The following is a 57402-nucleotide window of genomic DNA, read 5'->3' as shown; positions in this document are numbered from 1 at the left end:
CGGATAATTTGCAGCTCGCTGTTGGGCCATGCCTGGTGCAGCGCCCAGGCGTTGTCCAACGGACAGATCACGTCATAGCGGCCATGCACAATCACGCCGGGCAGGTGGGCGATCTTCGGCATATCGCGTAGCAGTTGATTGGGTTCAAGAAAGGCGTTGTTGACGAAGTAATGGCATTCAATCCGGGCGATCGACAGCGCGCGGTGGGCATCGCTGAAGCGGTCGACCACCTGCGGATTGGGGCGCAGGGTGGCGGTACGGCCTTCCCACGTGGACCAGGCTTTGGCCGCATGCATCTGGGCGATCTGGTCCGGGCCGGTTAGGCGTTTATAAAAGGCCTGCATCAGATTGCCGCGCTCATCTGCCGGGATCGGCGCCAGGTAATCTTCCCAGTAATCAGGGAACATGCGGCTCGCGCCCTCCTGATAGAACCAGTCGAACTCCTGCGGCCGGCACAGGAAGATGCCACGCAGAATCAACCCATGCACACGCTGCGGGTGAGCCTGGGCGTAAGCCAAGGCCAGGGTCGAACCCCAGGATCCGCCGAACAGTACCCACTTGTCGATGCCGAGGTGCTCGCGGATCTGCTCCATGTCGGCGATCAGCGCCTGGGTGGTGTTGTTCTCCAGGCTGGCGTGGGGCGTTGAGCGACCGCAGCCACGCTGGTCGAAGGTGACGATGCGGTAGAGATTGGGATCAAAATAGCGCCGGCTGGCAGCATCACACCCGGCCCCCGGCCCGCCGTGGATAAACACCACAGGCAGACCATCCGGCGAACCGCTTTCGTCCACATACAGCACGTGCGGCGCTTGCACGGCCAACTCATGACGGGCGTAGGGTTTTATCTCCGGATACACGGTCTGCATGGCATGCTCCTGACTTGACCTGAATAATGCATGGCGTAACTGTTAACGGCCCTGCGCAACACAACCACGGGCGCAAGCGCTGATGCACTGCGGGGCATCATAACCATGAAAAAGGAGTTGAGCATGCCAACACGGATATTTGCCTTAGCTTTTGTAATGTTTTGCACCCTGCTCGCCGGTTGCGGCGGAAAAGACGACCCGCAGGCCGCGCTGGAAGCCGCTGTGCAACAGTTGCAGGACAACCTTGAGGCCAAGAAAAACACCGCGGTACTCGACCAGTTGCATCCGCAGTTCTCGGCCCAAGGCGAATTTGACCGCGAGTGGGCGCAGCGCACCATGTTGCTGCTGTTTATGCGCCACAAGCACATCAAGGTGCTGGCCCTGAGCAAGGCCAGCTACGTTGACGCGACCTACCGCGAAAAAGGCCACACCGAGGCCCAAGTCGGCCTGACCGGCGCCGAAGGCCTGATCCCCGACAGCGCCCGCCACTACAGCGTCAAGCTGGAGTGGTGGCTGGAGGGTGATGAATGGAAACTGGCGCGGCTAGGTTGGCAATAGCCGGCCAAACGCAGCTGGGAATCTTGCTGCGCTGCAAGTCATCGACTTGCAGCGACAGAAGACGCGAAAGTAGACCGATAAGCCGCCTCTAGCGCGTCGGGTTTATCTGCACATCCGTGCGCCGCCAGATCAACTCGCGGGTGTCATAACCACGGCTGCGTGCTTCTTCGAGCAAGGTTGTACGGTTCTGCGGGCTGAGTTCCTGATCACGCGTTAGCAGCCAGAGATACTCGCGATTAGGGTGGCCAACCAGTGCAGTCTGGTAGTCATCATCCAGGTAAAGCACCCAGTATTCACCCTTGGTCAGCCCCGGCAGCAGGCGGCTGGCCCAATTATCGAAACGCACCCAAAGCTTGTTGGTTTTGCCTGGCACCTGAGCCACGGCCTGGCCTTGCACCTGCTGCATATCGCCGTCAAGGGTACGGCAGCGGTTGGTCACGCCAAGCGTGCCGCCTTCTTGTAATTCATAGAGTGCTTCGGACTGTGCACAGTTGCGCTGGAAGAACATCGGTAACCGCGCCTGCTCATACCAAGTGCCCTGATAACGTTGCAGATCGACCTGCTCCACCGTTTTCGGCGGCACCACACCGGTGCCGGAGTTGGCACACCCAACCAACGCGACGGCTGCGGCTAATACCGCGAACAGGCGCATTACTTGAGCCCCTTGCCGGAAAACAACAGGACCTGCTCACCGGCGTACTGCACGCTGATAAAGCGCTGCTCATCGCCCCAGGTACAGCTGGACATGCCCAAAGCACCTGCACACTCGGTAGGCTTACCCAGCAAATTTTCGACATCAGCCTTGCTCATACCCGGCTTGAGCTGAGCGTAATTATCCTGATTGATCTTGCTGCAGGCAGCCAACAGCAAACAACCAGCGAGTAGCGCGACAACACGCAGAGACATAGGGGAACTCCTGAGGAAATAGCCAAGCTCAGCTTGGCATAGCAAAAGCGAATTTGTCTGCTTGGATGCTAAAAGCGCGAGCCCGGTTCCAGCCGAAAAGCCGATTCTTCGGCGCTGGAGAACCGCCCACGTGTTGAATTGCGATGAGGGAAACGCGCCAAGCGGGCAATCACCCGCCGGGGGCGTTCGACAAAATCCAGGTAGCCGGCAAACAGTTCACGCCCAGCTGTAGCCGCCTGCTGATGCAGGGTACAAAACAGCTGCACGGCTCGGCCCTTTAGCCTCAGGCGTTCTGCATGCTCCAGCACCAGGTAGACGAACACGTGCTGAATCGGATGCAGTGGCTGATCCCAACCTTGAGCCAACCCATTTAGGGCCAACGGTTGCGCCAATATGTCACCGGCAAAAGCACGCGAGGTGTCGCGACACGATCATCTACGGCCGCTGATCAAGCAACAGCAGGGTTGCCAGTCAGTCTTCAGGCTCGCGCGGCCAGCCCTGCAACTGGCCGGCCAGGACCTGCTCAACTAGCGCGCCAAACGACTCGCGGCATGATCGTCCTGGCGCTGTTGCTTGGCAAACCATAGCGCCATGCGACTGGCTGCTACCCCAGCAGCCGTTACGCCAGGGGCGCGGCCACTGCTTACTCGCGGTGGTAGGCGCTGATGCGCAGCACTTCTTCCTTGGAGCCGAGGAAGACGGCAACGCGCTGATGCAGGGATGTTGGCTGGATATCAAGGATGCGCTGGGTGCCGTTGGTGGCCACACCGCCAGCCTGCTCGATGATCATCGCCATCGGGTTAGCTTCATACATCAGGCGCAGCTTGCCTGGCTTCTCTGGCTCGCGGCTGTCGCGCGGGTACATAAAGACGCCGCCGCGGGTCAGGATGCGGTGCACGTCGGCCACCATCGCGGCGACCCAACGCATGTTGTAGTTCTTGCCCAGCGGCCCGGTTTCACCCGCCAGCAGTTCGCTGACATAACGCTGCACCGGCGCTTCCCAGTGACGCTGGTTGGACATGTTGATGGCGAACTCTTTGGTCGACTCCGGCACCTTGATGTTGTCGTGGGTCAGCACAAAGCTGCCCAGTTCGCGGTCCAGGGTGAAGCCTTTAACGCCATCACCGAGGGTCAGCATCAACATGGTTTGCGGGCCGTAGATGGCGTAACCGGCGCACACCTGCTCGGTGCCGGGCTGGAGGAAAGCCTCCTCACCCAGATCACCTTCATCGCCATTACGGTCCGGGCAACGCAGCACCGAAAAAATAGTGCCGACCGAGACGTTGACATCAATGTTGCTGGAGCCGTCGAGCGGGTCGAATACCAGCAGGTAGGCCCCTTTCGGGTACTTGCCAGGAATCTGGTAAGCGTTGTCCATTTCTTCCGACGCCATGCCGGCCAGGTGACCGCCCCACTCGTTGGCTTCCAGCAGGATTTCGTTGGAAATCACGTCGAGTTTCTTCTGCACCTCGCCCTGCACGTTCTCGGTGCCCATGCTGCCCAGCACGCCACCCAGTGCGCCCTTCGATACCTGATGGCTGATTTCCTTACAGGCCCGTGCGACCACTTCGATAAGGAAACGCAGATCGGCCGGGGTGTTGTTGCTGCGGGTCTGCTCGATCAGGTAACGGCTGAGGGTAACGCGGGACATGGATGGCTCCGGAGGGAATGAAATCGCGCGCAGTTTACCCCTTTAGCGGCTAAAGCGCCTTAGCACTGGATGGAAGGAGGCGCGGCGCATCGCAAGCACTGGCTCAAGCCAGGCTACAAACCCGATTACGCCCCTCATGCTTCGCCTGATAAAGCGATGCATCAGCCACCTGCAGCAACTCATCCAGCGCTTGCCCCTGCTCAGGCCAGAGTGCCAGCCCAGCCGACAACGTCACGTAACGCGCGCCGCCACGGGTCGGTAATGGGTGCGCGGCCAGCTCCCTGCAGATGGTTTCCAGGCGCTGCCTTGCCTCATGGGCGTCAGCACGGGGCAGGATCAGTAAAAACTCTTCGCCACCGATCCGAAATACCGCATCCGAGCTGCGCAGGTTTTCCAGCAGGTGCTGCGCCACGCCCTTGAGCACGTCATCACCCTCAAGGTGGCCATGTTCGTCGTTAAGCCGTTTGAAATGATCGAGGTCGATTAACGCCAGGGAAATCGGCGAATGCTCGCGCTGCGCCACAGCCAGTTCACGGGCAAAAAACTCATCCAGATAACGCCGGTTGTAGAGCCCCGTGAGCGGATCACACAGCGCCTGCTCCTGCAGCTGTTCATGCAAACTGCTGATGGTGCGCAAACGCTCCTCGCTCAGCGCCAAGGCTTCAGCCAGCTTCAATTCGCTGAGATGGCGCTGGGTAACATCACGCAGGTAAAGCATCTGCCCCAGCACCAGCGTGCCGCGATGGGTCACGCGCTCGATGGCGCGGATACGCACTTCGAAGTAACGCGCCGAACTGGCCAAAGTCAACAAACGGTCATGCTCGCCCTGAGCCGGCTGACTCAGGAGTTTTTGCAGGTCTTCACCAAGAACCGGCCAATCGGCCAAGTGCCGCCCCTGCCAGCCACTGCGCAGCCCTGCCAATTTCAGGGCAGCCTGGTTGACTTCGATCACACGCAACTGCGCATCGACCACCAGCACCGGATCGGTCAGCGCATCCAGCAGCAAGTGACGCGCCACCGGCAGCAGGTCGAACAGACGAACGCCAACGATTAACCAGGCGAACGCCACCAAGGTAAACGCAAAGCTGAACGGCGTCGGGTCAAAGCCAAACAGCATCCAACCGAACACCACATAGCTGACGTTAGCGATCCAGGGCACTGCCGTAACGAACACGAATGCCAGATAGTGGCGACGGTGCACGCCATAACTGACGATGGCCGCACGCAGTACCACCCCCATGCTGAAGGCCATAAACACGTAAACATACACAGCAGCCGCGTAGAACAGCGGCCCATGCTGATAACGAATCGACGCGCCCGGCTCATCACTCAACGGAGCGGTGCTGGCACCGTAGAACAACCCATGCCAAGGGTTGCTGAGCGCCACCAACCAGATCAGGACGGGCACCACGGTCAGACTTAACGTGCGCTGCGGCGACAACGAGCGATTTTCACTGTTGACGTACTGCCAAAGGAAAACGGCCCAAAAGGTTGGCGTCGAAAGAATCCCAGGCCAAGCCATGGTGGCCCAGAACACCTTGCAGTCGGCTCCTTGCGCAGCCATTTCAAGGCTGGCGGCGACAAGCCACCAAAGGCTCGACAAGTGCAGGACAAGAAAGCTCTCACGCCCCGGGAAATAACGCTGCCGCGTAACCCAGCGCGCCAACAGCATCACCCCAACGCAGACCACAATGGTTAGCAAAACCGGGGGGCTGAGTACCCACGTGGAATTACCGCAGGCATTCATCGACAAGGCACTGCCAGAAAAAACAGCGGAGGACGCTTGCTGGGCGAGCCGAGCAAGCACGTAGACAGCAGCCAAGAGTGGGCGACAGTAGATATATTCAAGGGCTTCCCTGACCTCAAACGCCAAGCAATTTAGCGGCTAACAATACTGCAAAAAGCCTTGTCCAGCCGGGCTTTATTTATGCAGACGATCTCACTTTAGTGCTCACCAACTCAACAAACTGGCCGCCGACAACGCTTAGGAGCCGCGCCGCTCATAGCGCTGCGAAGGCACCTACAACTGGAGCCAACCCTCGCGCCCTCCGAGGTGAAAGGGAACTCGCAGCCGCCTAAAAAGCCGCCCGTGTCATGCTCTAGGAAACGCAGGCTAAATACAGCACAGAAACTATGCCCTGGCCATTTTTCGCACAAAAAATGACCAACCGGCAGATTGTGGTTCAAAAATCCACCAAGCCCGCTATCATCGCCCGCCGCTTAACTGACGCACGCCCGCCTGATGAAAAATAACCTGATTGCCGCCGCTGAACTCGACCGCCTAGATACTTGGGCCAAATACACCGCAGACATGTGCCACAGCTGCATGTCCAGCTGCTGCACACTACCGGTCGAGGTGCGCCTCAACGACCTGATCCGCATCGGCGTAGTCGACGAATTTGAACGCAGTGAGCCTCTGAAGAACATCGCCAAACGGCTGCAGAAAGACGGGCTTGTTGAACGTTTCCACCAAAAGTCAGGCATTTTCACCCTGGTGCGCATGAGCAATAACGATTGCTACTACCTGGATCGTAAAACCCGCCTGTGCACCATCTACGAGAAGCGCCCCGATACCTGCCGCAACCACCCAAAGATCGGCCCACGCCCAGGCTATTGCGCGTACAAGCCGAAGAGCTAAGCCCAGCAAACGCGCTTGCGGTGACTTATTCTAGCCGGCATTCAACCGCGCCCCAGGTGAGCAAGCATGAGCCAGTGGCAGAACATTAGCCTGTGGATGGACCAACTCGGCGAGCCGCTGAGCCCCAGAGCCGCGCTGCAAGTAGACATTCAGGCCGACGTGGCCATCATCGGCGCCGGCTACACCGGCCTATGGACCGCCTATTACCTCAAGCGCCAGGCGCCACACCTACGCATCGTCATCCTTGAAGGCGAGATTGCCGGCTTCGGCGCTTCCGGGCGCAACGGCGGCTGGCTGATGGGCAACCTGCTCGGCCAGGACAACCTGCTCGCCGACCAGCCCAGCGCCGCACGCCAGAGCGCCTATGCGCTGCTGCATGGCATTCCCGATGAAGTCGCCAGCGTGCTGCAGCGCGAGCAAATCGCCTGCGATTACCGCAAAGCCGGCGTGCTCTATTGCGCCGCGCGCTACCCGGAGCAGCTGACCAGCCTGCGCCAACACCTGGCCGAGCTGCGGGATCTGGGTCTGGATGAAAACGACTACCGCTGGCTGACGCCCTTTGACCTGGGCAAACAGCTACAGCTGGCCAACGCCTTTGGCGCCATCTACACCCCGCACTGCGCCACCATTCAACCCGCCAAGCTGGTGCGCGGCCTGGCGCGCTGCGTGATCGCCATGGGCGTCGAACTGTATGAGCAGAGCCGGGTGATCGCCTGGCAAACCGGCCTGGTGCGCACCGCCAGCGGCAGCGTGCGCGCCGACTGGATCGTCCCAGCTGTGGAAGGCTATGCCGCCAGCCTACCGCCGCTTGGCAACCATCAATTACCGGTACAGAGCCTGCTGGTGGCCACCGAACCGCTGCCCAAGGAAGTCTGGGCCGACATCGGCCTGGAGCGCGGCCAGGCCTTCAGCGAAAACAGCCGCCAAGTGACCTACGGCCAGCGCAGCGCCGACGACCGTTTGGTATTCGGCGCCCGCGGCGGTTACCGCTTTGGCGGCCGCCTGCGCACCGATTTCAACCTCAGCGAGGACGAGCGCGACCTGCGCCGCTACCTGTTCGGCGAACTGTTCCCGCAACTCAAGCAGGTGCGCATCACCCACGCCTGGGGCGGCAACCTAGGCATGGCGCGGCGCTTTCGCCCGCACATGCTGGTAGACCGACGTAACGGCATCGCCCTGTCGGGTGGTTACGGCGGCGAAGGCGTGGGCGCGAGCAACCTCGGCGGACGCACCCTGGCTGAATTGATTCTCGACCAGCAGAGCGAGCTGACCCGCCAGCCTTGGGTGCTCGGCGATCAGTCCATCAACCAGCTGCCACGCTGGGAGCCAGAGCCCCTGCGCTGGCTCGGCTACAACGCCATTATCCAGAGCTTTGTGCACGAAGACCGTGTACTGGCCAACCCGCACAGCGCGCCCTGGCGGCGTCAGCTGGCCAGCCGTCTAGCGGCCGGCATGGAAAGATTTATGCGTTAGCGCCCCGAACAACCTTGAGAACAGCCCCCACGCCTCATAAAAAGCCCCCGCCAACAACGTTGACGGGGGCTTTTGCTACATCGCCGCATGAGTTACAGCTCGGGAGCCCGGGCGTCCTCACGCTTGGCCAACCCGCCAGCGCTGGCCTTAGGCTTGATCAGGCTGAAATCAATCAGGCTCTTGGGCTGCGCCGGATTGCCGATCAGCAGCGGCAGCGGCCGGAATTCAGTGCTCACCAGGCTTTTATGCGCCTCGTATTCATCAAAGCGCAGCCCAGCCAGGTCCGCCCAGGTGTGGATGAAATGCGATGAGCTGTAGGGCCGCGACAGCGTGTCGCTGAAATCACGCGCCTGCTGCGCTTGCCACTGCAGCGAACGCCAGAGGATAAACGGCACGGTGTACATCGGGCTGGTCGGCGCGGCCTCGTTACGCCCCAGCACATTGGGCTTGGGTGCATCGAACACCGCTTCACCGTGGTCAGCCAGGTACAGCAACAGGCTATTGGGCTCCTGCTGCGCCAGGTCTTTGATCAGGCTGGCGACCACATGGTCGTTGTACAGCAGCGCGTTGTCGTAGCTGTTGTAAGTCGGCAACTGGTCATCGGTGACATTCGCCGGCACGCCGTTACGGTCGGTGAAGCGTTCGAACTCAGGTGGATAGCGGTACTGATAACTCATATGCGTGCCCAGCAGATGCACCACCACAAACTTGCGCGGCGCCGGGTCAGCCAACACCTTGGCAAAGGGTGGCAGTACATCGCCGTCGTACTGACGAGCGTTCTGCGCACGGTTGTTGTTCAGGTAGAACTGCTCATCAGCCTGCTTAGAAAAGGTGGTGAGCATGGTGTTGCGCTTGGTCATGGTCTGCTGGTTGGTGATCCAGTAAGTCTTGTAGCCCGCCTGCCTCATCATGTTCATCACCGACGGCGTGGTCAGGTAACGCTCGGGATGCTCCTGATCGGCAAAGGTCAGCACCTGCTGTAAGGCTTCGATAGTGTAGGGGCGCGGCGTAACCACGTTGCCAAACACCTGCAACTGGTCACGCAATGCATCCAGCTCCGGTGTGGTTGCGCGCGGGTAGCCATACAGGCTCATGCGCTGACGGTTGGTCGACTCGCCAATCACCAGCACCAGGGTCGCCGGCTGACCGGCACGCGCATCCTGCAAGTTAGCCAAGGGCGCAATGCTGGCATTCTCTGCCAACAGCACCTGCATGTTGGCCAACTGCTCGCGGTAATTTTTGTAGCCCACCGCCAGCTGCCAGGGGGTGGCGGCTTCAATGCGTTGAGCAAAGTTATCCAGCCCCGCCTTCCAGCTGTCATGTTTAGTGAACTGGCGCAGCGCCGGGTAGCCCACCGAGACAAACACCGCCAATGCCGCAGCAAACAGCGCGCCAGGGCGCGACAGGTACACCGGGCGCACTTTGCGCCACAACAACCAGCCGCCCAGGCCGTACGCAAAGAAGGCCGGCAGCATCCACCAGGCGAAATATTGGATCAGGTATTCGCGGCTTTCATTGAGGTTCGATTCGAACATGATGAAGATCACGCTCTGCGAGAACTCCTGCCCGTACACCAGAAAGTAGCCGAAGCTGCCAAGCGAGCAGAGCCACAGCAAGGCACCAATGACGGCCGCCAACTGACGGGCCCGCGCTGGCCACAGCAACAACGGCACCAGCCACAACGCACTGGCCAGAAAGGCCTGACGAAAGCCGGAAAACCCGGCCGTACCGGTCAGCTGGATCAATAACTGGGTAACACCGGAAAAATACCAAAAAAACAAAAAGGCCCAGCCTAACCCGGCCCAATCCACGCGTTGGCGTGAAGACGTTTGCAATGCTGCAGACATGACTACCTCGTGACCTTTCAATGACCGCAATGCTTATGCCAGCCAGCCTGTGAAAATTCCGTCAAACACCGTGGCACAGTGAGCCACTTTTTACCCAACCATGAAAAAGCCCCCGCAGGCTTTCACCGGCGGGGGCTTTTCAGTTAGCTAGAACGTGGATCAGTTCTTGGCTTTCTTGGCAGCGCGGGTGCGCTCGCCTTCGTCGAGGATCTTCTTACGCAGACGGATCGACTTGGGCGTGACTTCGCACAGCTCGTCGTCCTGGATGAACTCCAGAGCCTGTTCCAATGTGAAGCGAACAGGTGGAACCAGGGCGATGGTTTCGTCTTTACCCGAAGCACGCATGTTGTCGAGCTTCTTACCTTTGGTTGGGTTGACGCCCATGTCGTTGTCACGGCTGTTCAGACCAACGATCTGACCGTTGTAGATTTCCTGGCCGTGCTCGACGAACAGCTTGCCGCGCGCCTGCAGGGTTTCCAGGGAGTAGGTCAACGCCTTGCCGGTTTCGACTGAAACCAGTACGCCGTTCTGACGGCCGGACATGTCGCCGGACTTCATGGTGTCGTAGCGATCGAAGATCGAGGTCAGGATGCCAGCACCGTTGGTCAGGGTCAGGAACTGGTTACGGAAACCAATCAGACCGCGAGCCGGGATGTTGTATTCCAGACGAACACGGCCTTTGCCATCCGGCACCATGTTGGTCAGGTCGCCCTTACGCAGACCCATCTCTTCCATGACCTTGCCCTGGGATTCTTCCGGGGTGTCGATGGTGACGTTTTCGAACGGTTCCTGCTTGACGCCATCCACAACGCGGATGATCACTTCTGGACGACCTACACCCATTTCGAAGCCTTCGCGACGCATGGTTTCGATCAGTACCGAGAGGTGCAGCTCACCACGGCCGGAGACTTTGAACTTGTCAGCGCTGTCGCCTTCTTCAACACGCAGGGCCACGTTGTACAGCAGCTCTTTGTCCAGACGCTCTTTGATGTTACGGCTGGTGACGAACTTGCCTTCTTTACCGCAGAACGGCGAATCGTTGACCTGGAAGGTCATGGATACGGTCGGCTCGTCAACGGTCAGCGGCTTCATCGCCTCAACATGGTTCATGTCGCACAGGGTGTCGGAGATGAACAGCTGGTCCATACCGCTGACACAGACAATATCGCCCGCGCCGGCTTCTTCAACGTCAACGCGGTGCAGACCGTGGTGACCCATCAGCTTGAGGATACGGCCGTTACGCTTTTTGCCATTGACGTCAATCGCCACAACCGGGGTGTTCGGCTTGACCTTGCCGCGGGCAATACGACCAACGCCGATAATGCCGAGGAAGCTGTTGTAGTCCAGTGCCGAGATTTGCATCTGGAACGGACCATCACGGTCTACAGCTGGAGCCGGTACGTTGTCGACAATCGACTGGTACAGCGGCGTCATGTCTTCCGCCATCTCAGTGTGGTCGAGACCGGCAATGCCGTTCAGGGCCGAGGCGTAAACGACTTTGAAGTCCAGCTGCTCTTCGGTGGCATCGAGGTTGTCGAACAGGTCGAAGATCTGGTCCAGAACCCAATCCGGACGCGCGCCCGGACGGTCAATCTTGTTGATCACAACGATCGGACGCAGGCCGGCTTCGAAGGCCTTCTTGGTCACGAAGCGGGTTTGCGGCATCGGGCCGTCTTGGGCGTCAACCACCAGCAGCACGGAGTCAACCATCGACATTACGCGCTCAACTTCACCGCCGAAGTCGGCGTGGCCGGGGGTGTCAACGATGTTGATGTGGTAGCCACCCCAGTTGATCGCGGTGTTCTTGGCGAGAATGGTAATACCGCGCTCTTTTTCCTGGTCGTTGCTGTCCATCACGCGCTCGTCGTTGAGCTCGTTGCGCTCCAGGGTGCCGGACTGGCGCAGCAGGGCGTCAACCAGGGTGGTCTTACCATGGTCAACGTGGGCGATGATGGCGATGTTGCGTAGTTTTTCGATCACGGGCGTATCTCAATCAGAGTATTCGGTGTGCTGCCTAGTTTAGGCGGCAAGTGTTAACTAAATGCTATTTCTGCTCGGCGGCGTAAAAGCCTGCTTCACGCCGCCGGTATGTCGGGAGGGCGATGGCGGATGCTGCCGCCATTCAACCCTGGGATTTTATGTCGGACGATAAACGCGCACATTGGCATGCCCCTCGCTCAACAGATGATGAGCATGCAAACGACTCATGACGCCTTTGTCGCAATACAGCAAGTATTGGCGCGCGGCATCTAATTCTTTAAAACGGCTATTCAGCGCGTAAAAGGGCAACGCTTGGACTTCGATGCCTGGTAGTTCGAGCGGCTGTTCTTCGGCGTTATCCGGATGGCGGATATCAATGATCACCTGGCTGGCAAGCGCTTCGCTGACTTCTTCGACCTGAATGTCCTTACCCAGCTCATCAATCACTTTATCGATCGGCAGCAAGGTCGCGCGCTCCAGGGCGCGGTCGAGAATGGCCATATCGAACTGCTGCTCTTCGTGCTCGATGCGCAGCTTCTTCGCCTTGGTGGTCGGGTTGACCGAAATCACCCCGCAGTATTCCGGCATGTGCTTGGCAAACTCGGCGGTGCCGATGCGCGTGGCGGTGTCGATGATGTCTTGTTTATGGCTGGCCAACAGTGGACGCAGCACCAGCATGTCAGTGGCCGAATCGATCACCGCCAGGTTGGTCAGGGTCTGGCTGGACACTTGGGAAATCGCCTCACCGGTGACCAACGCCTCGATCTGCAAGCGCTCGGCCATGCGCGTAGAGGCGCGCAGCATCATGCGTTTGAGGATCACGCCCATCTGGCTGTTGTCGACCTTGCCGAGAATTTCGCCGAGCACTTCTTCAAACGGCACGCTGATAAACAGCACACGCTGCGAGCTGCCAAACTTTTGCCAGAGGTAATGCGCCACTTCCATCACGCCCAGCTCGTGGGCACGACCGCCAAGATTGAAGAAGCAGAAGTGCGTGACCAGGCCGCGACGCATCATTTGGTAAGCCGCAACAGTGGAGTCAAAACCACCGCTCATCAGCACCAGGCTCTGCTCCAGCGAGCCCAGCGGGTAACCGCCCAGGCCTTCATGCTGGTGATGGATAACAAACAAGCGCTGGTCGCGGATTTCCATGCGCACAACGACGTCGGGCGCCTTCAGCGAGATACCGGCGGCGCCGCACTGCTGACGCAGTTGGCTGCCCACATAGCGTTCGATATCCACGGAGCTGAAGGCATGCTTGCCTGCGCGCTTGCAGCGCACTGCGAAGATCTTGCCCGGCAGTTGCTCAGCGAAGTGCAGCTTGCACTTCTCCAGCACGTCGTCGAAATCACCCAGCGGGTATTCATCAACTTGCAGAAAGTGGGTGATGCCCGGCGTGCAGCTCAGGCGCTCAATCATGGCCTGCAGGGTTTTCGGCTCACTGATCTGGGTTTCAACTTCCAGGTTGTCCCACACACCGCTGACCTGCAGCTGTGGGTCGAATTCACGCAAAACCGAACGAATGTTCTTCGCCAGCTGCCGGATAAAGTGCTTACGCACCGGCCGGCTTTTAATGGTGATTTCTGGGAAGACTTTAACGATCAGTTTCATGAAAACAGGAGGTGCCGAGGCCGCGAAAAAACAGGGGCGCGGATTATAGCGGAAATTGCTCACGCTTTGATCAAAATTCCTCACCCCACCAAAAAGCGCACCATTTAAGAGCGCAGTGCAAATATCACGAACCATAACAGTGCAAATATTAATCCAAGGCCGCAGTGCAGCCCCCGCCGGCCCTGAGTTTCAGGGCTTACACCCATTCCTGTGCACTGGCATGCAATTTGCTCCCTTGTGATGCAGGATGCGCCGACGGACTATGCCGCCGCGCCTTACCGAATTATTAAGGGGCTCAGCATTCGAGCCTTAGCCACCTGGAGGACAGCATGTCGAAGTCGATTCAACTTATTAAAGAACACGACGTGAAGTGGGTAGACCTGCGTTTCACTGATATCCGCGGCCAACAGCACCACATCACCATGCCAGCGCGTGATGCCCTGGATGAAGATTTCTTCGAACACGGCAAGATGTTCGACGGCTCGTCCCTCGCTGGCTGGAAAGGCATCGAAGCCTCCGACATGATCCTGCTGCCAGACGACAGCAGCGCCGTGCTCGACCCGTTCACCGAAGAGCCGACCCTGATCCTGGTCTGCGACGTGATCGAGCCGTCGACCATGCAAGGTTATGACCGTGACCCACGTGCCATCGCTAAGCGTGCTGAAGAGTTCCTGAAAAGCACCGGCATCGGCGACACCGTATTCGTCGGCCCGGAGCCTGAGTTCTTCATCTTTGACCAAGTGAAGTTCAAGTCGGACATCTCCGGCTCGATGTTCAAAATCTTCTCCGAGCAGGCTTCGTGGAACAGCGACGCGGACTTCGAAGGCGGCAACAAAGGCCATCGCGTACCGGTTAAAGGCGGCTACCTGCCGACCCCTCCGTCGGATTACGACCACGAAATCCGTACCGCCATGTGCAACGCACTGGAAGAAATGGGCCAGTTCGTCGAAGTGCATCACCACGAAGTCGCCACGGCCGGCCAGAACGAAATCGGCGTGCGCTTCAACACCCTGGTAACCAAGGCTGACGAAGTTCAGACCCTGAAGTACTGCGTGCACAACGTAGCTGATGCCTACGGCAAAACCGCCACCTTTATGCCGAAGCCACTGTACGGTGACAACGGTTCAGGCATGCACGTGCACCTGTCCATCTCCAAAGATGGCAAGAACACCTTCGCCGGCGAAGGCTATGCCGGCCTGTCCGATACCGCCCTGTACTTCATCGGCGGCATCATCAAGCACGGCAAGGCCCTGAACGGCTTCACCAACCCGGCCACCAACTCGTACAAGCGTTTGGTTCCAGGTTTCGAAGCCCCGGTTATGCTGGCCTACTCGGCGCGTAACCGCTCCGCGTCGATCCGCATCCCTTACGTTGCCAGCCCGAAAGGCCGTCGTATTGAAGCGCGCTTCCCGGACCCAGCGTCCAACCCATACCTGTGCTTCGCTGCACTGTTGATGGCTGGCCTGGACGGCATCCAGAACAAGATCCACCCAGGCGACGCCGCCGACAAGAACCTGTATGACCTGCCACCGGAAGAAGGCAAGTTGATCCCACAGGTCTGCGGCAGCCTGAAAGAAGCCCTGGAAGAGCTGGACAAGGGCCGCGCGTTCTTGACCAAAGGCGGCGTGTTCTCCGACGAGTTCATCGACGCTTACATCGAGCTGAAGAGCGCAGAAGAAATCAAAGTGCGCACCTTCGTGCACCCGCTGGAATACGACCTGTACTACAGCTGCTAAACCTTCGCGCAACACAAGAGGCCACCTCCGGGTGGCCTTTTTGCGTCTGCACCCGGCACCTTGCTCCGCCCCACCACCTTTTAGCCCGGTGTTTTCTGCGCTGGTCTACGCCGCGCCATCAGCGCGCTTGCCAGGGCGCCTTGGCAGTGCAAGGCTTAGGGCACACTCACTGGGAGAGACCGGCATGCGCCCTCTACTCATCTGCCTACTACTGAGCCTGGCCTTTTCGGCCACTGCGCAGATTTACAAATACACCGACGCCAATGGCAACACGGTCTTCACCGACCAGCCGCCGGAGGGTCAAGCGAGCGAAAATATTCAACTGCCTGCCACCAACAGCGTGTCGATGCCGGTCCCCAGCGCACCTGCAGCCCCCGTGGCCGAAGCGACTGACAGAGCCGCGCCTTACAGCACATTGCAGCTGACCGGCCTGCCGGATGATGAGGCGCTGCGCGCAAACAACGGTACGTTCAGCGTCGGGGTCATGATTGAGCCGCGCCTGGCCAGCAACCATCGCCTGCGCCTGTTACTCGACGGCAAACCCTATGGCCAACCGAGCAACGTGCCACGCCTGCAAGTGAGCAATGTCGACCGCGGCGAACACAGCCTGGCCGTGGAAGTGCTCAGCGGCGAGCAATCGATTCAGCAAAGCGCCACGGCCACCTTTACCGTGCAGCGGGTCAATACCAGCAACCCGGCCTTGCGCCCGCCACCACCCAAACCAACGCCCAAACCCACCCCCAAACCGGCCCCTTGATCCATGCGCAATTTGCTGTTTTGCGGCCTGATGCTGCTCGCTCTACCGGCCTTCGCCCAGGTTTATACCTATATAGACGCCGAAGGAAATCGTGTTTTCACCGACAAACCCAAATCAGGTGATGCCCAGCGCGTTGAACTGGCACCCAGTAACTCGATGCCGGCCGTCCAGGCGCCTGCTGCGCCAGTCATCCTGCAAACGCCACCAGAACCGGCGCTGCGCTACAGCCTATTGCGCATTCTGGTGCCACAGCCCGACGCCACGATCCGCGACAGTGGTGGCAATCTGATTGTCAGCGTCAACAGTGAACCCGGCTTGTTCGCGCAGCACAGCTATCGCCTGCTGCTGGATGGCCAACAAGTAGGCGAAGTCGGCAGCAGCCCGGTGTTCCCGCTGGAGAATATCGACCGCGGCACCCATCAACTGGCCGTGGAAATCATCGACCTGCAAGGCCGCATTATCGAGCGCACGCCAACCCAACCCTTCCATATGCAGCGCATTTCCCTGGCACAGAAGCGCAAGGTCACGCCCTGCAAAAAGGCCGATTACGGCGTGCGCCCGGAGTGTCCACTCAAGGACAAACCGCCGGAAAAGAAAAACATCCCCTTCGTGCCTTTTATCTAATCCACCACGACGCACCATAGCGGTGCACTTATTGCCCGGCATTTCTATACTCTCCCTGTTTTGGGTCGCCGCGCGCACCCCGGCTGCGCTGAAAAGCAGCTAATTTCCGGCATCCTACGGGCAAACACGCTTCTTTTCGGGGCTTTGGTTTGCTTCTTGCATTTTCTAGCGTCACTGCTGGAGCTCAAGGGTCTGCTGACATCTCATATGATCATTAACGACGCACTGCACCGCCTGCTGCTGGACAACCTGACCACAGCCACGCTGCTGCTCAACGACGACCTGCGTCTTGAGTACATGAACCCGGCAGCAGAGATGCTCCTGGCTGTCAGCGGCCAGCGCAGCCATGGCCAGTTCATCAGCGAGCTGTTTACCGAGTCGAGCGAAGCGCTCAGTGCACTGCGCCAGGCCGTACAACACGCCCATCCATTTAATAAGCGTGAAGCCGTGCTGACCTCGGTCAGCGGCCAGACCCTGACCGTCGACTATGCGGTAACCCCCGTCCTCAGTCATGGCGAAACCCTGCTGCTGCTGGAGGTACACCCGCGTGACCGCCTGCTGCGCATCACCAAGGAAGAGGCGCAGCTGTCCAAGCAGGAAACCACCAAAATGCTGGTGCGCGGGCTGGCCCATGAAATCAAGAACCCGCTCGGCGGCATCCGCGGCGCCGCACAGTTACTGGCGCGCGAGCTGCCCGAGGAAAGCCTCAAGGACTACACCAACGTCATCATCGAGGAGGCCGACCGCCTGCGTAACCTGGTCGACCGCATGCTTGGCTCGAATAAGCTGCCCTCGCTGGCGATGACCAACGTGCACGAGGTGCTGGAGCGCGTCTGCAGCTTGGTGGACGCGGAAAGCCAGGGCAGCATCATTCTGGTGCGTGATTACGACCCCAGCATTCCGGACGTACTGATCGACCGCGAACAGATGATCCAGGCCGTGCTGAATATCGTGCGCAACGCCATGCAAGCCATCGGCGGGCAAAACGAGCTGCGTCTGGGCCGCATCACCCTGCGCACCCGCACCCTGCGCCAATTCACCATCGGCCATTGCCGTCATCGCCTGGTGACCAAGATTGAAATCATCGACAACGGCCCCGGCATCCCGCCCGAGCTGCAAGAAACCATCTTCTACCCCATGGTCAGCGGGCGTGCCGACGGCACCGGCCTGGGCTTGGCCATTACCCAGAACATTATTAGTCAGCACCAAGGCCTGATCGAATGCGAGAGCCATCCTGGCCATACCGTGTTCTCGATCTTCCTGCCGCTGGAACAAGGAGTAACTCCGTCATGAGCCGCAGTGAAACCGTCTGGATTGTCGATGACGACCGCTCCATCCGCTGGGTGCTGGAAAAAGCCTTGCAACAAGAAGGCATGACCACCCAGAGCTTCGACAGCGCCGATGGCGTGCTCAGCCGCCTGAGCCGCCAACAGCCGGATGTGATTATCTCCGACATCCGCATGCCCGGCGCCAGTGGCCTGGAACTGCTGGCGCGCATTCGCGAAATGCACCCACGCCTGCCCGTCATCATCATGACCGCGCACTCCGACCTCGACAGCGCCGTGGCCTCCTATCAGGGCGGCGCATTCGAATACCTGCCCAAGCCGTTCGATGTCGATGAAGCCGTATCCCTGGTCAAGCGTGCCAACCAGCACGCCCAGGAGCAGCAAGGTTTTAGCATCCCGGTTGAGCAGCCCCGCACGCCAGAAATCATCGGCGAAGCGCCGGCCATGCAGGAGGTGTTTCGCGCCATCGGCCGTCTTTCACACTCCAATATCACCGTGCTGATCAACGGCGAGTCCGGTACCGGCAAGGAGCTGGTCGCCCACGCCCTGCACCGCCACAGCCCGCGCGCCGCCTCACCGTTTATCGCGCTGAATATGGCGGCGATCCCCAAGGACTTAATGGAATCCGAGCTATTCGGCCATGAAAAAGGCGCGTTTACCGGCGCAGCCAACCAGCGTCGCGGCCGCTTCGAGCAGGCCGACGGCGGCACGCTGTTCCTTGATGAAATTGGCGACATGCCCGCCGACACCCAAACGCGCCTGCTACGCGTACTGGCCGACGGTGAGTTTTACCGGGTTGGCGGCCACACGCCGGTCAAAGTGGACGTGCGCATCATCGCCGCCACCCACCAGAACCTGGAAAGCCTGGTGCAGGCCGGCAAGTTTCGTGAAGACTTGTTCCACCGCCTCAACGTCATTCGTATTCATATCCCGCGCCTGTCCGATCGCCGCGAAGACATCCCCACCCTGGCCCGGCACTTCCTTAGCCGCGCCGCGCTGGAGTTAGCGGTCGAACCCAAGTTGCTGAAAAGCGAAACCGAGGACTACCTGCAGCAACTGCCGTGGCCCGGTAACGTGCGCCAACTGGAGAACACCTGCCGCTGGATCACCGTGATGGCTTCCGGGCGCGAGGTGCATGTCGGCGACCTGCCGCCTGAGCTACTCAGCCAGCCGCAGGAAAGTGCGCCAGTAAGCAACTGGGAACAGGGCCTGCGCCAATGGGCGGATCAAGCCCTGAGCCGTGGCCAGTCCAACCTGCTGGATACGGCGGTACCGGCGTTCGAGCGCATCATGATCGAAACCGCCCTCAAGCACACCGCCGGTCGCCGCCGCGATGCCGCCTTACTGCTGGGCTGGGGCCGCAACACCCTGACCCGCAAGATCAAGGAACTGGGCATGAACGTCGACAGCGCCGATGACGAGGATGGCGACGACTAAACCGCTCACGCGATCCAGCATGCAAAACGGGCCCACCTGGGCCCGTTTTTATTTACGCAGGCAAAACAGCTGAAAATGCGCCAGAGCAATGCACCGGCAGTGATCACGTGCACAGCGGCGGGTCATACGCCTGCGCTTGCGTGGCACCCTAAGCGGCAGATAGAAACCCGAAACCTAGTATTTACGCGGCCTGCAGCCAACGTAATAAAACTGGCACACAGCCTGCATAGACTCAAGCAATCCCAGTTTCGGGGACCTTGGTACAGGCAGGCCGGGGAATCCCCTCTTTTATTGCGCCACCAAGCTGACCACCAGCCGCCAGCGCCCGTCCACTTCCTCAGCGCGCCACTCGCCGCGCAATGGACGGGCCGCCACCACCCGCAGCAGCAAATCCTTGCGTTCACGCTGCAACCGCCAATTAGCCAAACGCCCCTGCACCTGTAACTGCCCCTGTTGCTGGCGGCCAAAGCTTTGCAACCGCAGGATAAACACGCCACCGGCGTGCTCTTCGCGCGGCACCGGCTCAACGTTGAACCACAGTTCAAGGCTGTTCTCGTGCACCGTTACCTGCTCCAACCAAAGCGGGTCTGGTTGGAACAACCGACCGATCATCAAGCCAATCAAAAAGCCAAATATCGCCAACGAGGCGATCACCCGCACCCACGGACGGGGGCGCGGGTCTGTAGAATGCTGCTCGCCTTCAAGCTCGGAGCCGCGCATGTTTCACGTCATCCTTTTTCAACCGGAAATACCACCCAACACCGGCAACATTATCAGGCTCTGCGCCAACAGCGGCTGCCACCTGCACCTGATCGAACCGCTGGGTTTCGACTTGGACGACAAACGTCTGCGCCGCGCCGGCCTGGATTACCACGAATACGCCACCCTGCAGCGTCACGCCGACCTTGCCAGTTGCCTGGAAAGCCTCGGTCAACCGCGCGTGTTCGCGTTTACCACCAAAGGCTCGCAAGCGTTCCATCAGGTCAGCTACAAGCCGGGTGATGCCTTTCTGTTCGGCCCGGAAAGTCGCGGCCTGCCGCAAGACATTCGCGACAGCCTGCCGCCCGAGCAACGCGTGCGCCTGCCGATGCGCGAAGGCTGCCGCAGCCTGAACTTATCCAACACCGTCGCCGTGGCCGTTTACGAAGCCTGGCGCCAGCAGGGTTTTGCCGACGCCGAGTAACGCGTCGCAGCGTCACCGCCAGGGTTGCTGGCCATAAAAAAACGCCCCGCAGGGCGTTTTTTGTTTCAGCCGCAAACCTTAGTGTGCGGTGGCCACTTCGCCAGCCTGCTGCATGCGCTGCAGCTCCTGGGCGTACAGAGCATCGAAGTTCACCGGCGCCAGCATCAGCGCTGGGAACGAGCCGCGCACAACCAGGCTGTCCAGGGTTTCACGGGCATACGGGAATAGGATGTTCGGGCAGAACGCGCCCAGGGTGTGGCTCATGGACGCCGCATCCAACCCCTTGATCAGGAAGATACCGGCCTGCTGCACTTCAGCGATAAACGCGGTTTCTTCGCCCGTTTTCACGGTTACCGAGAGGGTCAACACCACTTCGTGGAAGTCACCTTCCAGCGGCTTCTGACGGGTGTTGAGGTCCATGGCAACGCTAGGCGCCCACTCCTGGCGGAAGATTTCCGGGCTCTTCGGCGCTTCGAAGGACAGGTCACGTACGTAGATACGCTGCAGGGAGAATTGCGGAGTTTGTTCGCCCTGAGCGGCGCCGTTGCTAGCTTGTTCTGTCATGGCAAAGCCTTCTTGTCGTTAGGTACGGATAAACAGGGAATTAAGCCTTGAGCAACGCATCGAGCTTGCCGGCGCGCTCCAAGGCGTGAAGGTCATCGCAACCACCCACGTGGGTGTCACCGATCCAGATTTGTGGCACTGAGGTCTGCCGCGCCTTGCGGGTCATTTCCGCGCGCAGCTCCGGCTTGCCATCGACCTTGATTTCTTCGAAGGTGACACCTTTACGGCTCAGCAGTTGCTTAGCGCGGGTGCAGTACGGGCACCAATCACTGGAATAGATAACGACTGGCTGCATCTCACTTCACCAAAGGCAGGTTGTCACCGCGCCAGCTGGCGATGCCGCCAGACAGCTTGGCGGCCGTAAAGCCGGCTTTTTTCAAATCGCGGCACACTGCACCGGCGTGCTGGCCCATGGCATCAACCACGATGATGGTCTTGGCCTTGTGCTTGTCCAGTTCAACCATGCGGCTGGTGAGCTTTTCGAAGGGAATATTCAGCGCGCCAACGATATGCCCGGCGGAAAAATCCTTCTGCCCACGGATATCCAGCACCACGCCCTGCTCGCTGTTGACCAACGCAGTCAGCTCGCGGCTGCTCAGGCTCTGCCCGCCTTTGCGCGCTTCGGTGAAGATCAGCAGCGCCAGCAGAGCCAGGAATAATCCGCTCAGGACGTAGTGGGTGGTGGCAAATTCAATCAAGTTGGCAAGCATTGTGCGGTTCCGGGGCGGTAAAATGTGGGCCAGTATACACAGCCACACAGGCCGGCCAAACCCCGCACGGCGGTGACGTTTGTGACGCTTGGCCGTAAAATACCCACCTTTGTTTCCCGCCCATCGACCCAGAGCGAACCAGCTTTATGAGCGCCACGCCCAAACCCCTGGTACTGATCATCCTCGATGGCTTCGGCCACAGTGACAGCCCCGAATCCAACGCCATCATGGCCGCCAACACGCCGGTCTATGACCATCTGCGCGCCACCCAGCCCCATGGCTTGATTTCAGGCTCCGGCATGGATGTCGGCCTGCCAGACGGGCAGATGGGCAACTCCGAGGTCGGCCATATGAACCTCGGCGCAGGCCGCGTGGTGTATCAGGACTTCACCCGGGTGACCAAAGCGATTCGCGATGGCGACTTCTTCACCAACCCCGCCATCACCAGCGCCGTGGACAACGCCGTCAACGCCGGCAAGGCCGTGCATATCCTCGGCCTGCTCTCCGACGGCGGCGTACACAGCCACCAGGATCACCTGGCCGCCATGGCCGAACTGGCCGCCCAGCGCGGTGCGGAGAAAATTTACCTGCACGCCTTCCTCGACGGCCGCGACACCCCGCCGAAAAGCGCCCAGCCGTCCATCGAGCTGCTTGATGCTACCTTCGCCAAACTCGGCAAGGGCCGCATCGCCAGCCTCAGCGGCCGTTACTTCGCCATGGACCGCGACAACCGCTGGGACCGCGTCGAGCAGGCCTACCACCTGTTAGTCGAGGGCAACGGCCAGTTCAACGCCGCCACGGCTGTGGAAGGCCTGCAGGCTGCCTACGCGCGTGGCGAAAGCGATGAATTCGTCAAAGCCACCACCATCGGCGAGCCCGCGCGGATGGAGGACGGCGACGCCGTGGTGTTTATGAACTTCCGCGCCGACCGTGCCCGCGAGCTGACCCGCGCCTTTGTTGAGCCGGGCTTCAAAGAGTTCGAGCGCACGCGCGTGCCGCAACTGGCCGGCTTCGTCATGCTCACCCAGTACGCCGCAAGCATCCCGACAACCAGCGCCTACAAGCCGCAAGCCCTGACCAATGTGCTCGGCGAATACCTGGCGAACAACGGCAAAACTCAGCTGCGCATTGCCGAGACCGAGAAGTACGCCCATGTCACCTTCTTCTTCTCCGGCGGCCGTGAAGAACCCTTTGCCGGTGAAGAGCGCATCCTGATCCCTTCGCCAAACGTTGCCACCTATGACCTGCAGCCGCAGATGAGTGCGCCGGAAGTTACCGACAAAATTGTCGACGCCATCGAAAACCAGCGGTATGACGTGATCATCGTCAACTACGCCAACGGCGATATGGTCGGCCACACCGGCGTGTTTGCCGCCGCCGTGGCCGCCGTGGAGTGCCTGGACGGCTGCGTCGGCCGCATCGTCGCCGCGCTGGACAAGGTTGGCGGCGAAGCGCTGATCACCGCCGACCACGGCAACGTCGAGCAGATGGCCGATGAAAGCACCGGCCAGGCGCACACCGCGCACACCTGCGAGCCGGTGCCTTTCATTTATGTTGGCAAGCGCCCGGCGACGATCCGCCCCGGCGGCGTGCTGGCTGACGTAGCCCCGACCCTGCTGACCCTGATGGGCCTGCCGGTACCGGCGGAAATGACGGGCACCAGCATCGTCGAGCTGAACTAAACCGCTGCCCGCAGGCCAGGTGCAACGCCTGGCCTGCGGGTCTTATTGCGTAACGCCAACATGGCGCCTGGCCACTCTGCGGGCCGTCGCTGGGCGACGTTAAAAATGGCTCCCGGCCATTTTTTAGGCATACTAGGCGCGTTCTTAATTCAGGTGCTGCCAGCCCCATGTTCCGTGCCCTTGCCCTTATTTTCCTGACCCTTCTGCTGACGCCTGCCATTGCCGACGAAAAGAGCGATGCGCAGAAGCAACTGGACGCCGCTCGCGCCGACGTCACTGAGCTCAAGCAACTGCTACAGAAGCTGCAGCAGGAGAAATCCGGCGTGCAGAAAGACCTGAAGAAAACCGAAAGCGAAATGGGCCAGCTGGAGAAGCAGGTCAAAGGTTTGCAGCAGGACCTGAAAAAGAGTGAAGAGGAAATCCAGCGCCTCGATAACGAGAAAAAAAAACTTGAAGGTGCACGCATTGAACAGCAGCGCCTGATTGGTATTCAGGCCCGCGCCGCCTACCAAAGCGGCCGCCAGGAATACGTGAAACTGCTGCTCAACCAGCAGAACCCGGAAAAATTCTCACGCACCCTGACCTACTACGACTACCTCAGCGAAGCGCGCATGGAACAACTCAGCGCTTTCAATGAGACCCTGCGCCAACTGGCCAATGTCGAACAAGACATCGTCAACCAGCAAAACCAGCTGCTGGAGCAGAAAAGCGCACTGGACGGTCGCCGCGAGCAGCTCGCCAGCGTGCGTAAAGAGCGGCAGCTGGCCCTGGCTAAGCTGAACAAGGAATTCTCCGCCCGCGACCAGAAGCTCAAAGCCCGCCAGCAGGAACAAGCCAATCTGGCCCGGGTGCTGAAAACCATCGAGCAAACCCTCGCCCGCCAGGCCCGCGAAGCGGAAGCCGCGCGCCAGCAAGCCCTGCTCGCCGCACGCGAACAACCGCGCAGCAGCACTAATCCCGCACCGACGGGTCCACTGGTGAGCTCCGGCGCCAGTTTTGGCGGCCCATTCGCCAAAGCCCGCGGCAAACTGCCCTGGCCGGTGGATGGGCGCCTGGTGGCCCGCTTCGGTACGCCACGCGGCGGTGACGCCCGCACCAAGTGGGATGGCGTATTGATCGGTGCATCCGCTGGCAGCCAGGTGCGCGCCGTACATGGCGGGCGTGTGGTGTTTGCCGACTGGTTGCGTGGCGCCGGACTTCTGGTCATTCTCGACCATGGCAACGGCTACCTGAGCCTCTATGGGCATAACCAGAGCTTGCTCAAGGATGCAGGTGATGTGGTCAAAGCCGGTGAAGCCATCGCCACCGTCGGCAACAGCGGCGGCCAGGAAGCTTCAGCGTTGTATTTTGCAATTCGCCAGCAGGGCCGCCCAACCGACCCCGCACAGTGGTGCCGCGCACAAGGATAGCGGACCGTTTAAAAAGTCAGCGAGGCCGCCGCGCCTGTTTTCAACACCGCATCGGCAACGCAGTTTTTTTCAACGACCCCGCGTGCAGCAATTACCGATTCAGGACCAGGAGTACGTTCGACATGCCGCATCTGTTCCGCCTCACCGCCCTCGCGCTGGCCGTTACCCTGCTGGGCAGCACTGCTGCCCTGGCCGAGCCAGCCGAAGCACCGGCCACCGCCAACGACAGCGCGCCACTGCCGCTGGACGACCTGCGCACCTTTGCCGAGGTGATGGACCGTATCAAGTCCGCCTATGTCGAGCCGGTTAGTGACAAGACCCTGCTGGAAAACGCCATCAAAGGCATGCTCAGCAACCTTGATCCGCATTCTGCCTATCTGGAGCCGGAAGCCTTCCGCGACCTGCAGGAAAGCACCAGCGGCGAATTCGGCGGTTTGGGCATTGAGCTCGGCACCGAAGACGGCTTCCTCAAGGTTATTTCACCGATTGATGACACCCCAGCATCTGCTGCGGGGATTCAGCCCGGCGACCTGATCGTGAAGATCGATGGCCAGCCAACTAAAGGCCTGTCGCTGATGGAGGCCGTGGAAAGAATGCGCGGTAAAGCCGGCAGCGACATCGAACTGACCTTGGTGCGCGAAGGCAGTAAACCTTTTGATGTTGAACTCACGCGTGCGGTGATCAAGGTCAAGAGTGTGAAAAGCCAGTTGCTCGACGACGGCTACGGCTACGTGCGCATCACTCAGTTCCAGGTCAACAGCGGTGAAGAAGTCGCTAAGGCCTTGGCCAAATTGCGCAAAGACAACGGCAAGAAACTGCGCGGCCTGGTGCTTGACCTGCGCAACAACCCCGGCGGCGTGTTGCAGGCCGCCGTGGAAGTCACCGATCACTTCCTCAAGAAAGGCCTGATCGTCTACACCGAGGGGCGTATCGCCAACTCCGAGCTGCGCTTCAATGCCGATCCGGCTGACGCCAGTGAAGGCGTGCCACTGGTGGTGCTGATCAACGGCGGCAGCGCCTCGGCCTCCGAGATCGTTGCCGGCGCCCTGCAGGATCACAAGCGCGGCGTGGTGATGGGCACTGACAGCTTCGGTAAAGGCTCGGTGCAAACCGTGCTGCCGCTGAACAATGACCGCGCCCTGAAACTCACCACCGCGCTCTACTACACCCCCAACGGCCGCTCGATTCAGGCCCAGGGCATCGTGCCGGACATCGAAGTGGCACGCGCCAAGCTGACCCGCGAGCAGGCCGAGAGCGGCATCAAGGAAGCTGACCTGCAAGGCCACCTGGGCAATGGCAACGGCGGTGCCGACAAACCCAGCAAGAACAAAACCCCAGCCAAAGACCGTCCGCAGGATGACGACTACCAACTGAGCCAGGCCTTGAATCTGCTCAAGGGCCTGAACGTCACGCGCGGCGACTAACGCCGCGCAGCAGGCAATAAAAAGCCCGGGCTTGAATCATTAAGCCTGGGCTTTTTTATCAGTGCTCACAGGCTACAGATAGTTATTGATGACCTCATCAACAAAGCCTTCAGCACGCAATTCGTCCAGGGCCTTCTGCAACCGCTGCGCCACTTCGTCGGGCGTATCCTTGTTCAGCGCCAGATACAGCTCGGCATTGTCGAACCGCAGAATAGTTTTCAGACCGGAAATACCATCCTGCTTGGCCAGGTAACGCCCGGCGGGGTCACCGGTGGCCCACAGGTCGATCTGCCCGTCCATCAGCTTCTTGGCGTTTTCCGTGTCGCGCAGGGCAGTGATCGGCTGCAGGCCCTTCTCAGCCAAATGCTCGGCAATCGCATCGCCCTTGTAGGCACCGACTCTGTACTGCTTGGCATCGTCCAGGCTGTTCAGCGTGATGCTGCTATCGGCTTTGCCCAGCATTACCCAGTCATCTGGACCAATTGGCCCAACCCACTTGAACAGCGCTTCACGCTCCGGCAGGCGCGCGGTAACGAATACGCCATAACCAGGTTTTTCCAGCGCCAACTTGTAAATACGGTCCCAAGGGAAGCGCAGGGTCATGTTGTATTGAATGCCGGCGCGCTTGAACATTTCACGGATGATGTCCACGGCAACACCGTCGATATTGTCTTCCTGGGCGAAGTTCTTGCCGTTAATCGCCATGTTGTACGGCGGGAAATTCTCGGTGAGCAGGACCATACGGTAGTTCGGGTCAATTTCTGCACGAGCACTGCCCGCGAGCACCATAACAGTGCCAACGAGGGCGGTTAGTAGTTGCTTTAACATGACGTCTCACATCAATAGTGGGGCTGAATTACAAGCATACTCAGCCCGATTGGCTTCGCCCAGCCTGGAGTCACACCCGGCCTGGATACAGATTGGCTTGCGTTGAAGAGCCTGGTTCGCCCTGAGCACGCTTTGGTCGTCGATGCACTGGCAACGAATGCGCCACATTGCCTGAGGGCTGTTAATTCAGCAGCCGAACCCAGCGCAAACAGGCAGATGGTAACGAGCCCGCCGCGACTTTGCTGTCGACTGCGCCGCAGCAATAGCCTGCGGATCAAGCAACCGGCATTTTTGAGGGTAAAACGCTCAAACAGATAGAGCGTTTGATCAGCAGCCCACGACCAACATCAGCAATCGACTCGGCGCTTAAGCGCTCGCCGCTACCTGACGCTGGGGTGACTCAAAGTAACTTGGACGAGGGAAAATCTCGGTACGAATGCGGTCGAGCTTATCGCGCATTGAGGCGATGTCTGAACGGTCGTCGGTGGTGTCATTGATACAGACACACAGATGATGCCCAAGCGAATCGATCAGCGAGGCCACCGTTTCATTTTCCACATCATCGGTTAGCAGGTACCGGCACTGCTCCCAGCCAATATCGGCCCGGCCATGGGTCGCACACCAGTCAAGGTACAGATTAGCCAGAATGCTCTGACCGGTCTTGCGCCTGAATTTTTCCTGACGCACCTCATCAAAAACATCCGGGTGAGCAGCCTCCAGCTCCATCATCCAGCTTTTACGGATGCCTTTGGGGGCGTGTTCGGGGATGAACTCGATGGTCGATGCGCCATAGGTTTGCTGCATCCAATGCCGCGCATTGCTGGCATCGTTATGCCCCGACAACTGCAGATCGGCCTCGGTCGTTGGGATTCGCTCGCGGGTTAAAAACACCTTGGTTCCAGCCGCGCTGAAGAAGTCTTGTGATTGAACCGGCCGCATCAGCATTTGATCGTCATTGAACGAGACGAAGTGCTCGGCCAAGTCGGGGATGTGGTGCAGTGCCGACTCGATTGCACGCGACGAAAATGTCGGCAGATAGCGCGCATCGAGAATCTGCGAGTGGTCCACGATGCGCAACCGAGGGTGCTCACAGATAAAACTGGGGACTTGCTGATCGGTCACAATGAAGATGTTGCCATCGACGCCCCAAAACTGTTCCATCGAGCGCAGCAGAAACAGTAAATCGTCGTTATCGCGATAGCGCCCTTCGCCATTTGAAAACGGCAAAAGGTCGTGCTGAGGCTCGCGTGAGTGATGCTGCCGCTTGGCACGCCAGTTGGCATCACCCCCATTCACCCACGTGATCACAGCATCTATTTGCATTTCTAATCCAGTTCTCAATCCACACAGCTGTTTGCAACAGCCGTTAAAAGCAACCCGCTTCAGCGCACCACGATACCGCGGCTGGCCATGTAGGCCTTCGCCTCGGGGATGGTGTATTCGCCGAAGTGGAAGATGCTCGCCGCCAACACCGCCGCGGCCTTGCCTTCGATGATGCCGTCGGCCAGGTGCTGCAGGTTACCGACGCCGCCGGAGGCGATCACCGGGATACCGACCATTTCACTGATGGCGCGGGTTACGCCCAAGTCATAGCCACTCTTCACGCCGTCCTGATCCATGCTGGTCAGGAGGATTTCACCGGCGCCAAGGTCTTCCATCTTCTTCGCCCACAGCACGGCGTCCAGGCCGGTCGGCTTACGGCCGCCGTGGGTGAAGATTTCCCAACGCGGAGTTTCGCCAGGCAGCGACACGCGCTTGGCGTCGATGGCGACAACGATGCACTGCGAGCCAAAGCGCGAGGCGGCTTCGCCCACAAACTCGGGGGTAAACACCGCTGCGGTGTTGATCGATACTTTGTCCGCGCCGGCATTCAGCAGGTTGCGAATGTCCTGCACGGTGCGCACGCCACCGCCCACGGTCAGCGGAATAAACACCTGGCTGGCCATGCGCTCGACGGTGTGCAGCGTGGTGTCGCGACCATCGACGCTGGCGGTGATGTCGAGAAAGGTAATCTCGTCGGCGCCCTGCTCGTCGTAACGCCGGGCGATTTCCACCGGGTCACCGGCATCGCGGATGTTCTCGAACTGCACGCCCTTGACCACGCGACCGTTGTCGACATCGAGGCAGGGGATGATGCGTTTGGCGAGGGCCATAACAGATATCTCTCGTAGGGTGGACAACCGCGTAGCGTTGTCCACCAGATCACCAAGTGGCGGTGGACAAGCAAAGCGTTGTCCACCCTACAGCTCACATCAGCCCTTGAAGCTGTCGCAGAAGGCTTGCGCCTCAGCCACATCCAAAGTGCCTTCATAGATGGCACGCCCAGTGATAGCACCAACGATGCCCGGCGAGCGCGCCAGCAACAGCTTTTCGATATCACTCAGGTTGTGGATGCCACCGGAGGCGATCACTGGAATACGGCTGGCGGCTGCCAGGGCTGCGGTGGCTTCGACGTTACAGCCTTGCATCATGCCGTCTTTGGCGATGTCGGTATAAACGATGGCCGAGACGCCATCGGCTTCGAAGCGCTTGGCCAGGTCAGTGGCTTGCACAGTGGACACTTCGGCCCAACCGTCGGTGGCGACGAAACCGTCTTTGGCATCCAGACCCACGATGACTTTGCCGGGGAAGGCTTTGCAGGCGTCGGTGACGAACTGCGGATCTTTCACCGCCTTGGTACCGATGATCACGTAGCTGACGCCAGCCTTAACGTAATGTTCGATGGTTTCCAGCGAGCGGATACCGCCGCCGATCTGGATCGGCAGGTGCGGGTAACGCTTGGCAATGGCGGTGACCACTTCACCGTTGACCGGCTGGCCTTCGAAGGCACCGTTAAGGTCGACCAGATGCAGACGACGGCAGCCGCCATCGACCCACTTGGCCGCCATGCTCACCGGGTCATCGGAAAACACTGTGGAGTCTTCCATGCGGCCCTGGCGCAAACGTACGCAGGCGCCGTCCTTCAGATCGATAGCGGGGATAATCAGCATCGGTTGAACCTGCTCAAGTCGTGTGAATTCGGTGGGTCAGCTTTTTTCCAGCGCCCAAAGGTCGCTTTCGATGCTCTCGAACCGTTCTTTCAGGTGAGTCTGCACATCGAAAATCGCCCGGTTGTAGTAATGCGGCGCAATTTCCCGGCTAAACAGTTCGAGGATTTCAGCCACCTCAAAACTACCCAGCTCCAGCTCAAAACGCTCCGCCATAAACCGCTTGAGCACTAGGCAGGCATCACGCTCCTGCTCGGTGCTCAAGGTCATGATTGGCGGCTTCGCCTTGCCCCGGCTCATTTACCAGCGACCATCCCAAGCGGCGAAGTTCTGCAGCAGCTGCAGGCCGTGGGTGTGGCTTTTTTCTGGGTGGAACTGCACGGCGAAACGCGAGCCTTCAGCCAGCGCGGCGGCGAAGTCCTTGCCGTAGTGGCCGCGACCGACCACCTGCTTAGGGTTGCCGGCCTCGATGTAATAGCTGTGCACGAAGTAAAAGCGCGCCAGGTCCGGGATGTTGTGCCACAGCGGGTGTTTGACCGACTGCGCCACTTCATTCCAGCCCATATGCGGGACCTTCAGCGGCTCGCCGTCTTCGACCATGTCCTTGCCGAAGAAACGTACCTTACCGGGGAACTGGCCGATGCAATCAACGCCATCGTTCTCCTCGCTGTGTTCCAGCAGCGCCTGCATGCCCACGCAGATACCGAGAAACGGCCGGTCGGCGCTGACTTCACGCACCAGGCTGTCGAAGCCCAAGCGCTTGATCTCGGCCATACAATCGCGGATCGCACCTACACCGGGGAACACCACGCGATCCGCTTCGCGAATCACCTGAGCGTCGCTGGTGATCAGCACTTTACCGGCACCGACGTGCTCCAGCGCTTTGGCGACTGAGTGCAGGTTGCCCATGCCGTAGTCAATTACGGCTACCGTCTGCATTTACAGGCAGCCTTTGGTCGACGGCATTTGCCCGGCCATGCGCGGGTCTAGCTCGATAGCCATGCGCAGTGCGCGGCCAAAGGCCTTAAACACGGTTTCAATCTGGTGGTGAGTGTTGGTGCCGCGCAGGTTGTCGATGTGCAGGCTGACCAAGGCGTGGTTGACGAAGCCTTGGAAGAACTCCTGGAACAGGTCCACGTCAAAACCACCGACCACGGCGCGGGTGAACGGCACGTGCATCTGCAGGCCCGGACGACCGGAGAAGTCGATCACCACACGCGACAGCGCTTCATCCAGCGGTACGTAGGAATGGCCGTAACGGGTCATGCCCTTTTTATCGCCAATGGCTTGGGTAAACGCCTGGCCGAGGGTGATGCCGACGTCTTCCACGGTGTGGTGGTCGTCGATATGCAAGTCGCCCTTGCACTGGATGTCCAGGTCGATCAAGCCATGACGGGCAATCTGATCGAGCATGTGCTCAAGAAACGGCACGCCAATATCAAACTTGGCTTTGCCAGTCCCATCCAGGTTGATCGAGACCTTGATTTGGGTCTCCAGGGTATTGCGCTCGACGGATGCCGTACGTTCGGCCATCACCAGCTCCAAAAAGTCGTTGTGCCAAAGGGCGACCATTATAGGCCGATAAGTTCACAACCTTGAAGCAAGGCCAGCAGATAGCCAGAAACCCTAGGCCATCAGCAACCACAACAACGCACAGACGATTCTCGCAGCCCCCCAAACAACTGCCTGCACGCGCGCAGGCCACAGGGAACCGGCCGCCCACTTATGGCTCAAAATGCCCAGCCCCAAGCAACCAATCGCCCGGGCAAGCCTGCTCGCTGACGCTCAGGCCCGAGGGCTGCGGTAAAAGCTGCTTGCAAAATCGCCACCTAAACAGCACAGCCAAGGGCCTAGACAAAAGTACTGGCGCTATACTCGCCGGCTGAAATTGCTGTTCTTCACTCTTTTAGTTTCGAAACAAGGATTCGCACATGAAAGCGCTCGGCAAAATCCTCGGCCTGTTTTTTCTCGGGCTCTTGCTGATCATCGTGGCATTGGGCTTTGCCCTCACTCACCTGTTCGATCCTAACGATTACAAAGACGAAATCCGCCAGCTTGCCCGCGACAAGGCCAGCCTGGAGCTAACCCTCAACGGTGATATCGGCTGGAGCCTGTTCCCCTGGCTCGGCCTGGAGCTGACCGACGCCACCCTCGCCAGTCTCAGCACCCCGGACAAACCGTTCGCTGATCTGCGCCTGCTCGGCCTGTCGGTGCGCGTGCTGCCACTGCTGCGCAAAGAAGTACAGATGAGCGACATCCGCATCGACGGCCTTAACCTCAACCTGCAGCGCGACGAAAAAGGCCGGAGCAACTGGGAGAACGTCGGCAAACCAGCCAATACCAAGGCCGCATCAACCGACGCCGCAGTCGTAACCAACGACAGCGCACAGAGCGAAAGCCCAGCCGCCGAGCCCGGCGAAAGCAGCCAGCCGTTGAAGCTGGATATCGACAGCCTGATCGTCAACAGCGCGCGCATCGACTACCACGACGTGCAGAAAGGCCAGCAATTCAGCGCCGAAAGCATTCAGCTGACCACCGGAGCAATCCGCGAAGGGGCGGGCATCCCGGTCAAACTCAGCGCCTTCTTCGGCGTTAACAAGCCGGTCGTGCGCGCCCGCAGCGAACTGCAGGGTGAGCTGCGCTTCGACCGCGCCCTTAAGCGTTATCAACTGGAAGACGCCAAGTTCTCCGGCGAGGTCTCCGGCGAACCCTTCGATGGTCAAACCCTGACCTACTCGGCCCAAGGCCAGCTATTGGTCGATCTGGCCGCTCAAGTGGCTGAATGGAACAGCCTAAAACTGTCTGCCAATCAGCTGCGCGCCCTTGGCGAGCTGAAAGTACGCGACCTCGACAAACAGCCAAAACTCAGCGGCGGCCTGTCCATAGCACCGCTCAACCTGCGTGAATTCCTCGCCACCATCGGCCAGAAACTGCCACCGATGGCCGATGAAAAAACCCTCAGCCAGTTCGAGCTGGTCACCCGCCTCAGCGGCACCGATAACAGCCTGACCTTTGAAGAACTCAAGCTGACCCTCGATGACAGTCACTTCAGCGGTCAGCTGGCGATCGCCGATTTCGCCAAGCAAGCCCTGCGCGTAAACCTCAAGGGCGACCAACTGAACCTCGACCGCTACTTGCCAGTACCGAGCAAGGCAGACCAAGCCTCTACGACCGCACGCCAAAACGAAGTCAAAGCCAGCGTCGCCAGCGCCGGAGAAAGCGGCAGCACACCATTGCCTGATGCCCCGACCCAGCACGCCTGGAGCAGCAGCGATGTTTTGCCAATCGCCACCTTGCGCAAACTGGACATGCAGCTCGACCTCGCGCTTGACCAGTTCACCGTCAAGCAACAAGTGATCAGCAATTTCAGCGCCAAAGCGCAGGGCAAGAGCGGCCTGCTCACCCTGCAGGACATGCGCGGCACCATCGGCACGGGCAGTTTCGACGCCAACGCCAGCATCGATGTGCGCCCAACCGTGCCGCTGCTCAGCGTGCAAAAAAACCTGCGGGGGATTCAGATCGAACCCTTCCTGAAAAATCCCGACCAACCCTCGCCGGTTAAAGGCTTGCTCGACCTCAACGCCCGCCTCAGCACCAGCGGCAACAGCCAGCGCGCCTGGGTCGACGGGCTAACCGGCGACGCCAGCTTCCTGCTTAACGATGGCGTGCTGGTCGACGCTAACCTGGAACAACAGCTGTGCCGTGGCATCGCCACGCTCAACCGCAAAGCCCTGAGCAGCGACCCACGCGGCAAGGACACGCCTTTCGAAACCCTGCAAGGCAGCCTGGTTCTGCGCAACGGCGTCGCCCACAACCCCGACCTCAAGGCGCGCATCCCTGGCCTGGCGGTCAACGGCAATGGCGATGTGGACCTGCGCATCCTCGGCCTCGACTACCGCGTGGGCATCACCATCACCGGCGACCAGCGCGAAATGCCTGATCCGGCTTGCCAGGTCAACGCGCGTTATGTCGGCATCGAATGGCCCGTACGCTGCCGCGGCCCGCTGGAAATGGGCGGCAAAGCCTGCCGCCTGGATCAAGACGGCCTGGGCAAGGTCGCCGCCAAACTTGCGGGCAACAAGCTCAACGAGAAGATCGAAGAAAAACTCGGCGACAAGGTCAGCCCCGAACTGAAAGACGCACTCAAGGGCCTGTTTAACCGATGAGTCCTGAGCAATTTTCTGATGCAGTGCTGAACTGGTACGACAGCCATGGGCGCAAGGACCTGCCCTGGCAGCAGGGCATCACGCCGTATCGCGTGTGGGTCTCGGAGATCATGCTGCAGCAGACTCAGGTCAGCACCGTGCTCGGCTACTTCGACCGCTTTATGGCCGCCTTACCGACGGTAAATGACCTGGCCACCGCACCAGAAGACGAAGTGCTGCACCTGTGGACGGGCCTCGGTTACTACACCCGCGCACGCAACCTGCAGAAAACCGCGCAGATCGTGACGCGCGAATATGTCGGCGAATTCCCCCGTGATGTCGACCAGCTCACCGAGCTTCCCGGCATCGGCCGCTCCACCGCCGGCGCCATCGCCAGCCTCAGCATGGGCCTGCGTGCGCCGATCCTCGACGGCAACGTTAAACGTGTGCTGGCGCGCTACGTCGCCCAAGAAGGCTATCCGGGCGAGCCGAAGGTGGCTAAACAGCTGTGGGATGTGGCCGAACGCTTCACTCCACAGGCCCGCGTCAACCACTACACCCAGGCGATGATGGATCTGGGCGCCACCCTGTGCACCCGCAGCAAACCCAGCTGCCTACTGTGCCCGCTGAGAAGTGGCTGCCAGGCGCACCTGCTCGGCCTTGAGATCCGCTACCCGATTCCCAAGCCACGCAAAACGCTGCCACAGAAACGCACCCTGATGCCGATTCTCGCCAACCGCAACGGCGAGGTGCTGCTCTATCGCCGCCCGTCCAGCGGCCTCTGGGGCGGTTTATGGAGCTTGCCCGAGCTTGATGACCTGCAAGCCCTGGACGACCTGGCCAACCGCCACGGCTTAAGCCTGGGCGCATGCCAGATACAAGCCGGACTGACCCACACCTTCAGCCACTTTCAGCTGGCCATCGAGCCCTGGTTAGTCCACGTCGACGCCGCGCCAGCCGTCGTGGCCGAGGCGGACTGGCTCTGGTATAACCTCGCCACCCCGCCGCGCCTGGGCCTTGCCGCCCCTGTGAAGAAACTACTGAAGCGTGCGGCCGATGCACTCGCCACATCACAGAACACTGGAGAAACACCATGACTCGCACCGTACAGTGCCGCAAACACAAGCAAGAACTTCCCGGCCTGGACCGCCCGCCGTATCCGGGCGCCAAAGGCGAAGACATCTACAACAACGTTTCCAAGCAAGCCTGGGATGAATGGCAGAAACACCAGACCCTGCTCATCAACGAGCGGCGCCTGAACATGATGAACGCCGAAGACCGCAAGTTCCTCCAAGTCGAGATGGACAAATTCCTCTCCGGCGAGGAATACGCCCAGGCCGACGGCTACGTACCGCCCAGCGAATAAACGCCGCGCCCATTGCCCAGACACTGGGGTGGGTGACGCTTTATCCATCGACCACACGGCGATGGTGGATAAACAAGCGTCATCTACCCGACACCGCCACCACACCCCGCGCGACTGAAGCCCCTCCCACAACCAATCCCCCACCTCCCGCATAACCCGACCACCCTGCGAACGGCGCTTTAGCGGCGATATGCCCTTGCAGTAATCGCGCTAAAGCAACACCACGGCAGTCACCTCGCCTAGTAGCCCGAATGAAATCCGGAAAACCCCGCCACCTGAAAAATCGCCCCAGAATTGTATTCGAGCTACCCCGCGCCGCCGGCCTTTCCCCCTCCTCCCGAACCTAAGCGCCCGTAATAATTAAATATTTTCCAAAATCACGCTTGACACCCCCCCTTAAAATCCGTCTAATAGCCGCCGTTGGCCCGGGTAGCTCAGTCGGTAGAGCAGGGGATTGAAAATCCCCGTGTCGGCGGTTCGATTCCGTCCCCGGGCACCAAATACAGATAAACCCCAAGCGAACTAACCTTCCTTGGGGTTTTTTCTTGCCTACGATTTAGCGCATGCCAGCCTATTAACCCGCTGAAATTGTGCGCGCGCGACAGCCAACTGCGGCCAAGCGACAGCATGGCCCGACGAGAACGCTCAGGCCGGGAAACGGCTTGGCGGTCAGCGAAACGCTATGCTAGCTTGACGCCTCGCAAGGAGGGCCACGCAACGTCGAGAAGCTGTATCGGCCCTCGCGAGCCAGCGCCAAACAAGGTGATAGGGAATGAACAAACGCAGCTTACAAGCTGCAAATGAGCATCCGAGGCCGCGTTCAACGTAGTGTGGCCGACGCGTAGCAGACCCGAGACAGGCTCTGGCGTAATCGAACAATAAGAGGACACCCCATGGCCGAGGCCACGCCCGCGCTGGAAATTCGCGACCTGCACAAACGCTACGGCGACCTTGAGGTGCTCAAGGGCATCTCCCTCACCGCTCGCGACGGCGATGTGATTTCCATCCTCGGCTCTTCCGGCTCCGGTAAATCGACCTTTCTGCGCTGCATCAACCTGCTGGAAAACCCGCATAAAGGGCAGATCATCCTCGCCGGCGAGGAACTCAAGCTCAAAGCCGCGAAAAATGGCGACCTGATCGCCGCCGACAATCGCCAGATCAACCGCTTGCGCAGCGAGATCGGCTTTGTATTCCAGAATTTCAATCTGTGGCCGCACATGAGCGTGCTCGACAACATCATCGAGGCGCCGCGTCGCGTGCTGGGGCAGAGTAAGGCCGAGGCTATCGAAGTGGCCGAGGCGTTGCTGGCCAAAGTCGGCATCGCCGACAAGCGCCACGTCTACCCCAATCAGCTTTCCGGCGGCCAGCAACAGAGGGCGGCGATTGCCCGTACCCTGGCGATGCAGCCGAAAGTCATCCTGTTCGATGAGCCCACCTCAGCCCTCGACCCGGAAATGGTACAAGAAGTGCTTAATGTGATCCGCGCACTCGCTGAGGAAGGCCGCACCATGTTGCTGGTAACACATGAAATGGGCTTTGCCCGCCAGGTGTCCAGTGAAGTGGTGTTCCTGCATCAAGGCCTGGTTGAAGAGCAGGGCTCCCCGGAGCAGGTGTTCGACAACCCGAACTCGGCGCGCTGCAAACAATTCATGTCCAGCAATCACTAAACACACGGAGCAACTACGCATGCAGAACTACAAGAAAATCCTGCTGGCCGCTGCCGCCACCCTGGCGTTCGGCACCAGCGCCGTCGCTGCTGACAAACTCAAACTGGGCACTGAAGGCGCTTACCCGCCATTCAACCTGATTGACGCCAGCGGCCAGGTCGGCGGTTTTGACGTGGAAATCGGTCAGGCCCTGTGTGCCAAGATGAAGGCCGAGTGCGAAGTGGTTACCTCCGATTGGGACGGCATCATCCCCGCCCTGAACGCAAAGAAATTCGACTTCCTGATCGCGTCCATGTCGATCACTGACGAGCGCAAGGTGGCGGTTGATTTCACCAACCCTTACTACACCAACAAACTGCAGTTCATCGCGCCAAAAGGCGGCGATTTCAAGACCGATAAAGCCAACCTGAAAGGCAAAGTGATCGGTGCCCAGCGGGCCACCATCGCCGGCACCTGGCTGGAAGACAACCTCGATGGCGTGGTCGACATCAAACTGTACGACACCCAGGAAAACGCCTACCTCGACCTGTCTTCGGGCCGCCTCGACGGCGTGCTGGCTGACACCTTCGTTAACTGGGAATGGCTGAAGAGCGATGCCGGCAAAAGCTTCGAATTCAAGGGCGACCCCGTATTCGATAACGACAAGATCGGTATTGCCGTACGCAAGGGCGACGCTCTGCGTGAGAAACTGAACGCGGCCTTGGCCGAGATCGTGGCTGACGGCACCTACAAGAAGATCAACGACAAGTACTTCCCGTTCAGCATCTACTAAGCTGCCGGCACTGCGCCGCTCATACGGGCGGCGCAGGCTTCTGAGCCCCTATGACTTTCGACCTCTACGGATTCGGCCCGGCCCTGGCTGCTGGCACCCTAATGACTATCAAGCTGGCGCTCAGCGCGCTGTGCCTGGGTTTGGTGCTCGGTTTGCTCGGCGCACTCGCCAAGACTTCCCCGTACAAGCCGCTGCAATGGCTTGGCGGTACTTACTCGACCATCGTGCGCGGGATTCCCGAGCTGCTCTGGGTGTTGCTGATCTATTTCGGCACCGTGCAGCTGATGCGCAACTTGGCGGACCTGCTCGGCATCGAAAGCCTTGAGCTGAACGCCTTTGCCGCCGGCACCATCGCCCTCGGCATCTGCTTCGGCGCGTACGCCACCGAGGTGTTTCGCGGCGCGATCCTGGCTATCCCCAAGGGCCACCGCGAAGCCGGCCAAGCCTTGGGCATGTCCAAACCACGGATCTTCTGGCGGCTAATCCTGCCGCAGATGTGGCGCATCGCCCTGCCCGGCCTGGGCAACCTGTTTATGATCCTGATGAAGGACACCGCACTGGTGTCGGTGATCGGCCTGGAAGAAATCATGCGCCGCTCGCAAATCGCCGTGACCGCCAGCAAGGAGCCCTTCACCTTCTATCTGGTGGCGGCCTTTATCTACCTTGGCCTGACCGTGCTCGCGATGATTGGCATGCACTTCCTGGAAAAACGCTCCAGCCGTGGTTTTATCAGGAGCGCATCATGAAAAAGATTTCTGAAATAGCCGCCTGGTCAGTTGCCGTTGCGCTGATTGCCTATGCGCTGTGGGGCGGCCTAACTGCCCTCAACTGGGACGTGATCATCAAGTGGCTACCTCGTCTGTCTGAAGGTGCTCTGCTGACCCTGGAACTGGTGGCCATCGCCGTTCTCGCCGGGCTGATTCTCGCGTTGCCCATGGGCATCGCCCGCGCCTCGCGGCACTGGTATGTGCGCGCCCTGCCCTACGGCTACATCTTCTTCTTCCGTGGCACGCCGCTGCTGGTGCAGCTGTTCCTGGTCTACTACGGCCTGGCACAGTTCGATGCGGTGCGCGAAGGCCCGCTCTGGCCCTATCTGCGCTCCCCATACTGGTGCGCGGTACTGACCATGACCCTGCACACCGCTGCTTATATCGCCGAAATTCTGCGTGGTGCGATTCAGGCCGTGCCACCGGGCGAGATCGAAGCCGCTCGCGCCTTGGGCATGTCGCGGGCGAAGACCATGTTCTATATCGTCCTGCCGCGCGCCGCGCGTATCGGTCTGCCGGCCTACAGCAACGAAGTGATCCTGATGCTCAAGGCCAGCGCCCTGGCCAGTACCGTGACCCTGCTGGAACTAACCGGCATGGCCCGCACCATCATTGCTCGCACCTACCTGCCGGTGGAGATCTTCTTTGCCGCCGGGATGTTCTACCTGCTGATCGCCTTCCTGCTGGTGCGCGGCTTCAAGCTGCTGGAACGCTGGCTGCGCGTCGACGCCTGCCAGGGCCGCTGATTGCCTGAGGGCTCGCGCCTTCAGGCACTGCCATCATGCCAACCACCACTCCCGCCCAGATCCTGCAAGACGCTGCCTTGCTGCAGCGTTTTCAAGCACTCGACAGCTTCCTTATCGAGCACCAAGCGCTGTGGCGACCACGGCCCTTTGTGCATTACCCGGCACTGCCTTGGGAAGCCGAGCACCCACAGCTGGCAGCCTGGCTCAGGGCACAAAGCCTGGAGCATGCGGAAGCAGCGCATAACCAACCGCACCTGCTGCCAGCACCCGCGCCCTTCCCGCAACTGGCCGCTCAGGCTCATGACCTAAGCCAGATCGGTGAATTGCCACAGCTACCCGCGACGGTATTGCCTGCGCGCTTTAGCAGCGATGTGCCGGGCCGCAAGTGGCAGCAGATCGACGCCTTCGCCCGCAGCTTGAGCTTTAGCCATACACCGCAGCATTGGCTGGACTGGTGCGCTGGCAAAGGTCACCTTGGCCGCATGCTCGCACACGGCGGCGGCACCCTGACCTGCCTGGAATACGACCCAAACCTGGTCAGCAGCGGTCAGCAACTCAGCCATAAACTCGGCATCGCCGCACAGCATATCGAGCAGGATGTACTGGCTGAGGGCGCTGCGGCGCAGCTGCAAGCGCAACACACGCCTGTGGCCTTGCACGCATGCGGCGAGTTGCACACACGCTTGCTGCAACTGGCCAGCCAAGCCGGCTGCCAGCAATTGGCCGTCGCGCCCTGCTGCTATAACCGCATCCGCACCGCGTACTATCAGCCACTGTCGGCAAACGCCCAGTCCTCGACACTGCAGCTGTCCATCGACGATCTCGGCCTGCCTCTAAGCGAAACCGTCACCGCCGGCGCACGGGTACGCCGCCAGCGCGATCAATCCATGGCCCGCCGTCTGGCCTTTGACGTGCTGCAACGCCAGCTGCGCGGTATCAATGAATACCTGCCAACCCCCTCGCTGCCTGCCGCCTGGCTGGACAAGCCCTTTGCCGACTACTGCAAAGACCTCGCCGCCCTCAAACAACTGCCGCTACCAACTGCGCATAACTGGCAGCAGCTTGAACACAATGGCTGGCAGCGCCTGGCAGAAGTCCGCAACCTAGAACTGCTGCGCGGCCTTTTTCGTCGACCCCTGGAGCTCTGGCTACTACTCGACCGCGCGCTATTTCTCGAGGAACAAGGATTTCGCGTAAGGCTTGGCAGCTTCTGCTCCTATCAGCAGAGCCCACGCAATTTGCTGCTACTGGCTGAAAAGCCGTAAATACCACCCACATTATCTGTGGATAACTCTGTTGACAGATTCTGAGCAAAACCCGTAAACGCCGGTCACAACACGCCATCGCTGCGCTGATCATTTTTTAATCTAAAAATAACTCTTGTAAAAACATATGCTTACCTAATACCGCGAACCAGCGCACAACGCTTGTACACGCTCACAACAAATGCACCGCACATGTGCATAAGCATTTCGCTACTGATAACAATCCCTGCACATTTCTACGCCCTGAGCACTTTACTCTGCCAAACGAATCGATATAATGCGGCCCACAATCGCCGGTATAGCTCAGCTGGTAGAGCAACTGACTTGTAATCAGTAGGTCCCGGGTTCGATTCCTGGTGCCGGCACCATACAAATCAAAGGGTTACGTGAAAACGTAGCCCTTTTTTGTGCCTGAAATTCGGCTTGGGGTAGGATTGGGGTAGGGTTTTGACACCTGACGCCTTCTTGGTTAGAAAAAATCCGCACCAGCCTCAATACCATTCGTCGGGAAAAACTGTCGGCACGCCTTACCAAGCAGCAGATTTCATAGCCGCTCCAAAACGACCAAACACATGTTTGACCATCTTGAGGGCGACTCATGATGAAGCCATTTCTCGTCCGGATGACGTAATGTGGGCACTTGCACAGCCTGAGAGAGCTGAATAGTGTGAATGGGCGGGTCGACAGACCTGACTCCAGGATCACTGCACAACAGGGCAACTTGTTATGGCGACTGTATGCGGGGCGCTCCGGCGCGCTGAGTTCCTAGAGTCTCGGTCTACCAACCCGCATACAGCCGCCTCCCCTCGTTTGGTAGCGAGTGATGGCGGCCTCTAAAACTCTAGAGGCGAGCTTATGTACAAGATCAGTTCAACACCTGCCACAGCCAGTTTCACGGCACTGAATGCCGATGAACATGACTGCCTTCTTGGCTACCGCAGTGATGCGAAAGCCAGTGAGCTGTATGAGGAAGCCATGCAACGTCAACACGCAGTGCTACGCCTGCTTGGCGCACTGAGCGGCGCACCCAATCTCGATGAGCTTCAGGCTGACTGCCTCAACGGATGCTTTCAAGCAATCCGCATCCTGTGCTCTGACACAGCCGCGTTGCACGCCGGCGCCTACGAAGCCATAGCACGAGAAAGCGCCGCAGCACGCGCCCAATTCGCACAGTTTGATGGTGGCGCGGGTTAGGTCATCTTATTCGGTGATTCGAGTTCAGCTTCGTAACGCTGAACAAATTCCATCAGATCAAGACTGAGAACTCGGCAGATGTCACGTAACTGCACCAGGTCCAATCGACGCAAGCCGCGTTCGATGTCGCTAGCGAACGACTGGGGCCGACCAAGCGCCTCAGCGAACTGCGCCTGCGTCAGCCCCGACTCAACGCGGCACTGCTTGAGCAAGCGTAGCAGGACCAGGTTCTCATCTCTGTAGACCGACTTTTCCATCCAGGCATCCGTTAGCAGTGTTGACATGAGCAGAATGTATATCTAATCTTCAGTTATCTGCTTTACAGATATTCAGATTCGAGGCCAGCATGACCAAAATCAAAACCCTTATTCCGGTCGACCGAAACCGAAGCGCCCTATTCGATCTTCCGAACCGCATCCTTCTCTTCACGCTGGAAAGGATCTTGCGCTGCATCAACTACCCGCTCGCAAACCGTCACGAAGTCGCGAGGCTGGACCTTCCGTTCCGCAAAGATCCGGTCAACGGAAACCTGTGCTTGGCGCTCAATGAAATCCCGCGCCTGCTAAAAATCATCGGCTCCGCCGAACATGGGAATAGCCTGCTGGTTAAACGGTTGGTGCACGAGGTTGCAACCCTTGAACACCGACTCAAAAACACAGACTTGATCGGCAACCCGTGGCAACTCGAAGAAGACCTGAGGTCGATTATTCAGCCAGCTGAGGCGACGCCGTGCTTTCGAGCAACGCTGCGCAACAAAGCCGCCGCCAGTGCCGACTGAGGGTCTACAAAGTGGAGATTGAGCGTCTGAAGTGCGGGAGCTTCTTAATTCCGGTCATTCGCCAAGGCGACAAAAGACTGTGGCCCATTCGGGCAATCTGCAAGCAGTTGAACATCGACTGGCGGCAACACGCAAAAGAGCTGACTAGCTATACACCCGTGCGTGTCAGTGTGGTTTTGCCAGAGATCCCAGGCATTCGCAGCTACGAATGCCTGGAGCAAAAGGATTTTGAGCACTGGCTGCTTTTGCTGGACGATATTGAAGTCAGCAGTGCTGCGTGTAAAAGAATTCGGCAGCTGAAGTATGTGGTACTGCTCAACCGCTCCAAAAGCGTTAATGCACCACTCAGACCTGGTGATATTTTAAATGAGCTGGCCTGGTCAGCCATTCAAAACTTCAGCTACCGCAATTGGCATACACTTCATGCCGGTATTGAGCGTGATTTTAATGCGTCATGCGGTTGCAGTTTTTACTCGGTCACCGCTGAGGATTTAGGGCGAGCTATAAATAATCTCTGCGAGATTATTTTCAACCTTTATAACCCAAAGCCATTGACTAAAAAAGAGCACTTAGATGCACTCTTCAAACGTCTTGTGAGTACTGTCGGCTATGGAACAGCACAAATAAACAGCGAGGATATTGAAGCGATCACCTGCTCGCTAGAACAGTATTATGCCGAACACCACGCTTGGCGTGGAGTGAACGACGACCCTGCATGCGAAGGTATTATTCAAAATTTCGCGGAACACATGGCAATTGAACAAGAGCTGCTTGATGCAGCGATCAGACTGTTTGATGGCAATCAGCCGAGTGCTGAGGACTGGCTACGCCAGCCGATACAATCGCTCGGTGGTCTTGCTCCGACTGACTTACCGCTCAGGCAAGCATTAGATTTAATCGGCAAACTGGAACACGGAGTTTTTGTCTGATTTGAATTCAACCTGACTATCCGACTGACGCCGCATGCGGACCTGCCAATCAATAAAACACATGATGCGTGTGTGGTTTCCACACAATCAGCGTGTGGAAATCACACTGTGCGAGTGTGAAAAAGAACCGAATCGCACTCACCGGGTGTAGTGAATGGCCCGAGTGCTCGGCACTTACTTATGAATAACAAAAAACGCAGATGCCAACAATATGCGCCCGCACCTCGCTTTTTTCAGCGCCTGCGCTGGCTGATTTATTTTTTGATGACAAATACTTGCGCGCGCTTTTGCTCCACGTGCACGCTGAATGTAGATGAAAGCGTGTCGCGTGAGTAAGAGCGCGCGCCCCCTTACTCGCGGCGCGAGTAAGGGGGCGTTGGAGCAGTTATGACGAAGCGAGAAATACACGAAGCGAATGCGTAGTGAATTTCAGCGTAGTCAGAACTGATCCAACGCACATTCGCGAATGCGGCTGCCTTTGTCATCAAAACAATAACAAGAGGCGACAACCATGAACCCCACTACCCTGAAGAAATACCAAACCCGCGCACGCAACTTTTATCGGACTCGCTGCGGTGAGGACGATCCTACTTCAGCGCAGATCTGCGCGGCCTTACTTGCAAGCGCACAGGAATATCAGCCGAACTCATTCAGCACACTGAAGAGCGCGCTACAGCATGACCAATTATCACGTGATAATCGCGAGGCAGCGAAGGCAATTCGAAAGGTCGTAAATCCTGTCACCGCACCCGGTTCAACGCTGGATCGCAAACTAAAACCGAGCAAAATAAAATCCGTGCCCCATGCCGATCTCAAAGCACTCTACGACCACCTGAAAGGAAACGAGTTTATCGACGAAGCAGCCTCGCTGATTTTGGCGAGTTACTTGGGCGTTCGACCTTGCGAAATGCGCACAATAACAATTGTGAACAACGTGGTGTACATTATTGGCGGCAAGAAGAGCGCTCCACTTCATCGCGGGGCTGACCGAACGCTGATAATCGAAAATACCAAAGTGCTTCGTTTGATCAGGCAAGCGGCATCTTGGATGAGCAACTGCCCCCGCACCAATACCGCCATTCGGGATCGTCTGAGAAAAGAGTGCCGGGCGCTCTGGCCAAGACGTAAGCAACATCCAACACTGAAAAGCTTCCGCCATCAAATTGGATCGAACCTAAAAGCATCAGGTGAAAGCGCTGAAGCAATTGCATACATCATGGGGCATCAGTCAACTGACTCGGTCAGCATTTACGGTAATCGTCGCTCAGGACAAGGCCGCAAGCTGCACATCAGCATTGCAGACGACGTCGATCTTTCAGACGTGCGAAAGCCAGAGAAAGCACACCGCTTCGGAAAAGAGCGAACCATCGGTCAAATCGAATTCCCAGCCGCGACCCGAGGGCACTGGTTCGCGGAAATGACGAATCGCAGGGAAGCCGGCGTGCGCGACATTTAGGGATCACACGGTGCACTTCAAAATCCTTCTGTTTGAAAGTTGAAGTCGAGGTATGCGAGGTAGCGAGCATCATCACTCGCTACGCCGAAGACAGCGAGGGTGAATACCGTATGCACAGCAAATCCTAGCGCTGGGAAATTGTCATACCGAGAATTAGTGGGCTGAGCTTCACCTAGAGCTGCGTCTGCACGGCATGGCCACTGCTTGGGCAGAATTGACTGTGCAGGGTGAGTCGAACACAGCCTCGACCAAGTGGCTGCTCGAACACCTCCTGCAAGAGGAGCATACAGATCGCGCCATGCGCTCGGTGAGCCACCAGATGAACATGGCTAAGCTGCCGTTGCACCGATTTCCCATCAGCACCAACAAGCAAGTCGGTCTTCCACACAAAATTTGTTGTACATTTCTCCCTACCATGTCCTGAGCCCACAGTTGCTTTCTGCCGCTCACTTCAATCAATCCATCATGCAGGCGTACAGCCAAACAGTCTTACTGGCTGTTCAGAGTTTCTGGAATCGTCTTGTCGACTTCTAAGGTTCTAATTGGCCACTACTCATAGCTACTTGCTAAAAATCCGGGCTGGCGAGCCAATCAATTTTGAAGCCCTAATTGGCCAGCTCGTGCGCGCAGGCATGCTTGAAATCGACATCAATCGAGTTCTTGTTGCCCAAAAGATGTCTCAATCCAAGCCCCGCTACGCGGTGACGGTCATAGATGCGATAGCGTTTGATTCGTTGCTGGCGCGCTTCCAGCCATCAGGAGTAGACGGGCGCACGGGAGCTGCGCTGGATGGCAATAGCCATGCTGCAGGCGTGTCAGAGTCGATCCTTATATTCCGTTCTGAATATCACCCGCACCCAACGGTTGCGATCACCGAACAGGGTGAGTGGACTGTTCCGCGCCCTCTAGGACCAATAGGCGTCATCGTTGAGAACCTTGAGAACTTCTTGCGGTTTCACGAAACCATTGCCTTTATTGGTTCGATTCTGCCGTTTGAACTTGATAAGTTCGAACTGATTTATGGCTCAGGAAATCAGATCAGTAATAGCCTGAACGCACCCGTTTTGAAGCGATTTGATGCGATCTACTGCTTATTTGATGTGGATGTGGGTGGCATGCGGATGTTCAAGACACTGAGGACCCTGCTGCCTGAACAGGCGATAAAATTCCTATCCCCCACTGATATGCACGGCAGGCTCACTCGATCTAAGTACATACTCAGCGCTGAACACCGGATAGAGCTTTTCGAGAGGTATCTTGATTTGTCACCGGAGACCGACAGGCTCATTAGCTACATGCGCGCCACCGGCAGAACACTAGAGCAAGAAACCTATTTAGCGCCAATACACATGGACGGAGCGCAATAGCGATGACGGATAATTCGATGTTTTACGAAGTCTTCAAAATTAAGCAAATCATTCTCGTGAACAGTGGTGCGTCCTGCTACACGAAGGTGCGGATAGACCAGCACACGGCGCTGTTGGGGGCGAACAACAAGGGCAAGACCTCAATGCTTAATGCACTGAAGTTCTTCCTTTTGCCCGAGGAAAACCTGAACGACTGCGTGAATAAGTTTGGCTTTAAAAACCCAGACGGTTACTACAACCGCGAACAGAGCTTTGGTTTCTACTTCCCTGATAAAAATTCGTTCTTGGTGCTGGAGGCAGAAAACCCGCACGGCCCTTTCTGTGTCGTAGTAAACGCAGGCGGTAAGCAGTTCAGTTATGAGCGCACAGGCGTACCCGTACCCTACTCTGACATCGAGCATCTTTTCTGGGATAAAGAGTCAGGCAAAAACGGAGGAACAGGATCGCCCATTGAAGGGATTTCAGTCTCAGCCGTCGCCAGTGGGCTAAAGAGCCTTGGCGGCTTAGTGATTCGAGACATCGACAACATCAAGGCCCGCTTTTATCACCACCACCACAACCGGCCTGATATTGGGCGCTTTTGTTTGCTGCCGCTGAGCCAGGGCGGAAAGCCTCGTGAAATTGATGCATGGAAGAAGCTGATTCATCTGGCCTTTGATATTGCGGCCAAGGATAAGCGCACGCTGCCGGACACCATCGCCACAATTATCGAGAGCCGCAAGGATCGCGTCGAGGCAGAGCTTAACGTCAATTTGCCGAGCATCCTTGAACGGTATGAAAAGCTGAAGTCTATCCACGTTAGGCTTCAAACCATTCGTAACGCTAAGCCTCACTGGGATGCTTTTGATAAGGCATTCTTGGCTGTTCGTGATGGCGGCTCATTCCTAATAAATCTTCTTCTTGATGCCGAGCAAGCTATTTCCAGTGAGGAAGCAACACACGTTGATCTGCGCGAGAAGTGCCATGCTGAATATTCGGCAGCATCAGCAACCGTTTCGGGGCTGGCCACCAGAACGACCGAAGCGGATACAAAGTACAAAGAGAAGAATGGCGAGGTTCGCCTGCTCGACAAGCAATTCGCAGCCATAAAGAAAGAATCGTTTGCCCTCTCTGAGGTGCTGTGCGGCTACGGCGATAAGTCCATTGACGAAATCATTGAGGGAATCCATGCAGAATCCGAGGCCGACAAAGAAAAGCTAGAAGCACTAAAAAACAGAGAGGTTCTGCGCCAGCAATTCGAGAGCCTAACGCATAAAGTCAATGAAGACGAAGAACGGGCCAGGCTGCTAAAAGCACAGATCAATGGCACCAAGACCACTGTGCTTGACCTATTACCCGTCAGTGCGGCGAGCGTACTCCACTCGTTGAACAAGAGCGCGTTCGCGGGGGAGTTTGATTCGCTTGGTAATGTCGACGCCAACACTATCACCCAATTTACAGCGCTATTTGATGAGCGCTCCGGCGCACTGGGCTTCCTTGGCCGAATCACACCTACAGCGTTCTGTGAATACGATTCAGCAAAGGCCATGAGTGAGCGCGAGAATGCGCTTGAACTAATTACCCAGGAGATCAGCCAAAACCGGAATAAGCTCAATGAACTCGCAGAGGTTGCAAAACAACCATTGGCTCAGATTGAAAGCACCATCGCAGAGCTGGAGAAGCAGATAACCGCTGATGGCAAAAGCATTGAGCTGCTGTGTGACCGGACCAGGATAGAGACCCAATATAAAACTGCTGAAGAGAGTCTTTCTAGCGCCAAAGCTGAGCTTGAAGAATTGGGCGAAGCACATGCAACTCTTGTGACAGAGCTAACAGAGGCAAAGCGGGAACAAGAGGCTGCACGCATAAAACGTGATGCCGCCAAAGATCGTGGCCAAGAGCTTTCAGCTTGGCAGAAGAGAATTAACGGGGTGATCAAGTTCCGCTTAGAGTTCATGCAGTCAGGCTACACGGCCGCAGCACGGAAAGAGGTTGTGCTAACCGAGGAGCTGATCACCCATCTCGAAGACCAAGCGGGGCTTATGGCTAAGCAGTTCAACGAGGTCAAAGAGTTGGTGTCGAGGCTCCAGGATGCCGTTGCGCTAGAGGACGATAGCCAATCGCATCAGAGTGCATTGAGCCTCACAGCCCTAACGCACTTGCATGAGACCTATGCGCTGTTATTTGGTCGATTGGATCTGGATGAAAGCACGCATCAAAACCAGGTCGTGGAGCACAACGGCGACACTCGGCTCCAAATGCAGACGATTGAACATGCCAGGAAACTGATTGCTGACTTCATCAAAGAGATTGAAACGCACCTCGCCGATATCAAGGTATCCAACGTCGACGCTGTAGCCATTGAATACAAGCTTCACCCTCAGTTCGATGAACTGTTGAATGCCGCTAAGTCTGTGAACATGACTGGAGGTGATTTGCCTGCAGACATCCTGTACGACCGTATTGGCAGCTTCTCGGCAGAGTTCTTCGATTCAGATCGACGCAAAGATGGCAGGCTGAACATGGCCCGCCTGCTGGCGTCTGTCGAATACAAGGTTAAGCTCGCTGGCCGCGATAGCTTTGTAAGCGAAAGCCAGTCCACAGGCACCGCAGTAATGATCAACAGCCGGCTGCTGGCGTTCCTGCTCAAGAAGCTGCTGCAAGTGGATACACGAGTCAGCCTGCCATTGCTGGTGGATGAGATTTCCAACCTGGACGTGAAGAACCTGCGTGCTGCACGCGAAATCGCGGAGGCCGATGGATTCTGTATTTTCGGGGCGACACCGGACCTAACAACCGGCATCAGCAAAGTAATCGGCAACTACGTCAACCTTGATTACTTCACCGCGTCTGAGTCCTACAGCCCCTACAGAACGACCCTTTATACCGGCGTCAGCGAATCGTTAAGCGTTATTTCTGGTGCATCAGCGCCAGCACCAGCTGAGTCTGGCGCTTAATGATCGTTAAGACGGATGTTGCCCTGGTCACGATGATACAGAACAAGGAGCTTTACCTTGGGCTGATCGATCACATGGATAGCGTTGGTGAGGGCGACGAAGTACGCATCCTGATCTACCAGCAAAAGCTAGGAGCGTTGCTGGATGAGAATTGGCCACCGCCAAAGACAAGGGGGTTCCGAGAGCTGCCGGCGGAACGGCGTAAGCTTGAAGGCGCTCTATGCATCGAGAACCTGCATCGAGCAGGGCTAGTTAGCCATGTCGATACAGGCCGCGGCGTTATGGTCTTCGCACCCTTCGTGATCGAGATGTTCAGGCATTTTGATAACGCCCGCCTCCGGCACCTGACCAGCTCCGACTATGAAATTGTCCGGAAGACCTTCACTGACCTGTTTGATGCCTTTGGCACGCTGCCATCGCTATCACCCAGCGATATTGATTTCAAAGAGCATGTGCACACGCTACGCAAAGAGATTCGCGGCGCTATAGCCAAGATGAAGGAGTGCGTGGGCGCTCTACAGGGCTGTTTGCAGCGCCTTGGCAAGATTGTTGACCAGGCTGACGTTACCGAGGTCAATGCGGTCCATAAGGCACGTGAAGCACTCTCAGAGATCAACACGATCTACATGCGCAACATCTTGCCAGCGTTGCAGTTTCTCGATGAAAAAACCGACATCAAGGGTGGTATCCCTGCGTTAGCCGCCCTGACACGCATTGGTGACATGCTGGATAGTCACGGCCAGCACAGCAAGCTGGTCACTATGATTTACTACTCAGTCGAGTCGATACGGTCTTACCGACACGACATCTCAGTTATCAGCGCATCGATGATGCGTTACGTGCAACAGAGCGAAGCGCACCGGTTGGCTCACGACAAGATCGAGAGCGCCTGGAACCGGCTCTATGAGGCTGTGCGTGAATTGCAGGACGGAAGCTTAAAAGACAATACGCTATCAAGTTCTCATCCCGCGCTAGCGAACATCAAAACCTTCAGCGGCCTTAAAGTCAGAAGCTTTGAGGCTAAGGTTCAGTGGCCAGATGAAAGCCACCGACTGCTTCTCATCGAGCATCTGCGCACCACGCTGCCGCAAGTCACCGTAAGCAGTGGCGTGGTCTACCAGCTAGAGGGGGGCGTCAACGATATTGGCTTTGTTAAGCGTCAAAGTGACTCCCGATTGCTTGCGCTGGGAACACTGATTGATCACTGGCCGTTGCGTTCATTAGCAGACACTCACGCGGCGCTGCACGAACACCTTCAGGCCAATGTTGAAGACTACGAGCTTTGCGACCTGCTGATGTCTTTGGAGTGGCTAAAGAAGCGTGAAGGCTTAGTTCTCACGCCAGCCTTTGACCTGGCGACCATTGAAACTGAGCGTGAGCGATTGCACTACTACAGACTTCAGATGGAGCCACTAGCAAATGATTGAAGAATCGACACACTCCATCCCGAGCGCTCGCGCCAGTGGAATTAACAAAAAGCTGGCGGTGGAAATCTACGGCCAGCTAATGAACGGCAAGATGCTAAATCGGCACACTCCGATTGAGGGGACGCTTAAATACAATCCCTTGTTTGATGAGGTGTACAAACACTTCGATAGCTACCAGTACCATTATTCATTAAACGGGTACGAGCTAATCATGCGTGACGGCTTCGCCTTCGTCCGTGATACGGACAGGGCCGAGTTCAAGGATGAGCTGGCTAGAAGCATTCAAGGCCTATTACTGGTGCTGTTTAGGGGCGTCATGGAGCTTGGCTTAACAATGGACGTGCTTCTGAAGGATGAGGCTGGTCTGTCAAACGCTCACATAGAGGAAATCGGCAAAGGGCAGGATAAGCAGGAGGTTCTGATTGCTTGCGGCATGAAGAAAGGAACACTGCTGGAATGCGTCAGTAAACTTGAGAGCCGATTTATCGCTTATCGCAACGCTAAGGGGAACCTGGTGCTGAGTGAGTCTGGCGCCGCCTTCTTTAGCGATCTATTAGCTGAAGGTGATATCTCAGTATAGTGCGGCTTGAATCGATTTAGACTTTTTGAATCAGTCCGGCTTTTGCCGCACATTATTGACCCAGGCATATACACTAGGCCTACGCATCGCTACTCAACGCTCCAACAATTCAAACCGCACACTCATCGGCTTGCTACCGCTGTGGCTCTGGTACCTAACCTGTCCGCAGTACTTGAAGGGCGCGGCCTTACCGCTCTCTAGCTTGTTCTCACGAACAAATAGATGCAGACCAATACCAAGCGACTCGTGATTGATAATCTCATTACCTCGCTTGTTATCCGGAGCCGTCTGATTTTGCGTCTGCCAATGGAAATGCTGCTCATCAATCCAGTGGTCCTGATAACGCAGATCCTCGGCTTTGCCTTGTTTGTTCAGGGTTACCAGAAGTACGTGAGCCCTACACCCTGGGATCACCACATGCCCGCTATTCCAGCTCCCGGCATTGAATTCAGTACCAAATAACACTGGGATATCTTCACGCATAAAGCGCTGGCCAACCTGCATCTGTAGCGGATCGATGATTGCCTTCAGACGAGCAAAAGTGCGGAACTGCTCTTGCAGTTCATCACTGACCAAGATGTCGGCGTAATCCGGGTTATGGGCACGCAGCCGATACTGACCGCCGGAGTCTTTAAGCACTTTGCGCAGCAGGTATTGGCTATCACCGGATTCATCCTGGCGCTCAATGGCCATGACATCGCCGGTGATTTTGCCAGCAGTCTCGCTACCAATGATCTCTAACAGTAAGTAATCACCATCTCTGACTGGCTGTTTACCGCCGTCCATGGAGTTACCCGAAGCCTTGGCCAGAAAATGGCGAGCAGGATCGATTCGACCATAACGAGCACCGAGCAAACGATACTCCTCACAATCAGCTCGACCTGTTTTGAAATGTCCGCAGGCGATTTTCAGATTCGGAAAGTAGGCTAACTCTACCTGCTCTGGAATGCTGGGCAACGGATGCACACTGGCGGTCATCAGGCTGGAGCGTGCCGCGTAGGAGGTCAGACGGTAATCCACCAACTCCTGTACCAGCTCGCTCAGTGGCACTATGGCCTGCTCCTCTACCGTGACATTACTGATGAACAAGTCGTCCTCAACGCTGAAATAGCGACCACTGATCCAGGCATTAATCGGGTTCTTTTTCCAGTAGCTCAACCAATCGTCTGGTGCGTGGGTCATGCCTTGATAATCGTCTGGAAGATCCCCCAGCAGCGGACGTCGGCGCTGCAATATTTGCCAGGAACGCTGAGCCAACTCATCTAGACTGACGGCCTCACGCCAGCTGTCCAGTTCTAGAGCCGCTTCCAGAAGCACCATCTTGTAGCTCTTGGTCATAGCGGTGGTTTCTAGCTCGCGCAAGAAGTCACCATGCATCTCGATAAGTCTGCACTCTGGCCCTGAGAGGTCACTCTCCTCTGTGGCCACCAGGGCAAACCAATGACCGTACTGGCGACGCATATCCTGCAGACTTGCACCGGATCGGTAAAACTCGGTCAGGCTTGGACGACGGCCCAGGGTATCGCGCAGGCTGCGGTAGTCGAACTGCACGCTATCGCTGTCCAACGACTTGAGGAAGTCTATGAACTGCAGGTCATAGTTAACGAAGCATCCTTCGGGCAAGTCCAACTGTCCTTGCTCTGCCTGGCGCGCGAACTCGGCTAGTTGTCGACGATTCATGCTGCAATTCATCAAAGCCATTGGCTTGTGTAGGAAGCTTTGGTGGTTGGCCACGAAGTCCAATACCACCAACTTATCCTTACCATCTGCCTTACGTAGACCGCGCCCGAGCTGTTGCAGGAAAAGAATTTTCGATTCAGTGGGACGTAGCATCATCACTGTATCGATCACCGGCAGGTCGACACCTTCGTTGAACAGGTCGACGGAGAACAACACCTGCAACTCGCCTGCGCGAAGCTGCTCTAGCGCCTCACCGCGCGACAGCTGGGAGTCCGCATACACCGCTGCGGCGCGGACTCCCTTCTTGCGAAAATGCTCAGCCATGTAATCGGCATGGCGCGTCGAAACGCAGAAAGCCAACGTACGGGTCTGCGCATGCAAGCGCCAGTTGCTCAACGCATGCCGAGCGCGGCCGAGCGTGGCCAATTTGTTGGCCAATAATTCAGGGTCGAATCGGCCATTGCGCCAAGGAATACTCTGGTAATCCACATCGCTGTCGAAAATGCCAAAATAGTGGAACGGCACCAGCAGCTTTTCGCTCACGCCACTGAACAGATCGCTTTGAAAAACCAGATTATCGTCACACAGGGCTAGGATATTCGCGTTGTCGGTGCGGTCGGGAGTCGCTGTCAGACCCAGCAAGAATGCCGGTGCGAAATGTTTGAGCAGCCGGTGATAGATCGGCGCAGAGGCATGATGAAATTCATCGACGATGATGTAATCGAAGTGTTGGGGCTTGAACCGCTCGAGGTGCTGCACCTTACCGATGGTTTGCACCGACGCACACAGGATGTCGACCTGACTGTCACGTTGCTGGCCACGATAAAAACCGATGCGTGCGGAAGGCTGAATGCGCGCAAAAGTCGCCGCTGCTTGATTCAAAATTTCCTCGCGGTGCGCCACAAACAACACGCGGCGAGCGCCCATCTGCTTGACGTCAAAAGCAGCCAACCAGGTTTTTCCCAAGCCTGTAGCCAATACCACCAGGCCACGCATATAGCCCTGCTCGCGAGTCGCACTTAGAGCCTGCAACGCTGCATTTTGTACCGAACTTGCCACTGGCGGCGGCTCAGATTCCGTGCTGCCTGGCTCGAAGGATTGCACGGGTTTGATGCGGCGCTGTTCATACTCTTCAATCCACGCATCACTCAACACCGCATTACGAGGATGAGCAAACAACTCATCGAAGCGTCGACAAGCTTCTAGATAGCCATCATCACCGGGGTAATTGATTCGATAGTTCCACTCAAGGCCCTGCTTAAGCGCTTGCCGGCTGATATTGCTGGAGCCGATAAAAGCACGCCCCCAATCCTGCCCGCTGAATAAGTAAGCCTTGAGATGGAAACTGCTGCCATTACTCTGGTAAACCCGCACGTCAGCCCCCTGCTCGGCCAGCAGCATCAACAAGCGCAGCGCTTCAGGATCTGTTACGTCCAGATAATCGCTGGTCAGGATACGCAGTTGCGCAGGCCGTAGCTCTACATCGCTACGCTGTAACGACTCCAACAGGTCGGGTAGCAGCAAACGTAAGCCGGTGGTTTTGATGAAGGCTACCGCCATGTCCACACGCTGCGCTTGGTGAATTGCGGCGCACAGGTGAGGCAAAAATGGGTTTTCCTCGCCGCCCGTCACGAGCTTGCTCACCGGCTTATGCAGTAAGACATTAAGCCACTTTTCATCGCGACCGGGGCGCTGATCTTGAGTCAACCAAAACACTGAGCGACTTAGGCCTTGTAGCGTTTGGGTCCAAATGCCTATGCGCGCCTCATCTGCATCGGTGAAGTGGCGACCCTGATATTCCCGTTCACACTGCCCCAATTTAAAGCTGCAATACAGAGCACCACCAGACCTGAGCGCCCGCCATAAGCGCTCAAAGGCATCGGGAAGTTGAAGTTCAGGTACATGTAGCAAGCTGGCGCAAGCCCAAATACCATCATATTGCTCAACTTCGTCAACCTCAGCGAAACGCCTGACTGGTACATGGGATCCCAGTAGGTGGCTGGCATACCCCGCCAGTTCTTCACAGGCATCGAAGGCACTAACTCGATGGCCCATCTGCTGAAACGCATGGGCATCTCGGCCAGAGCCACAACCAGCATCCAAAATGTGACCGTTGAGTGGCAACGCTTCCAGAAACGGCGCATAGAGGCTGCTCATATCGACACGAAGCGTATCGTCAACGAATTGCTTGGCATGCTGGTTGTAATAAGCCTCAGTACTGCTCACCTAGATCTCCGATATCAAAGGTCTGCCACGCTCAGGGCAGAGAATCCTATAGTTCCACAGCAGTCCCTCAGAGTTCCTTCACTTTCTTCAGTGCATGCAGGCCATGTAAGTTCTCATGCCGTAGAAAGCCACCTAGCTTCGAGATGCTAGTAAACCACTCGCTGCGCACGCCATCGATCAACAAAATGACTCTACGGTTGCTGACAAAGTCGCCGTCAAAACTCATGGAGTAGTCATCGATCTGCAACCGCTGACCCGGCTCGACTTCTGAAGATGCAGCGATACCATCGGCAAAAGCATTGCCAGCGGATTGGTATTCATCGATGCCATCGTCCGTGCTGGCGAAGGCATAAAGCAGCCTGCGTAAATACGTGATGCGCTGTCCGGTGCGGTTTAATAACCAAACCGGCTGCTTATCCGAACAGCGTGAAAAGAACGGTATTGCCAAGTAAAGCCCTTCAGGAGCTTCCTGCTCATAGGCTTGCAAGTTCTCATGGGCGATAAGATCCGCCACCTGCGAGCGGCGCCTGGCAAGCACATCAAAAACGTCATCATCGATTCTGGGGCGACACCCGCTAAAGGACTCCAGCGCATCGCATGCCGACGTCAGCCGCGCATACCGAGCCAACTCTTCTGCATGCTTCTGCGCCACTTGCGGATGGCATTTATCAGCGAGGCGCGAGGCCAGGTCCATGACATCGTCACGGATGGGTCGACGAATCATTCGATCCTCCTTGATTTAACAACCGTGCACTCGAATAAGCACTGGCGCGTCTCAATCAATCAAGCCGCGCCCTGATCTGATCCAGCGCAGCCTGAATCTCCACTGCTTGCTGCTCGACAATGTCGAGTTCACGACATAACCCACGCCAGCCTGACAGCGCATCCAGCGTCTGCTCGATGTACTGATCCACTTTTAAAAAGCTGAACGGCTCACAGACCTTACGCAACGCCTTGCGTGTCGGCAGCCCTGCTCCGGCAAAAGCTGTGGTGTGCTCATCAGCCATGCCACGCACGCGGGCAAAGGTCAGGTCATAGGCTGGAGAAAGCACCCAGCGCCCTTGATCAAACAGGTACGCAAAGTTTTTAGAATGGTCGTCATGGTTGTGCGCAAGCGCATTGAAAACCATCAGACGCGCCATTCTCTCAACCTCGCCAGCATGCCCAGTAATGGCCCAGGTGGCGCGAAGCAGATCACCATAATCCAGCGACGGTGCGCGGTAATCGGCGTAGAGGATGCCGCAGGCGGTGAGCATGTGGATCTTGCGCTCACCGTCACGATCAAAACGCTTCGCGGCAAAGAAGCGCTCGACCCCGCTCTCGGTCTGCACATTCAGAAGTGCGGACTCTGCCATTTCGACCCCAGCATTCCGGGCCATTTGCGCATAGGCATACTCGATGGCACCGGTGTCACGATGCTCTTCAGGCGCACGAAATTTCACCAACCAATGCTCGTAGCCCTCGGCCAACGTTTTGAATGACGAGGCACACCGCTGTTTATCCTGCGACAGCGCCACGACCACCTTGGGTCGAGCCCCTGCAGGCGAGCCACCCGCCAAACGCAAGGCATCCAACGTTGTCTCGGTATCGCCTTCGTAGACCTCAAGTGCAGCCTGGTACAAACGCTCAAGATCAAGCGCTGAGTCCGCCTCCGTCTTCTCCAGTACGGGGCGATATTCCAAGGCTCCCATGGCGCGGTTGCCCATATAAGCCAGCCGATCCAGGGCCGTAATGGCGCGCCGATCAATACCCCGCTCACGCAGGAAGAAGCGATCCATCAGCAGCATCCCCCAGCCATCCGGCAGGGAATCGGCGAACACGCCCATCAACCCGCCGAACAGATGAAGGTCAGGCGCGGCTTGCGGAGCGGATTTGAATTCCATGTTCAGCGGCGAGAGGTTGAAACCTGTCGCTAACCACTGCTCGTCATACGCAAAAAACGTC

At 57.9% G+C, this 57402-nt stretch carries 51 protein-coding genes, 2 tRNA genes and 2 pseudogenes (2 of these 55 running past the window's edge); 31 read left to right on the top strand and 24 right to left on the bottom strand.

Annotated elements, in window-relative coordinates:
* A protein-coding gene (pip, locus tag AC0J6G_RS18330) for a prolyl aminopeptidase (protein ID WP_475250210.1) crosses the window boundary here: on the bottom strand, positions 1–866 show its 5' portion. The gene continues 109 nt to the left of window position 1, outside the view; 866 of the gene's 975 nt are visible here — the first part of the coding sequence; it begins with the start codon at positions 864–866; the stop codon falls past the left edge of the window.
* Positions 867–989: 123 nt separating this feature from the next.
* Here pip and AC0J6G_RS18325 point away from each other — a divergent pair, with 123 nt between their 5' ends.
* A complete protein-coding gene (locus AC0J6G_RS18325; RefSeq protein WP_475250208.1) occupies positions 990–1424 on the top strand; it encodes a hypothetical protein in 435 nt (144 codons plus the stop codon).
* A gap of 88 nt (positions 1425–1512) precedes the next feature.
* Here AC0J6G_RS18325 and AC0J6G_RS18320 read toward each other — a convergent pair whose 3' ends face one another.
* From AC0J6G_RS18320 to AC0J6G_RS18300, 5 genes and pseudogenes are all read right to left on the bottom strand, one after another.
* Complete coding sequence (locus AC0J6G_RS18320; protein WP_475250206.1) at positions 1513–2076, bottom strand: lipocalin family protein; 564 nt, start codon at positions 2074–2076, stop codon at positions 1513–1515.
* On the bottom strand, positions 2076–2330 hold the full coding sequence (bamE, locus tag AC0J6G_RS18315) for an outer membrane protein assembly factor BamE domain-containing protein (protein WP_475250204.1): 255 nt from the start codon (positions 2328–2330) through the stop codon (positions 2076–2078). Before bamE ends, AC0J6G_RS18320 begins: the two co-directional genes overlap by 1 nt.
* A 68-nt stretch (positions 2331–2398) precedes the next feature.
* Positions 2399–2743 (bottom strand): annotated as a pseudogene (locus AC0J6G_RS18310) (DUF924 family protein); the annotation flags it as partial.
* Between the two features lie 230 nt (positions 2744–2973).
* Positions 2974–3981, bottom strand: coding sequence for a class 1 fructose-bisphosphatase (locus tag AC0J6G_RS18305; RefSeq protein ID WP_475250202.1), 1008 nt, complete (start codon positions 3979–3981; stop codon positions 2974–2976).
* 103 nt (positions 3982–4084) lie between these two features.
* On the bottom strand, positions 4085–5728 hold the full coding sequence (locus tag AC0J6G_RS18300) for a histidine kinase N-terminal 7TM domain-containing diguanylate cyclase (RefSeq protein WP_475253820.1): 1644 nt from the start codon (positions 5726–5728) through the stop codon (positions 4085–4087).
* 492 nt (positions 5729–6220) lie between these two features.
* On the opposite strand from AC0J6G_RS18300, the gene AC0J6G_RS18295 reads away from it, so the two are divergent.
* The gene (locus AC0J6G_RS18295; RefSeq protein ID WP_274087687.1) at positions 6221–6619 is read left to right on the top strand and encodes a YkgJ family cysteine cluster protein; all 399 of its coding nucleotides are present in this window, start codon (positions 6221–6223) and stop codon (positions 6617–6619) included.
* A 66-nt stretch (positions 6620–6685) separates the two neighbouring features.
* Positions 6686–8092, top strand: coding sequence for an NAD(P)/FAD-dependent oxidoreductase (locus AC0J6G_RS18290; RefSeq protein ID WP_475250200.1), 1407 nt, complete (start codon positions 6686–6688; stop codon positions 8090–8092).
* A gap of 92 nt (positions 8093–8184) precedes the next feature.
* Here the strand turns inward: AC0J6G_RS18290 and cptA are convergent, their stop codons facing one another.
* The 3 genes from cptA to thiI form a co-directional block, all read right to left on the bottom strand.
* Entirely contained in the window at positions 8185–9939 is a 1755-nt protein-coding gene (gene cptA, locus AC0J6G_RS18285) for a phosphoethanolamine transferase CptA (protein WP_475250198.1), read from the bottom strand.
* A gap of 159 nt (positions 9940–10098) precedes the next feature.
* Positions 10099–11919 carry a translational GTPase TypA gene (typA, locus tag AC0J6G_RS18280; protein ID WP_475250196.1) on the bottom strand — a complete coding sequence of 607 codons (1821 nt, stop codon included), beginning with the start codon at positions 11917–11919 and terminating at the stop codon, positions 10099–10101.
* A gap of 156 nt (positions 11920–12075) precedes the next feature.
* A complete protein-coding gene (thiI, locus tag AC0J6G_RS18275) occupies positions 12076–13530 on the bottom strand; it encodes a tRNA uracil 4-sulfurtransferase ThiI (protein ID WP_475250194.1) in 1455 nt (484 codons plus the stop codon).
* A gap of 329 nt (positions 13531–13859) precedes the next feature.
* Between thiI and glnA the strand changes: the two genes are divergently transcribed.
* The 5 genes from glnA (at position 13860) to ntrC (ending at position 19370) form a co-directional block, all read left to right on the top strand.
* Positions 13860–15266: a type I glutamate--ammonia ligase gene (glnA, locus tag AC0J6G_RS18270; protein ID WP_475250192.1), complete on the top strand. Its 1407-nt coding sequence runs from the start codon at positions 13860–13862 to the stop codon at positions 15264–15266.
* A 184-nt stretch (positions 15267–15450) separates the two neighbouring features.
* Positions 15451–16023 carry a DUF4124 domain-containing protein gene (locus AC0J6G_RS18265; protein ID WP_475250190.1) on the top strand — a complete coding sequence of 191 codons (573 nt, stop codon included), beginning with the start codon at positions 15451–15453 and terminating at the stop codon, positions 16021–16023.
* Between the two features lie 3 nt (positions 16024–16026).
* Positions 16027–16647 carry a DUF4124 domain-containing protein gene (locus AC0J6G_RS18260; protein ID WP_475250188.1) on the top strand — a complete coding sequence of 207 codons (621 nt, stop codon included), beginning with the start codon at positions 16027–16029 and terminating at the stop codon, positions 16645–16647.
* Between the two features lie 207 nt (positions 16648–16854).
* A complete protein-coding gene (gene glnL, locus AC0J6G_RS18255) occupies positions 16855–17940 on the top strand; it encodes a nitrogen regulation protein NR(II) (RefSeq protein ID WP_475250186.1) in 1086 nt (361 codons plus the stop codon).
* Positions 17937–19370 carry a nitrogen regulation protein NR(I) gene (gene ntrC / locus AC0J6G_RS18250; protein ID WP_475250182.1) on the top strand — a complete coding sequence of 478 codons (1434 nt, stop codon included), beginning with the start codon at positions 17937–17939 and terminating at the stop codon, positions 19368–19370. Before glnL ends, ntrC begins: the two co-directional genes overlap by 4 nt.
* A gap of 288 nt (positions 19371–19658) precedes the next feature.
* Here ntrC and AC0J6G_RS18245 read toward each other — a convergent pair whose 3' ends face one another.
* Positions 19659–20090 carry a hypothetical protein gene (locus tag AC0J6G_RS18245; RefSeq protein WP_475250180.1) on the bottom strand — a complete coding sequence of 144 codons (432 nt, stop codon included), beginning with the start codon at positions 20088–20090 and terminating at the stop codon, positions 19659–19661.
* Here AC0J6G_RS18245 and trmL point away from each other — a divergent pair.
* The gene (trmL, locus tag AC0J6G_RS18240) at positions 20089–20553 is read left to right on the top strand and encodes a tRNA (uridine(34)/cytosine(34)/5-carboxymethylaminomethyluridine(34)-2'-O)-methyltransferase TrmL (RefSeq protein WP_475250178.1); all 465 of its coding nucleotides are present in this window, start codon (positions 20089–20091) and stop codon (positions 20551–20553) included. The two genes, AC0J6G_RS18245 and trmL, sit on opposite strands and share 2 nt — an antisense overlap.
* A 78-nt stretch (positions 20554–20631) precedes the next feature.
* On the opposite strand, the gene secB is transcribed toward trmL, so the two are convergent.
* The 3 genes from secB to AC0J6G_RS18225 are packed head-to-tail and all read right to left on the bottom strand — an operon-like array spanning position 20632 to position 21827.
* Positions 20632–21117 (bottom strand): protein-export chaperone SecB, encoded by a 486-nt coding sequence (gene secB / locus AC0J6G_RS18235; protein WP_475250176.1) that lies wholly within the window; start codon positions 21115–21117, stop codon positions 20632–20634.
* A gap of 40 nt (positions 21118–21157) precedes the next feature.
* Positions 21158–21412, bottom strand: coding sequence for a glutaredoxin 3 (gene grxC / locus AC0J6G_RS18230; protein ID WP_475250174.1), 255 nt, complete (start codon positions 21410–21412; stop codon positions 21158–21160).
* 1 nt (position 21413) lies between these two features.
* Complete coding sequence (locus AC0J6G_RS18225) at positions 21414–21827, bottom strand: rhodanese-like domain-containing protein (RefSeq protein ID WP_475250172.1); 414 nt, start codon at positions 21825–21827, stop codon at positions 21414–21416.
* Positions 21828–21973: 146 nt separating this feature from the next.
* On the opposite strand from AC0J6G_RS18225, the gene gpmI reads away from it, so the two are divergent.
* The 3 genes from gpmI (at position 21974) to AC0J6G_RS18210 (ending at position 26342) form a co-directional block, all read left to right on the top strand.
* A complete protein-coding gene (gene gpmI, locus AC0J6G_RS18220; RefSeq protein WP_475250170.1) occupies positions 21974–23509 on the top strand; it encodes a 2,3-bisphosphoglycerate-independent phosphoglycerate mutase in 1536 nt (511 codons plus the stop codon).
* 167 nt (positions 23510–23676) lie between these two features.
* The gene (locus AC0J6G_RS18215) at positions 23677–24918 is read left to right on the top strand and encodes a murein hydrolase activator EnvC family protein (protein WP_475250168.1); all 1242 of its coding nucleotides are present in this window, start codon (positions 23677–23679) and stop codon (positions 24916–24918) included.
* A gap of 122 nt (positions 24919–25040) precedes the next feature.
* Positions 25041–26342 carry a S41 family peptidase gene (locus AC0J6G_RS18210; protein WP_475250166.1) on the top strand — a complete coding sequence of 434 codons (1302 nt, stop codon included), beginning with the start codon at positions 25041–25043 and terminating at the stop codon, positions 26340–26342.
* Positions 26343–26414: 72 nt separating this feature from the next.
* Here AC0J6G_RS18210 and AC0J6G_RS18205 read toward each other — a convergent pair whose 3' ends face one another.
* The 7 genes from AC0J6G_RS18205 to hisB form a co-directional block, all read right to left on the bottom strand.
* A complete protein-coding gene (locus tag AC0J6G_RS18205; RefSeq protein WP_475250164.1) occupies positions 26415–27170 on the bottom strand; it encodes a substrate-binding periplasmic protein in 756 nt (251 codons plus the stop codon).
* Positions 27171–27536: 366 nt separating this feature from the next.
* Entirely contained in the window at positions 27537–28493 is a 957-nt protein-coding gene (locus tag AC0J6G_RS18200) for a stealth family protein (RefSeq protein ID WP_475250162.1), read from the bottom strand.
* Positions 28494–28552: 59 nt separating this feature from the next.
* Positions 28553–29323 (bottom strand): imidazole glycerol phosphate synthase subunit HisF, encoded by a 771-nt coding sequence (gene hisF, locus AC0J6G_RS18195; RefSeq protein WP_296126720.1) that lies wholly within the window; start codon positions 29321–29323, stop codon positions 28553–28555.
* Positions 29324–29422: 99 nt separating this feature from the next.
* Complete coding sequence (gene hisA, locus AC0J6G_RS18190; RefSeq protein ID WP_475250160.1) at positions 29423–30160, bottom strand: 1-(5-phosphoribosyl)-5-[(5-phosphoribosylamino)methylideneamino]imidazole-4-carboxamide isomerase; 738 nt, start codon at positions 30158–30160, stop codon at positions 29423–29425.
* A 36-nt stretch (positions 30161–30196) separates the two neighbouring features.
* Positions 30197–30457: a DUF2164 domain-containing protein gene (locus AC0J6G_RS18185; RefSeq protein ID WP_475250158.1), complete on the bottom strand. Its 261-nt coding sequence runs from the start codon at positions 30455–30457 to the stop codon at positions 30197–30199.
* Positions 30458–31096, bottom strand: coding sequence for an imidazole glycerol phosphate synthase subunit HisH (gene hisH / locus AC0J6G_RS18180; protein ID WP_475250156.1), 639 nt, complete (start codon positions 31094–31096; stop codon positions 30458–30460). It abuts the gene before it with no gap.
* Positions 31097–31690, bottom strand: coding sequence for an imidazoleglycerol-phosphate dehydratase HisB (gene hisB / locus AC0J6G_RS18175; protein ID WP_475250154.1), 594 nt, complete (start codon positions 31688–31690; stop codon positions 31097–31099).
* Between the two features lie 398 nt (positions 31691–32088).
* Here hisB and AC0J6G_RS18170 point away from each other — a divergent pair, with 398 nt between their 5' ends.
* The 11 genes from AC0J6G_RS18170 to AC0J6G_RS18120 all read left to right on the top strand — a co-directional run bounded on the left by AC0J6G_RS18170 (position 32089) and on the right by AC0J6G_RS18120 (position 42079).
* A complete protein-coding gene (locus AC0J6G_RS18170) occupies positions 32089–34323 on the top strand; it encodes an AsmA family protein (protein WP_475250152.1) in 2235 nt (744 codons plus the stop codon).
* A complete protein-coding gene (gene mutY / locus AC0J6G_RS18165) occupies positions 34320–35399 on the top strand; it encodes an A/G-specific adenine glycosylase (protein ID WP_475250150.1) in 1080 nt (359 codons plus the stop codon). The genes AC0J6G_RS18170 and mutY overlap by 4 nt, the downstream gene beginning before the upstream one ends.
* Positions 35396–35668 carry an oxidative damage protection protein gene (locus tag AC0J6G_RS18160; RefSeq protein WP_475250148.1) on the top strand — a complete coding sequence of 91 codons (273 nt, stop codon included), beginning with the start codon at positions 35396–35398 and terminating at the stop codon, positions 35666–35668. The genes mutY and AC0J6G_RS18160 overlap by 4 nt, the downstream gene beginning before the upstream one ends.
* 423 nt (positions 35669–36091) lie before the next feature.
* A tRNA-Phe gene (locus AC0J6G_RS18155) sits at positions 36092–36167 on the top strand.
* 394 nt (positions 36168–36561) lie between these two features.
* On the top strand, positions 36562–37335 hold the full coding sequence (locus AC0J6G_RS18150; RefSeq protein ID WP_475250146.1) for an ABC transporter ATP-binding protein: 774 nt from the start codon (positions 36562–36564) through the stop codon (positions 37333–37335).
* A 19-nt stretch (positions 37336–37354) separates the two neighbouring features.
* Complete coding sequence (locus AC0J6G_RS18145) at positions 37355–38107, top strand: ABC transporter substrate-binding protein (RefSeq protein ID WP_475250144.1); 753 nt, start codon at positions 37355–37357, stop codon at positions 38105–38107.
* A gap of 50 nt (positions 38108–38157) precedes the next feature.
* Positions 38158–38853, top strand: a complete 696-nt coding sequence (locus tag AC0J6G_RS18140; RefSeq protein WP_475250142.1) for an ABC transporter permease — start codon at positions 38158–38160, stop codon at positions 38851–38853.
* The gene (locus AC0J6G_RS18135; protein ID WP_475250140.1) at positions 38850–39620 is read left to right on the top strand and encodes an ABC transporter permease; all 771 of its coding nucleotides are present in this window, start codon (positions 38850–38852) and stop codon (positions 39618–39620) included. Before AC0J6G_RS18140 ends, AC0J6G_RS18135 begins: the two co-directional genes overlap by 4 nt.
* A 35-nt stretch (positions 39621–39655) precedes the next feature.
* Entirely contained in the window at positions 39656–40885 is a 1230-nt protein-coding gene (locus AC0J6G_RS18130; RefSeq protein ID WP_475250138.1) for a methyltransferase, read from the top strand.
* A gap of 292 nt (positions 40886–41177) precedes the next feature.
* A tRNA-Thr gene (locus tag AC0J6G_RS18125) sits at positions 41178–41253 on the top strand.
* 487 nt (positions 41254–41740) lie between these two features.
* The gene (locus AC0J6G_RS18120) at positions 41741–42079 is read left to right on the top strand and encodes a hypothetical protein (protein WP_475250136.1); all 339 of its coding nucleotides are present in this window, start codon (positions 41741–41743) and stop codon (positions 42077–42079) included.
* Here the strand turns inward: AC0J6G_RS18120 and AC0J6G_RS18115 are convergent.
* Complete coding sequence (locus AC0J6G_RS18115) at positions 42076–42336, bottom strand: helix-turn-helix domain-containing protein (protein ID WP_475250134.1); 261 nt, start codon at positions 42334–42336, stop codon at positions 42076–42078. The two genes, AC0J6G_RS18120 and AC0J6G_RS18115, sit on opposite strands and share 4 nt — an antisense overlap.
* Positions 42337–42425: 89 nt before the next feature.
* On the opposite strand from AC0J6G_RS18115, the gene AC0J6G_RS18110 reads away from it, so the two are divergent.
* The 8 genes and pseudogenes from AC0J6G_RS18110 (at position 42426) to AC0J6G_RS18075 (ending at position 51552) form a co-directional block, all read left to right on the top strand.
* Complete coding sequence (locus AC0J6G_RS18110) at positions 42426–42857, top strand: hypothetical protein (protein ID WP_475250132.1); 432 nt, start codon at positions 42426–42428, stop codon at positions 42855–42857.
* 11 nt (positions 42858–42868) lie between these two features.
* Positions 42869–43786, top strand: a complete 918-nt coding sequence (locus tag AC0J6G_RS18105) for a hypothetical protein (RefSeq protein ID WP_475250131.1) — start codon at positions 42869–42871, stop codon at positions 43784–43786.
* A gap of 511 nt (positions 43787–44297) precedes the next feature.
* Complete coding sequence (locus AC0J6G_RS18100) at positions 44298–45242, top strand: site-specific integrase (protein ID WP_475250129.1); 945 nt, start codon at positions 44298–44300, stop codon at positions 45240–45242.
* A 178-nt stretch (positions 45243–45420) separates the two neighbouring features.
* Positions 45421–45591, top strand: a pseudogene (locus AC0J6G_RS18095) (ATP-binding protein); the annotation flags it as partial.
* Positions 45592–45874: 283 nt separating this feature from the next.
* Positions 45875–46609, top strand: a complete 735-nt coding sequence (locus AC0J6G_RS18090; RefSeq protein ID WP_475250127.1) for a Wadjet anti-phage system protein JetD domain-containing protein — start codon at positions 45875–45877, stop codon at positions 46607–46609.
* A 17-nt stretch (positions 46610–46626) separates the two neighbouring features.
* On the top strand, positions 46627–49545 hold the full coding sequence (locus AC0J6G_RS18085; RefSeq protein ID WP_475250125.1) for a hypothetical protein: 2919 nt from the start codon (positions 46627–46629) through the stop codon (positions 49543–49545).
* Positions 49545–50972, top strand: coding sequence for a hypothetical protein (locus AC0J6G_RS18080; RefSeq protein ID WP_475250123.1), 1428 nt, complete (start codon positions 49545–49547; stop codon positions 50970–50972). The genes AC0J6G_RS18085 and AC0J6G_RS18080 overlap by 1 nt, the downstream gene beginning before the upstream one ends.
* The gene (locus AC0J6G_RS18075; RefSeq protein ID WP_475250121.1) at positions 50965–51552 is read left to right on the top strand and encodes a condensin complex protein MksE; all 588 of its coding nucleotides are present in this window, start codon (positions 50965–50967) and stop codon (positions 51550–51552) included. Before AC0J6G_RS18080 ends, AC0J6G_RS18075 begins: the two co-directional genes overlap by 8 nt.
* A gap of 93 nt (positions 51553–51645) precedes the next feature.
* Here the strand turns inward: AC0J6G_RS18075 and AC0J6G_RS18070 are convergent, their stop codons facing one another.
* The 3 genes from AC0J6G_RS18070 to AC0J6G_RS18060 all read right to left on the bottom strand — a co-directional run.
* Positions 51646–55458 (bottom strand): DUF3427 domain-containing protein, encoded by a 3813-nt coding sequence (locus tag AC0J6G_RS18070; protein WP_475250119.1) that lies wholly within the window; start codon positions 55456–55458, stop codon positions 51646–51648.
* A 67-nt stretch (positions 55459–55525) separates the two neighbouring features.
* On the bottom strand, positions 55526–56182 hold the full coding sequence (locus tag AC0J6G_RS18065) for a hypothetical protein (protein ID WP_475250117.1): 657 nt from the start codon (positions 56180–56182) through the stop codon (positions 55526–55528).
* A 55-nt stretch (positions 56183–56237) separates the two neighbouring features.
* Positions 56238–57402, bottom strand: the 3' portion of a protein-coding gene (locus AC0J6G_RS18060; RefSeq protein ID WP_475250115.1) for a type II toxin-antitoxin system HipA family toxin. It continues 77 nt past the right edge of the window; the window shows 1165 of its 1242 coding nt (coding positions 78–1242); its start codon lies beyond the right edge, outside the window — the gene reads right to left on this strand; its stop codon occupies positions 56238–56240.

It is taken from the genome of Pseudomonas sp. TS_SC_3, from assembly GCF_056156225.1.
Note: the sequence above shows the minus strand (reverse complement) of the source record. Positions and strands in the feature narration are given on the sequence as shown.

What these genes read in the sequence shown, in the direction of transcription:
- AC0J6G_RS18325 (WP_475250208.1), top strand. Translation starts at nt 990, where the DNA reads ATGCCAACACGGATATTTGCCTTAGCTTTTGTAATGTTTTGCACCCTG.
- AC0J6G_RS18320 (WP_475250206.1), bottom strand. Translation starts at nt 2,076, where the DNA reads ATGCGCCTGTTCGCGGTATTAGCCGCAGCCGTCGCGTTGGTTGGGTGT.
- bamE (WP_475250204.1), bottom strand. Translation starts at nt 2,330, where the DNA reads ATGTCTCTGCGTGTTGTCGCGCTACTCGCTGGTTGTTTGCTGTTGGCT.
- AC0J6G_RS18305 (WP_475250202.1), bottom strand. Translation starts at nt 3,981, where the DNA reads ATGTCCCGCGTTACCCTCAGCCGTTACCTGATCGAGCAGACCCGCAGC.
- AC0J6G_RS18300 (WP_475253820.1), bottom strand. Translation starts at nt 5,728, where the DNA reads ATGAATGCCTGCGGTAATTCCACGTGGGTACTCAGCCCCCCGGTTTTG.
- AC0J6G_RS18290 (WP_475250200.1), top strand. Translation starts at nt 6,686, where the DNA reads ATGAGCCAGTGGCAGAACATTAGCCTGTGGATGGACCAACTCGGCGAG.
- cptA (WP_475250198.1), bottom strand. Translation starts at nt 9,939, where the DNA reads ATGTCTGCAGCATTGCAAACGTCTTCACGCCAACGCGTGGATTGGGCC.
- thiI (WP_475250194.1), bottom strand. Translation starts at nt 13,530, where the DNA reads ATGAAACTGATCGTTAAAGTCTTCCCAGAAATCACCATTAAAAGCCGG.
- glnA (WP_475250192.1), top strand. Translation starts at nt 13,860, where the DNA reads ATGTCGAAGTCGATTCAACTTATTAAAGAACACGACGTGAAGTGGGTA.
- AC0J6G_RS18265 (WP_475250190.1), top strand. Translation starts at nt 15,451, where the DNA reads ATGCGCCCTCTACTCATCTGCCTACTACTGAGCCTGGCCTTTTCGGCC.
- AC0J6G_RS18260 (WP_475250188.1), top strand. Translation starts at nt 16,027, where the DNA reads ATGCGCAATTTGCTGTTTTGCGGCCTGATGCTGCTCGCTCTACCGGCC.
- glnL (WP_475250186.1), top strand. Translation starts at nt 16,855, where the DNA reads ATGATCATTAACGACGCACTGCACCGCCTGCTGCTGGACAACCTGACC.
- ntrC (WP_475250182.1), top strand. Translation starts at nt 17,937, where the DNA reads ATGAGCCGCAGTGAAACCGTCTGGATTGTCGATGACGACCGCTCCATC.
- trmL (WP_475250178.1), top strand. Translation starts at nt 20,089, where the DNA reads ATGTTTCACGTCATCCTTTTTCAACCGGAAATACCACCCAACACCGGC.
- AC0J6G_RS18245 (WP_475250180.1), bottom strand. Translation starts at nt 20,090, where the DNA reads ATGCGCGGCTCCGAGCTTGAAGGCGAGCAGCATTCTACAGACCCGCGC.
- secB (WP_475250176.1), bottom strand. Translation starts at nt 21,117, where the DNA reads ATGACAGAACAAGCTAGCAACGGCGCCGCTCAGGGCGAACAAACTCCG.
- grxC (WP_475250174.1), bottom strand. Translation starts at nt 21,412, where the DNA reads ATGCAGCCAGTCGTTATCTATTCCAGTGATTGGTGCCCGTACTGCACC.
- AC0J6G_RS18225 (WP_475250172.1), bottom strand. Translation starts at nt 21,827, where the DNA reads ATGCTTGCCAACTTGATTGAATTTGCCACCACCCACTACGTCCTGAGC.
- gpmI (WP_475250170.1), top strand. Translation starts at nt 21,974, where the DNA reads ATGAGCGCCACGCCCAAACCCCTGGTACTGATCATCCTCGATGGCTTC.
- AC0J6G_RS18215 (WP_475250168.1), top strand. Translation starts at nt 23,677, where the DNA reads ATGTTCCGTGCCCTTGCCCTTATTTTCCTGACCCTTCTGCTGACGCCT.
- AC0J6G_RS18210 (WP_475250166.1), top strand. Translation starts at nt 25,041, where the DNA reads ATGCCGCATCTGTTCCGCCTCACCGCCCTCGCGCTGGCCGTTACCCTG.
- AC0J6G_RS18205 (WP_475250164.1), bottom strand. Translation starts at nt 27,170, where the DNA reads ATGTTAAAGCAACTACTAACCGCCCTCGTTGGCACTGTTATGGTGCTC.
- AC0J6G_RS18200 (WP_475250162.1), bottom strand. Translation starts at nt 28,493, where the DNA reads ATGCAAATAGATGCTGTGATCACGTGGGTGAATGGGGGTGATGCCAAC.
- hisF (WP_296126720.1), bottom strand. Translation starts at nt 29,323, where the DNA reads ATGGCCCTCGCCAAACGCATCATCCCCTGCCTCGATGTCGACAACGGT.
- hisA (WP_475250160.1), bottom strand. Translation starts at nt 30,160, where the DNA reads ATGCTGATTATCCCCGCTATCGATCTGAAGGACGGCGCCTGCGTACGT.
- AC0J6G_RS18185 (WP_475250158.1), bottom strand. Translation starts at nt 30,457, where the DNA reads ATGAGCCGGGGCAAGGCGAAGCCGCCAATCATGACCTTGAGCACCGAG.
- hisH (WP_475250156.1), bottom strand. Translation starts at nt 31,096, where the DNA reads ATGCAGACGGTAGCCGTAATTGACTACGGCATGGGCAACCTGCACTCA.
- hisB (WP_475250154.1), bottom strand. Translation starts at nt 31,690, where the DNA reads ATGGCCGAACGTACGGCATCCGTCGAGCGCAATACCCTGGAGACCCAA.
- AC0J6G_RS18170 (WP_475250152.1), top strand. Translation starts at nt 32,089, where the DNA reads ATGAAAGCGCTCGGCAAAATCCTCGGCCTGTTTTTTCTCGGGCTCTTG.
- mutY (WP_475250150.1), top strand. Translation starts at nt 34,320, where the DNA reads ATGAGTCCTGAGCAATTTTCTGATGCAGTGCTGAACTGGTACGACAGC.
- AC0J6G_RS18160 (WP_475250148.1), top strand. Translation starts at nt 35,396, where the DNA reads ATGACTCGCACCGTACAGTGCCGCAAACACAAGCAAGAACTTCCCGGC.
- AC0J6G_RS18150 (WP_475250146.1), top strand. Translation starts at nt 36,562, where the DNA reads ATGGCCGAGGCCACGCCCGCGCTGGAAATTCGCGACCTGCACAAACGC.
- AC0J6G_RS18145 (WP_475250144.1), top strand. Translation starts at nt 37,355, where the DNA reads ATGCAGAACTACAAGAAAATCCTGCTGGCCGCTGCCGCCACCCTGGCG.
- AC0J6G_RS18140 (WP_475250142.1), top strand. Translation starts at nt 38,158, where the DNA reads ATGACTTTCGACCTCTACGGATTCGGCCCGGCCCTGGCTGCTGGCACC.
- AC0J6G_RS18135 (WP_475250140.1), top strand. Translation starts at nt 38,850, where the DNA reads ATGAAAAAGATTTCTGAAATAGCCGCCTGGTCAGTTGCCGTTGCGCTG.
- AC0J6G_RS18130 (WP_475250138.1), top strand. Translation starts at nt 39,656, where the DNA reads ATGCCAACCACCACTCCCGCCCAGATCCTGCAAGACGCTGCCTTGCTG.
- AC0J6G_RS18120 (WP_475250136.1), top strand. Translation starts at nt 41,741, where the DNA reads ATGTACAAGATCAGTTCAACACCTGCCACAGCCAGTTTCACGGCACTG.
- AC0J6G_RS18115 (WP_475250134.1), bottom strand. Translation starts at nt 42,336, where the DNA reads ATGGAAAAGTCGGTCTACAGAGATGAGAACCTGGTCCTGCTACGCTTG.
- AC0J6G_RS18110 (WP_475250132.1), top strand. Translation starts at nt 42,426, where the DNA reads ATGACCAAAATCAAAACCCTTATTCCGGTCGACCGAAACCGAAGCGCC.
- AC0J6G_RS18100 (WP_475250129.1), top strand. Translation starts at nt 44,298, where the DNA reads ATGAACCCCACTACCCTGAAGAAATACCAAACCCGCGCACGCAACTTT.
- AC0J6G_RS18090 (WP_475250127.1), top strand. Translation starts at nt 45,875, where the DNA reads ATGCTTGAAATCGACATCAATCGAGTTCTTGTTGCCCAAAAGATGTCT.
- AC0J6G_RS18085 (WP_475250125.1), top strand. Translation starts at nt 46,627, where the DNA reads ATGTTTTACGAAGTCTTCAAAATTAAGCAAATCATTCTCGTGAACAGT.
- AC0J6G_RS18080 (WP_475250123.1), top strand. Translation starts at nt 49,545, where the DNA reads ATGATCGTTAAGACGGATGTTGCCCTGGTCACGATGATACAGAACAAG.
- AC0J6G_RS18075 (WP_475250121.1), top strand. Translation starts at nt 50,965, where the DNA reads ATGATTGAAGAATCGACACACTCCATCCCGAGCGCTCGCGCCAGTGGA.
- AC0J6G_RS18065 (WP_475250117.1), bottom strand. Translation starts at nt 56,182, where the DNA reads ATGATTCGTCGACCCATCCGTGACGATGTCATGGACCTGGCCTCGCGC.